At 70.7% G+C, this 57,195-nt stretch carries 50 protein-coding genes and 2 tRNA genes (2 of these 52 only partly in view); 37 read left to right on the forward strand and 15 right to left on the reverse strand.

The annotated features are described in order from the left end of the window. From SM116_RS08835 to SM116_RS08845, 3 genes are all read left to right on the forward strand, one after another. Positions 1 to 1,394 carry the 3' portion of a bifunctional polysaccharide deacetylase/glycosyltransferase family 2 protein gene (locus tag SM116_RS08835; RefSeq protein WP_320944065.1) on the forward strand. Its footprint begins 718 nt before the window's first position, so only the last 1,394 of its 2,112 coding nucleotides appear in the window; its start codon lies beyond the left edge, outside the window; its stop codon occupies positions 1,392 to 1,394. 37 nt (positions 1,395 to 1,431) lie between these two features. Beyond that, positions 1,432 to 3,081, forward strand: a complete 1,650-nt coding sequence (locus SM116_RS08840; protein WP_320944066.1) for an acyl-CoA dehydrogenase family protein — start codon at positions 1,432 to 1,434, stop codon at positions 3,079 to 3,081. A gap of 77 nt (positions 3,082 to 3,158) precedes the next feature. Beyond that, positions 3,159 to 4,268 carry a zinc-binding metallopeptidase family protein gene (locus SM116_RS08845; RefSeq protein ID WP_320944142.1) on the forward strand — a complete coding sequence of 370 codons (1,110 nt, stop codon included), beginning with the start codon at positions 3,159 to 3,161 and terminating at the stop codon, positions 4,266 to 4,268. 30 nt (positions 4,269 to 4,298) lie between these two features. On the opposite strand, the gene SM116_RS08850 is transcribed toward SM116_RS08845, so the two are convergent. The 5 genes from SM116_RS08850 to SM116_RS08870 all read right to left on the reverse strand — a co-directional run bounded on the left by SM116_RS08850 (position 4,299) and on the right by SM116_RS08870 (position 9,505). Further along, positions 4,299 to 6,005, reverse strand: a complete 1,707-nt coding sequence (locus tag SM116_RS08850) for an amidohydrolase (protein WP_320944067.1) — start codon at positions 6,003 to 6,005, stop codon at positions 4,299 to 4,301. 98 nt (positions 6,006 to 6,103) lie between these two features. Continuing rightward, positions 6,104 to 7,012, reverse strand: a complete 909-nt coding sequence (locus tag SM116_RS08855; protein ID WP_320944068.1) for a 3-methyladenine DNA glycosylase — start codon at positions 7,010 to 7,012, stop codon at positions 6,104 to 6,106. After that, a complete protein-coding gene (locus SM116_RS08860) occupies positions 7,012 to 7,731 on the reverse strand; it encodes an SOS response-associated peptidase (protein WP_320944069.1) in 720 nt (239 codons plus the stop codon). The genes SM116_RS08855 and SM116_RS08860 overlap by 1 nt, the downstream gene beginning before the upstream one ends. A 9-nt stretch (positions 7,732 to 7,740) precedes the next feature. After that, entirely contained in the window at positions 7,741 to 8,802 is a 1,062-nt protein-coding gene (locus SM116_RS08865; protein ID WP_320944070.1) for an App1 family protein phosphatidate phosphatase, read from the reverse strand. Positions 8,803 to 8,806: 4 nt separating this feature from the next. Further along, positions 8,807 to 9,505, reverse strand: coding sequence for a DedA family protein (locus SM116_RS08870; RefSeq protein WP_320944071.1), 699 nt, complete (start codon positions 9,503 to 9,505; stop codon positions 8,807 to 8,809). Positions 9,506 to 9,567: 62 nt separating this feature from the next. On the opposite strand from SM116_RS08870, the gene SM116_RS08875 reads away from it, so the two are divergent. The 5 genes from SM116_RS08875 (at position 9,568) to holA (ending at position 17,634) form a co-directional block, all read left to right on the forward strand. After that, positions 9,568 to 10,857: an anthranilate synthase component I family protein gene (locus SM116_RS08875; RefSeq protein ID WP_320944072.1), complete on the forward strand. Its 1,290-nt coding sequence runs from the start codon at positions 9,568 to 9,570 to the stop codon at positions 10,855 to 10,857. Between the two features lie 71 nt (positions 10,858 to 10,928). Continuing rightward, positions 10,929 to 13,508 carry a leucine--tRNA ligase gene (gene leuS, locus SM116_RS08880; protein ID WP_320944073.1) on the forward strand — a complete coding sequence of 860 codons (2,580 nt, stop codon included), beginning with the start codon at positions 10,929 to 10,931 and terminating at the stop codon, positions 13,506 to 13,508. A 90-nt stretch (positions 13,509 to 13,598) separates the two neighbouring features. Further along, positions 13,599 to 14,192: a ComEA family DNA-binding protein gene (locus SM116_RS08885; RefSeq protein WP_320944074.1), complete on the forward strand. Its 594-nt coding sequence runs from the start codon at positions 13,599 to 13,601 to the stop codon at positions 14,190 to 14,192. A 1-nt stretch (position 14,193) separates the two neighbouring features. Continuing rightward, positions 14,194 to 16,566 carry a ComEC/Rec2 family competence protein gene (locus tag SM116_RS08890; protein ID WP_320944075.1) on the forward strand — a complete coding sequence of 791 codons (2,373 nt, stop codon included), beginning with the start codon at positions 14,194 to 14,196 and terminating at the stop codon, positions 16,564 to 16,566. A 9-nt stretch (positions 16,567 to 16,575) separates the two neighbouring features. Next, a complete protein-coding gene (gene holA, locus SM116_RS08895; protein WP_320944076.1) occupies positions 16,576 to 17,634 on the forward strand; it encodes a DNA polymerase III subunit delta in 1,059 nt (352 codons plus the stop codon). Positions 17,635 to 17,770: 136 nt separating this feature from the next. Here the strand turns inward: holA and rpsT are convergent, their stop codons facing one another. Beyond that, the gene (gene rpsT, locus SM116_RS08900) at positions 17,771 to 18,031 is read right to left on the reverse strand and encodes a 30S ribosomal protein S20 (RefSeq protein ID WP_320944077.1); all 261 of its coding nucleotides are present in this window, start codon (positions 18,029 to 18,031) and stop codon (positions 17,771 to 17,773) included. 250 nt (positions 18,032 to 18,281) lie between these two features. Between rpsT and SM116_RS08905 the strand changes: the two genes are divergently transcribed. Both SM116_RS08905 and SM116_RS08910 read left to right on the forward strand, forming a co-directional pair. After that, positions 18,282 to 19,628 carry a GH1 family beta-glucosidase gene (locus tag SM116_RS08905; RefSeq protein WP_320944078.1) on the forward strand — a complete coding sequence of 449 codons (1,347 nt, stop codon included), beginning with the start codon at positions 18,282 to 18,284 and terminating at the stop codon, positions 19,626 to 19,628. Further along, the gene (locus SM116_RS08910; RefSeq protein WP_320944079.1) at positions 19,625 to 20,881 is read left to right on the forward strand and encodes an MFS transporter; all 1,257 of its coding nucleotides are present in this window, start codon (positions 19,625 to 19,627) and stop codon (positions 20,879 to 20,881) included. The genes SM116_RS08905 and SM116_RS08910 overlap by 4 nt, the downstream gene beginning before the upstream one ends. On the opposite strand, the gene SM116_RS08915 is transcribed toward SM116_RS08910, so the two are convergent. Further along, positions 20,844 to 21,578, reverse strand: coding sequence for an alpha/beta fold hydrolase (locus tag SM116_RS08915; protein WP_320944080.1), 735 nt, complete (start codon positions 21,576 to 21,578; stop codon positions 20,844 to 20,846). The two genes, SM116_RS08910 and SM116_RS08915, sit on opposite strands and share 38 nt — an antisense overlap. Positions 21,579 to 21,653: 75 nt before the next feature. Here SM116_RS08915 and SM116_RS08920 point away from each other — a divergent pair, with 75 nt between their 5' ends. From SM116_RS08920 to SM116_RS08935, 4 genes are read left to right on the forward strand one after another with little or no spacing between them, the layout of a single operon-like run. Then, positions 21,654 to 22,307: an LbetaH domain-containing protein gene (locus SM116_RS08920; RefSeq protein ID WP_320944081.1), complete on the forward strand. Its 654-nt coding sequence runs from the start codon at positions 21,654 to 21,656 to the stop codon at positions 22,305 to 22,307. After that, the gene (locus SM116_RS08925) at positions 22,304 to 22,699 is read left to right on the forward strand and encodes a sugar 3,4-ketoisomerase (RefSeq protein ID WP_320944082.1); all 396 of its coding nucleotides are present in this window, start codon (positions 22,304 to 22,306) and stop codon (positions 22,697 to 22,699) included. Before SM116_RS08920 ends, SM116_RS08925 begins: the two co-directional genes overlap by 4 nt. Further along, complete coding sequence (locus tag SM116_RS08930) at positions 22,696 to 23,781, forward strand: DegT/DnrJ/EryC1/StrS family aminotransferase (protein ID WP_320944083.1); 1,086 nt, start codon at positions 22,696 to 22,698, stop codon at positions 23,779 to 23,781. The genes SM116_RS08925 and SM116_RS08930 overlap by 4 nt, the downstream gene beginning before the upstream one ends. Continuing rightward, the gene (locus tag SM116_RS08935; protein WP_320944084.1) at positions 23,768 to 24,661 is read left to right on the forward strand and encodes a glycosyltransferase family 2 protein; all 894 of its coding nucleotides are present in this window, start codon (positions 23,768 to 23,770) and stop codon (positions 24,659 to 24,661) included. Before SM116_RS08930 ends, SM116_RS08935 begins: the two co-directional genes overlap by 14 nt. Before the next feature lie 69 nt (positions 24,662 to 24,730). On the opposite strand, the gene SM116_RS08940 is transcribed toward SM116_RS08935, so the two are convergent. Then, positions 24,731 to 27,580 carry an ExeM/NucH family extracellular endonuclease gene (locus SM116_RS08940; RefSeq protein ID WP_320944085.1) on the reverse strand — a complete coding sequence of 950 codons (2,850 nt, stop codon included), beginning with the start codon at positions 27,578 to 27,580 and terminating at the stop codon, positions 24,731 to 24,733. Positions 27,581 to 27,785: 205 nt separating this feature from the next. Between SM116_RS08940 and lepA the strand changes: the two genes are divergently transcribed. From lepA to hemW, 3 genes are read left to right on the forward strand one after another with little or no spacing between them, the layout of a single operon-like run. Further along, on the forward strand, positions 27,786 to 29,633 hold the full coding sequence (gene lepA / locus SM116_RS08945; RefSeq protein WP_320944086.1) for a translation elongation factor 4: 1,848 nt from the start codon (positions 27,786 to 27,788) through the stop codon (positions 29,631 to 29,633). A gap of 53 nt (positions 29,634 to 29,686) precedes the next feature. After that, positions 29,687 to 30,340 (forward strand): DUF1990 domain-containing protein, encoded by a 654-nt coding sequence (locus tag SM116_RS08950; protein ID WP_320940649.1) that lies wholly within the window; start codon positions 29,687 to 29,689, stop codon positions 30,338 to 30,340. After that, positions 30,340 to 31,557, forward strand: a complete 1,218-nt coding sequence (gene hemW, locus SM116_RS08955; protein ID WP_320940650.1) for a radical SAM family heme chaperone HemW — start codon at positions 30,340 to 30,342, stop codon at positions 31,555 to 31,557. Before SM116_RS08950 ends, hemW begins: the two co-directional genes overlap by 1 nt. A 13-nt stretch (positions 31,558 to 31,570) precedes the next feature. On the opposite strand, the gene SM116_RS08960 is transcribed toward hemW, so the two are convergent. After that, a complete protein-coding gene (locus SM116_RS08960) occupies positions 31,571 to 33,013 on the reverse strand; it encodes a carboxylesterase/lipase family protein (RefSeq protein ID WP_320940651.1) in 1,443 nt (480 codons plus the stop codon). Between the two features lie 102 nt (positions 33,014 to 33,115). Between SM116_RS08960 and hrcA the strand changes: the two genes are divergently transcribed. The 9 genes from hrcA (at position 33,116) to leuA (ending at position 42,193) form a co-directional block, all read left to right on the forward strand. Beyond that, positions 33,116 to 34,168 carry a heat-inducible transcriptional repressor HrcA gene (gene hrcA / locus SM116_RS08965; RefSeq protein WP_320940652.1) on the forward strand — a complete coding sequence of 351 codons (1,053 nt, stop codon included), beginning with the start codon at positions 33,116 to 33,118 and terminating at the stop codon, positions 34,166 to 34,168. 51 nt (positions 34,169 to 34,219) lie between these two features. Then, the gene (dnaJ, locus tag SM116_RS08970; RefSeq protein WP_320940653.1) at positions 34,220 to 35,335 is read left to right on the forward strand and encodes a molecular chaperone DnaJ; all 1,116 of its coding nucleotides are present in this window, start codon (positions 34,220 to 34,222) and stop codon (positions 35,333 to 35,335) included. A 4-nt stretch (positions 35,336 to 35,339) separates the two neighbouring features. After that, entirely contained in the window at positions 35,340 to 36,074 is a 735-nt protein-coding gene (locus SM116_RS08975) for a 16S rRNA (uracil(1498)-N(3))-methyltransferase (RefSeq protein WP_320940654.1), read from the forward strand. Positions 36,075 to 36,125: 51 nt separating this feature from the next. Beyond that, the gene (locus SM116_RS08980) at positions 36,126 to 36,473 is read left to right on the forward strand and encodes an HIT domain-containing protein (protein ID WP_320940655.1); all 348 of its coding nucleotides are present in this window, start codon (positions 36,126 to 36,128) and stop codon (positions 36,471 to 36,473) included. A gap of 55 nt (positions 36,474 to 36,528) precedes the next feature. Further along, a complete protein-coding gene (locus SM116_RS08985; protein ID WP_320944143.1) occupies positions 36,529 to 37,572 on the forward strand; it encodes a PhoH family protein in 1,044 nt (347 codons plus the stop codon). Beyond that, the gene (gene ybeY / locus SM116_RS08990; protein WP_320940656.1) at positions 37,569 to 38,039 is read left to right on the forward strand and encodes an rRNA maturation RNase YbeY; all 471 of its coding nucleotides are present in this window, start codon (positions 37,569 to 37,571) and stop codon (positions 38,037 to 38,039) included. Before SM116_RS08985 ends, ybeY begins: the two co-directional genes overlap by 4 nt. Next, positions 38,036 to 39,343, forward strand: a complete 1,308-nt coding sequence (locus tag SM116_RS08995) for a hemolysin family protein (protein WP_320940657.1) — start codon at positions 38,036 to 38,038, stop codon at positions 39,341 to 39,343. The genes ybeY and SM116_RS08995 overlap by 4 nt, the downstream gene beginning before the upstream one ends. Further along, complete coding sequence (era, locus tag SM116_RS09000; RefSeq protein ID WP_320940658.1) at positions 39,336 to 40,235, forward strand: GTPase Era; 900 nt, start codon at positions 39,336 to 39,338, stop codon at positions 40,233 to 40,235. Before SM116_RS08995 ends, era begins: the two co-directional genes overlap by 8 nt. A gap of 194 nt (positions 40,236 to 40,429) precedes the next feature. Then, a complete protein-coding gene (leuA, locus tag SM116_RS09005; RefSeq protein ID WP_320940659.1) occupies positions 40,430 to 42,193 on the forward strand; it encodes a 2-isopropylmalate synthase in 1,764 nt (587 codons plus the stop codon). Between the two features lie 42 nt (positions 42,194 to 42,235). Here leuA and SM116_RS09010 read toward each other — a convergent pair whose 3' ends face one another. Beyond that, positions 42,236 to 42,937, reverse strand: coding sequence for a trimeric intracellular cation channel family protein (locus tag SM116_RS09010; RefSeq protein ID WP_320940660.1), 702 nt, complete (start codon positions 42,935 to 42,937; stop codon positions 42,236 to 42,238). Positions 42,938 to 42,973: 36 nt separating this feature from the next. On the opposite strand from SM116_RS09010, the gene recO reads away from it, so the two are divergent. The 5 genes from recO (at position 42,974) to SM116_RS09035 (ending at position 46,981) form a co-directional block, all read left to right on the forward strand. After that, on the forward strand, positions 42,974 to 43,699 hold the full coding sequence (recO, locus tag SM116_RS09015) for a DNA repair protein RecO (protein WP_320940661.1): 726 nt from the start codon (positions 42,974 to 42,976) through the stop codon (positions 43,697 to 43,699). After that, positions 43,696 to 44,499, forward strand: coding sequence for an isoprenyl transferase (locus SM116_RS09020; RefSeq protein ID WP_320940662.1), 804 nt, complete (start codon positions 43,696 to 43,698; stop codon positions 44,497 to 44,499). The genes recO and SM116_RS09020 overlap by 4 nt, the downstream gene beginning before the upstream one ends. A gap of 93 nt (positions 44,500 to 44,592) precedes the next feature. Further along, positions 44,593 to 45,291 (forward strand): hypothetical protein, encoded by a 699-nt coding sequence (locus tag SM116_RS09025; RefSeq protein ID WP_320940663.1) that lies wholly within the window; start codon positions 44,593 to 44,595, stop codon positions 45,289 to 45,291. Then, positions 45,288 to 46,247, forward strand: a complete 960-nt coding sequence (locus tag SM116_RS09030; protein ID WP_320940664.1) for a hypothetical protein — start codon at positions 45,288 to 45,290, stop codon at positions 46,245 to 46,247. Before SM116_RS09025 ends, SM116_RS09030 begins: the two co-directional genes overlap by 4 nt. Positions 46,248 to 46,294: 47 nt before the next feature. Beyond that, positions 46,295 to 46,981, forward strand: a complete 687-nt coding sequence (locus tag SM116_RS09035; RefSeq protein ID WP_320940665.1) for a DsbA family oxidoreductase — start codon at positions 46,295 to 46,297, stop codon at positions 46,979 to 46,981. 13 nt (positions 46,982 to 46,994) lie between these two features. Here the strand turns inward: SM116_RS09035 and SM116_RS09040 are convergent, their stop codons facing one another. Continuing rightward, complete coding sequence (locus SM116_RS09040) at positions 46,995 to 47,501, reverse strand: glutathione peroxidase (protein WP_320940666.1); 507 nt, start codon at positions 47,499 to 47,501, stop codon at positions 46,995 to 46,997. Between the two features lie 98 nt (positions 47,502 to 47,599). Between SM116_RS09040 and dusB the strand changes: the two genes are divergently transcribed. The 5 genes from dusB (at position 47,600) to SM116_RS09065 (ending at position 53,110) form a co-directional block, all read left to right on the forward strand. Next, positions 47,600 to 48,760: a tRNA dihydrouridine synthase DusB gene (gene dusB, locus SM116_RS09045; protein ID WP_320940667.1), complete on the forward strand. Its 1,161-nt coding sequence runs from the start codon at positions 47,600 to 47,602 to the stop codon at positions 48,758 to 48,760. Then, entirely contained in the window at positions 48,750 to 50,114 is a 1,365-nt protein-coding gene (locus tag SM116_RS09050; RefSeq protein WP_320940668.1) for a deoxyguanosinetriphosphate triphosphohydrolase, read from the forward strand. The genes dusB and SM116_RS09050 overlap by 11 nt, the downstream gene beginning before the upstream one ends. Further along, the gene (gene dnaG, locus SM116_RS09055) at positions 50,114 to 52,156 is read left to right on the forward strand and encodes a DNA primase (RefSeq protein WP_320940669.1); all 2,043 of its coding nucleotides are present in this window, start codon (positions 50,114 to 50,116) and stop codon (positions 52,154 to 52,156) included. Before SM116_RS09050 ends, dnaG begins: the two co-directional genes overlap by 1 nt. A 32-nt stretch (positions 52,157 to 52,188) precedes the next feature. After that, positions 52,189 to 52,977 (forward strand): ATP-binding cassette domain-containing protein, encoded by a 789-nt coding sequence (locus SM116_RS09060; protein WP_320940670.1) that lies wholly within the window; start codon positions 52,189 to 52,191, stop codon positions 52,975 to 52,977. A 60-nt stretch (positions 52,978 to 53,037) separates the two neighbouring features. Next, positions 53,038 to 53,110 (forward strand) — tRNA-Asn (locus SM116_RS09065). A 76-nt stretch (positions 53,111 to 53,186) separates the two neighbouring features. Here SM116_RS09065 and def read toward each other — a convergent pair. Then, positions 53,187 to 53,753: a peptide deformylase gene (gene def / locus SM116_RS09070; protein WP_320940671.1), complete on the reverse strand. Its 567-nt coding sequence runs from the start codon at positions 53,751 to 53,753 to the stop codon at positions 53,187 to 53,189. Positions 53,754 to 53,793: 40 nt separating this feature from the next. On the opposite strand from def, the gene SM116_RS09075 reads away from it, so the two are divergent. Then, positions 53,794 to 54,774: a DMT family transporter gene (locus SM116_RS09075; protein WP_320940672.1), complete on the forward strand. Its 981-nt coding sequence runs from the start codon at positions 53,794 to 53,796 to the stop codon at positions 54,772 to 54,774. A 16-nt stretch (positions 54,775 to 54,790) separates the two neighbouring features. Here SM116_RS09075 and SM116_RS09080 read toward each other — a convergent pair whose 3' ends face one another. The 3 genes from SM116_RS09080 to SM116_RS09090 form a co-directional block, all read right to left on the reverse strand. Further along, a complete protein-coding gene (locus SM116_RS09080) occupies positions 54,791 to 55,084 on the reverse strand; it encodes a hypothetical protein (RefSeq protein ID WP_320940673.1) in 294 nt (97 codons plus the stop codon). Between the two features lies 1 nt (position 55,085). Then, positions 55,086 to 55,159: transfer RNA gene (locus SM116_RS09085), tRNA-Ile, on the reverse strand. 38 nt (positions 55,160 to 55,197) lie between these two features. Beyond that, positions 55,198 to 57,195, reverse strand: partial view of a GmrSD restriction endonuclease domain-containing protein gene (locus tag SM116_RS09090; RefSeq protein WP_320940674.1) — the 3' portion only. It continues 6 nt past the right edge of the window; 1,998 of the gene's 2,004 nt are visible here — the last part of the coding sequence; its start codon lies beyond the right edge, outside the window — the gene reads right to left on this strand; its stop codon occupies positions 55,198 to 55,200.

Here is a 57,195-nt window from a genome sequence, read left to right on the forward strand (position 1 = left end):
TGCTTCCGGATCTCAAGGCGCGCGGATTCACGGTGACGACGGCGGGCGCGGCGGTCGGGCTCTCGCGGACGAATGTGCCCGCCACCACCGCCGAGCGCGTCGAGGCGGGCGCCTTCGCATGGACCGTCCGCATCAGCGACGCCGTCGTCCAGGTCATCACGTGGCTGCTTCTGCTCAGCGGACTCGTCATCCTCGTCCGGTCGGCGCTCGTCGTCGTGGTCGCCGCGCGGCACGCGTACACGTCGCGGCGCGGAGCCCGGGGCGCAGCAGGCGGCCGGGGGTCGGCATCCCGCCGTCCCATCCTCGACCCCGTCACCGTGATCGTCCCCGCATACAACGAGGCGGCGGGCATCGAGGCGGCGGTGCGCTCGATCGCCACGTCCACGCATCCTGTCGAGATCATCGTCGTCGACGACGGCTCGACCGACGACACGGCGGGCATCGTCGAGCGGATGCGGCTTCCTGGCGTCCGCGTGATCCGCCAGGCCAACGGCGGCAAGCCGTCGGCGCTGAACACGGGGATCGCGGCGGCGAGCCACGAGCTCGTCGTCATGGTCGACGGAGACACGGTGTTCGAGCCGGAGACGGTCGCGCGGCTCGTGCAGCCGTTCGCGGATCCTGCGGTCGGCGCGATCTCCGGCAACACGAAGGTCGCCAACCGCCAGGGCATCCTCGGCCGCTGGCAGCACATCGAGTACGTGGTCGGCTTCAACCTCGACAGGCGCCTGTTCGACGTCGCCCGGTGCATGCCCACCGTGCCGGGTGCCATCGGCGCCTTCCGGCGCTCCGCGCTCCGGTCGGTCGGCGGGGTGAGCGACGACACTCTGGCAGAGGACACGGACCTCACGATGTCGCTTCTGCGCGAGGGGTGGCGCGTCGTCTACTGCGAGGACGCCCGCGCCTGGACGGAGGTGCCCGCGACCCTCTCCGCGCTGTGGAAGCAGAGGTATCGCTGGTGCTACGGCACGCTCCAGTCGATGTTCAAGCACCGTGGCGCGATCGCGCAGGGTGGGGCCGCCGGCAAGCTCGGCCGCCGCGGCCTCGTGTACCTGCTGATCCTGCAGGTGCTGATGCCGCTCCTGGCGCCCGTCGTCGACCTCTTCGCGCTGTACGGTCTGTTCTTCCTCGATCCGGTGAAGATCATCGGCCTGTGGTTCGCGTTCCTTCTTGTCCAGACGTTCGTGGCGGCGTACGCGTTCTTCCTCGACGGTGAATCGCCCGGTCCGCTGTGGACGCTTCCGCTCCAGCAGGTCGTGTACCGTCAGCTGATGTACCTCGTGGTCATCCAGTCGGTCTTCACGGCGTTCGCGGGGCGCCGGCTGAGATGGCACCGGATGGAGCGCTACGGCACGCTGCGCGCCCCCGCCGGAGACCGCGTGACACTGTCGAGTTGAGCCGGGCCGCCGTGCGGTGCGGTCGAGAGGAGCCGCCATGGCCGCCGGCACCGGCACCGAGCCGACGAACCAGGCGCCGCCGCGCGTCGGCATCGACGAGTTCGGCGCCAACCTCGCTCTGACGGAAGCCGTCCGGATCTTCGGCGCGGACTGGGCGGCGGGGTCGCTCCATGAGGTGGGCGAGCTCGTCGGGTCCGAGGACTTCCAGCGGGATGCCGAGAAGGCCCACGTCCACCCGCCGGTCGCCCGCGTGTGGGACCGGTACGGCGCCCGCATCGACGAGGTCGACTACGACGAGTCGTACCACCGGGTCATCGGACAGGCGGTTGCGCACGGCGCGCACACCTCGGGCTGGGCCGATCCCCGCGAGGGATCCGGCGTCGCCCGCGCCGCCACGTTCCTGCTCTTCGCCCAGGTCGAGCCCGGCCACGCGTGCCCCATCTCCATGACCCATGCGGCGGTGGCGTCCCTGAAGGACTCCTCGTGGATCGCGGGCGAGTGGATGCCGCGCCTCCTCACGCGCGAGTACGACCCCCGCATGCTCCCCGCCGCCGAGAAGAACGGCGTCCTGGTGGGCATGGCGATGACCGAGAAGCAGGGCGGATCGGACGTGCGCGCCAACCGCACCGAGGGTGTGAGCCTCGGCGGGGGCAGCTACCAGATCGACGGGCACAAGTGGTTCTGCTCGGCACCGATGTCGGACGCGTTCCTCGTGCTCGCCCAGACTCGCAGCGGCGGCACCGATGAGGGGCTGTCGTGCCTGTTCGTGCCGCGCGTGCTCGCCGACGGCACGCGCAACCCGTTCCGCATCCAGCGCCTGAAGGACAAGCTCGGCAACAGGTCGAACGCGTCGGCGGAGATCGAGTTCGAGGGGACGATCGCGACCCTCGTCGGCGAGCCGGGCCGCGGCGTGCGGGCGATCATCGAGATGGTGCAGCGCACGCGACTCGACTGCGTGCTCGGCACCGCCGCCGGAATGCGCCAGTCGGTGGCCGAGGCCCTGTGGCACGCGCGCCATCGGTCCGCCTTCGGGGCGCTGCTGGTCGACCAGCCCGCCATGACCGCGGTCCTCGCCGACCTCGCGCTCGAGTCGGAGGCGGCGATGCTCGCCGGACTGCGCCTCGCGCAGGCGTTCGAGAACGAGGTGTCGGAGCATGACACGGCGCTGCGCAGACTGGCCACCCCGGCGCTGAAGTACTGGGTGTGCAAGCGCGGCTCGCATCACGCCTATGAGGCGATGGAGTGCCTCGGCGGCAACGGCTATACCGAGTCGTTCCCGCTCGCGCGCCGGTACCGCGAGCAGCCCGTCATGGCGATCTGGGAGGGCTCGGGCAACGTCATCGCGCTCGATGTGCTGCGCGCGCTCTCGCGCGACACCGACTCGGCCGAGGCGCTGAGCGCCGAGCTGGCGAAGACCCGTGGGGACAACGCCGTCCTGGACGCGCATGTCGGTCGCACTCTCGGCCTCCTCCGCGAGATCGCGGCGGATCCGGATGCTGCGCAGTCCCAGGCGCGCCGGCTCACCGAGTCGCTCGGCCTCGCGCTGCAGGGGTCGCTCATGCTGCTGCACGCGCCCGGCCGCAACGCCGACGCGTTCATCGCTGCGCGGATGGGCGAGGACCGCGGGTCGCAGTACGGTGTGCTGCCGGTCGGCACGGACGCCGCCGCCATCCTGGAACGCCACTGACGCTACGGACGCCACTGACGCCACCGACGAGCGGCGACCGAGTCGTCGGGCGATTGTCACGCTACGGTGAGAGCGTGATGACACAGCCGCGCTGTCCGCACTGCCGCCATTTCGTGTATCTCGACACTCTGACCTGCCCCAACTGCGAGGCGGAGATCGGCTACCACATGCCGAGCCGGGAGTTCCACGGCATCCGTCACGGTCAAGTCGTCATCGACGGACAGACCTGGTATCCGTGCTCCAATCGGGAGTGGGACTGCAACTGGCTGGTGTGGGAGAACGCGCCGGCGGGCCGCTGCTTCTCCTGCCGCCTCACGCGTCGTCGTCCGGCGGCGGACGACACCGTCGCCCTGGAGAAGCTCGCCAAGACCGAGGAGGCCAAGCGCCGCCTGATCCTGCAGCTCGCCGACCTCGGGCTGCCGATGGTCGGCTGGGACGTCACGTCGGGCGGTCTCGGCTTCGACCTCATCTCCAGCCTCTCGGACGGCAAGCGCGTGACGATCGGCCACGCCAACGGCATCATCACGATCGACCTCGCCGAGAGCCTCGACGATCGGCGCGAGGCGCTGCGGGTGCGGCTGGGCGAGCCCTATCGCACGATGCTCGGGCACCTGCGGCACGAGGCCGGCCACTACTACCAGAGCGTGCTGCTGACCAACGACGCCTTGTGGGATCAGTGCCGTCAGCTCTTCGGCGACGAGCGGGCGAGCTACCGCGACGCGCTCCAGCGCCACTACCGGCGAGGCGCCCCGTCGGACTGGAACGAGTCGTTCATCTCCGAGTACGCGACGATGCATCCCTGGGAGGACTTCGCCGAGACGTTCGCCCACTACCTGCACATCACCGGCACCCTGCAGACCGCCGCGATGCTCGGCATCCATCTGGATGCGACCGCCACGAATCTGCGCGACACCGACGTCATCCCGCTCGGCTCCTACGAGCACGAGCCGATCCAGCGGCTGCTCGCGGACTGGGAGTGGATGTCGCAGGGGTTCAACCGCATCAACCGGTCGATGGGGTTCGGGGATCTCTATCCGTTCACGATCCCGGCACCGGTGCGACACAAGCTGGCGTTCGTCCATGACATCGTCACGCGGGCCCCGCTCACGGCGGAGGAGCAGTACGCGCTCGCGACGGCGGTCACCCCCGCGCTCGCGACGGCAGGCGCGGAGGAACTCGCCGGCTGACGGCCGTCACGCGCTCCGGACCGGTGCTCCTCAGTGCTCGTGGCCGTGAGGGTCGTCGTGGGAGCCGGAGGTCGCGGGGTCCGTCGCGGGCGCCGCGCCGGCAGCATCGGTGACCGCTCCGCGCGCGTGCGCGATGCGGCCGCCGACCATCGTGACCTCCGCGTGCTCGGTCAGGAGTCGCTGCGGGTCGCGCTCGTGCGAGGAGAGGTCACCCGACCAGACGACGAGGTCGGCGAGCATGCCCGGCCGCAGGGTCCCCAGGCTGTCCTCGGCGTGCCACGCCCGCGCTCCGTGGACGGTGTACGCCTCCAGTGCCCGGTCGATGCCCACGCGCTCGGCCGGGGTCCAGGCATCCGTCCCGTGGAGCGTCGCACGGGTCGCCGCGGAGAAGACGCCGACGAGCGGATCCATCTCGCCCACCTGCCAGTCGCTCGAGAAGGCGACGGTCGCGCCCGAGTCGAGCAGGCTGCGGAACCGCCAGGCGCGGTCCCAGCGCTCCTCGCCGATGTTCTCCATCCACGTGCCGGCCACCAGATCGGGGGAGCAGTGGCGCGGCTGCATCGCCGCCGTCACGCCGAGCGCGCGGAACCGGGGCAGGTCGTCGGGATGCAGGCACTCGACGTGGACGACCCCGTGACGGCGGTCGACCGTGCCGTTGACGCGCTGGGCGTTCTCGATGGCGTCGAGGGCGAGACGGATGCCGGCATCCCCGGTCGCGTGCGTGTGGGTCTGCAGCCCGAGCCGATCGAGCTCGGTGATGACGTCGACGAGCTCGCGCCCCGGGTAGCTCGGTCGTCCGCGCCGGCCCGGCCGGTTGGCGTAGTCCTCGAGCATGAGCGCGGTGTGCGGCTCGATGACGTCGTCGGCGTACAGCTTGACGGGCCCGACCTGCAGCAGCGGGTCGCCGGCGAACCCGTCGATCGTCTCACGCAGACGGCGACGGAAGTCGCCGTCTGCGCCCACGGGGTGGAACAGCGCGGCGATGACGCGGGAGGTCAGCACGCCCTCGGCGAGGGCACGCTCGAACAGCGGAAGCTCCGCGAGGGGAACCTGTGGCTCGACGACGGTGGTGATGCCCAGGGCGGTCGCCATCCGCATGCTCGACTGCAGCTTGCGGTAGCGGCGGTCGGGGGAGTACATGGGGATGTCGCGCTGCAGCTGCGTGAGTCCTGCCTCGGTCATCGCGCTCGTGTAGAAGTCGGTGACCCAGCCGGTCGGCTCTCCGGTGCGCTCGTCGCGCTCGGGGCGCCCCCACGCGATGTCGCCGCCGGAGAGGATGCCGAGCGCCTGCAGGGCGGCGCGGCTGAGCCACACCGAGTGCTGGTCGTAGGTCGTCACGAAGATCGGGCGGCCGGTGAGCCCCGCCAGGTCGTCCGCGTTCGGCCGCCGGTTCTCCACGATCGAGTACACGGCGTTCTCGGCGCAGATCCAGTCCAGGTCGGGACGGGATGTGGCGAACTCGCCGATGCGGCGGCGCACCTCGCCGAGGTCGTGCGCACCCTCGAGGCTCACGGCATCCGCGTCGAACCCGAGCAGGAGGTGGTTGTGGCTGTCGATGACGCCCGGGGTGACGAGCCGCCCGTCCGCCTCGATCGTGTGGCGCGCAGCGGGCGCCTCAGCGGCGGATCCCACGTAGGCGATGCGGTCGGCGTCGATGCCGACCGCCTCGGCCCACGGCTGGGCGGGGTCGAAGGTGCGCACGCGCGCTCCCGTGATGAGCGTGTCGATGGCTGCCATGGCTTGTCGTCCTCTCCTCGTTCTTCGACGCACGTCGTGGATGCGGCCCGCGACGCGATGCGAGGATCGCCGCCGACCGGGCTGCCCGCCGCTCCGAATCAGCCGACGGCCGCCGTCTCGGCCCGGGCCAGCTCGAGTGCATCGAGCAGTCGCCGGCGCAGCCCCTGGGCGCGGTCCGAGAAGCCGCGCTGGCGTCGCACGTACTCGGCCTTGCCCGCGGCGGTCTCGATGGCGACGGGCTCCGCACCCCATGCGCGCAGGTCGTAGGGCGACGCCGCCATGTCCAGACGCCGGATGTCGCTCGCGAGCTGGAAGGCGTCCAACAGCAGGTCGCCGGGCACCAGGGGCCCGAGCTTGATCGCCCACTTGTACACGTCCATCCCGGCGTGCAGGCAGCCGGGTTGCTCCAGAGCCGCCTGCTCCTCGCGCGTCGGCTGGATGCGGTTTCTCGGCACAGCCTCGTCGGTGAAGAACCGGAAGGCGTCGAAGTGCGTGCAGCGCAGGTCGTGCGCATCCACCACGGCGTCCGTGCCGGCCTGGCCGAGTCGCAGCGGCACCTCGTGCCGACGATCGGCCTGCCGGTAGACCATCGCCCACTCGTGGAGCCCGAAGCATCCGAACCCGGCCGGACGCCCGAGCGCCGACCGCACGATGCGCTCGACCCCCTGCACGAGCAGGGTCTTCTCGGCGAGGAAGCCCGCCGTGTCCACCCGCAGCGACCCCGGATCGCGGCCTCCGACATACCAGCGCCAGTCGGCGCGAGGGGATGCGGCGGCCTCCGCGAGTTCGATGCCTCCGCCCGGGTGCCAGCGGCGCAGGACGGCCGGCTTGTACGAGTAGTAGGTGAAGAGGAAGTCCTCGATCGGATGCTTCTCGCCTCGGGCGGCACGCACGCGATGCGCAGCCGTCAGCGCATCCGCACGCTCCTCGTGTGCCGCTGCGAGCGCCCGCCACTCTGCCGGCTTCAGAACGACCGATTCCAGAACGGCCGACTCGACGACGATCATCAGGCGGCGTCGTCGACCGGCTCGATGAGGTCCGGCGAGTCGTTCCGGACGTTGCCGACGGCCCTCGACACGACGTGGTTGTCGAGCGTCTCGGCGAGGGCGGGCGCAGCGTCGATCGCGGCATCGAGGATGTCGCCGACGTTCTCGACCGTCGGATCGAGCCACGCGTCGGCGAAGTCGGCGTCGAGGAAGAGCGGCATGCGATCGTGGATCGAGCCGAGATCGCCGACCGAGTCGCGCGTGAGGATCGTGAAGCTCAGCATCCACCGGTTCGGGTCGTCGTCGGCGAGCGCGGGATTGCGCCACCACTCGTAGAGGCCGGCGAAGAAGAGCGGCCCGTCGTCCGCCGGGTGGATGTAGTGCGGGATCTTGCCCGCATCCGTCGTCTTCCACTCGTAGTAGCCCGATGCCGGGACGACCGCGCGGCGCTTGACGAGGGCGGTGCGGAACATCGGCTTGTCCTCGACCTCCTCAGCACGCGCGTTGAACGCCTTGGAGCCGATCGAGGGGTCCTTCGCCCACGCGGGGACGAGTCCCCAGCGCGCCGGCTCCAGACGACGCGTGGGCGGCTCGGTCTTGGCCGAGTCGAGCACGATGGCCACCTGCGAGGTCGGAGCGACGTTGTACGACGGAGCCGGCAGGTCATCCGCCTCGACGTCGACCCGCAGCACCCCCACGAGTTCGGATCCCACGTTCGCGACCACGAATCGTCCGCACATGCGGCCAGCCTACGCGCGGGGTCGGACGTCGGTGCCGCCGAGGATCCCGACCTCGGTGAGACGGTCCAGCAGCTCGGCGCCGTCGTTCCCGGTCACCCACGGCACCTCCGCCGCCGAGTGGTCGTCGACGACGGTGCGGCCGCCGGCGAGCACCGCCTCCGCGGGAGAGAGGCGACGGATCGCGACGCCCACGACGCTGGCGGGGTTCTCGCCCGCGAAGGTCGTGTAGATGTCGTCGTCGGCCTGACCGTCGTCGCCGATCAGCAGCCACCGGATGTTCGGGAACTCGGCCGCCAGCCGCCGCAGGTTGTGCAGCTTGTGCGCCGGGCCGCTGCGGAACCAGCGATCGTGGGTCGGACCCCAGTCGGTGAGCAGGATGGCGCCGGAGGGGAAGAGGTGGCGGGTGAAGAACCGCATGAGGGTCGGCGCGACGTTCCACGCGCCCGTGGACAGATAGACAACCGGTGCGCCCGGCTTCTCGCGCACGATGCGCTCGAGCAGCACCGACATGCCCGGGACGGGCTGGCGGGCGTGCTCGTCGACGACGAAGGTGTTCCACGCGGCGACGAGCGGCCGCGGCAGCGCCGTCACCATGACGGTGTCGTCGACGTCGGAGACGATGCCGAACCGGACGTCCGGTCCGACCACGAGGCTGCGGGACTCGACCGGCTCGCTGCCCTCGACGCGGAGGGTGAACGTGTGCCAGCCGGGCTCGAGGGGCGCCGGCAGCACCACGTCGACCACGCCGCCGCGATCGGAGACGACCTCGTGCGTGACGCCTCCGATGGTCACCTGCACCTGGGCGAAGCCGATCGGCACCGCGGCGAAGCTGCGCCAGCCGCGTACCGATCCGGTGACCTCGCGGCGGCGCCGCGTCGGCACCAGCGGCACGATCATGACGCGTCCGAGGACGCGCACCCAGCCGTCACCGCCGTATCCGGGGAAGGTCATGACGGTCGGCATGTAGCCCTTCCGGCGCGCGCGGCGCTCGCGCCACGCGTGGAACCGGTACTCGAGGCGCGCGATCCACAGCACGCGGGCGCGCGTCGGCTCGGCGGTCTCTCGGGACATCCTCTCAGTCTCCCATGCCGGTCTGGGCGCTCGCGCCGAGCCCAGGCTCCGCGCCGCTCTCCTCGTCCGCCTCGAGATGACGTCGTTCGCGTCGGTGCAGCACCCGCTTCGCCACGACCACGCCGGCGAGGAAGAGCGCGATGATGCCGACGAACAGGTAGCCCGCGACGTGCAGCTCGTGCGACAGCGTGCGATAGGTGCCCGCGGCGACGGCGCTGACCGTCACGTAGAGCGACGCCCACAGGGCGCACGCGGGCGCGGTCCACGCGAGGAACCGGCGGTAGGAGAAGCCGCTCATTCCGACCGCGACCGGCACGACCGAATGCAGCACCGGCAGGAACCGCGACAGGAAGATCGCCGGGCCGCCGCGCCGCCGGATGTACCGCTCGGCGCGCACCCACGTGTGCTCCCCGATGCGGCGCCCGACCCACGAGCGCCGGATGGCCGGCCCCGCCCACCGCCCGAGGCCGTAGCCGATGCTCTCGCCGGCCAGTGACGCGACGATGATCGCGACAGCCAGCGTCACGCCTTCGAGCGGTGAGCCGACTGCGCTTCCGGCGACGATCGCGACGGTGTCGCCCGGCACGATGAGCCCGACGAACAGGCTGGTCTCCAGCAGCATCGCGCCCGCGGCGACGAGGGTGCGCGTGAACGGCTCGACGGACTGGACGGCGTCGAGCAGCCAGGACAGCACGTCGTTCATGGTCCGAGCCTAGAATGCGCACCTCCGCATCCCCTAGGAGCACCTGCCTCTACCCTGGACGCGTGGAGCTTCACCCCGTGCGCGCGCCGTGGCGCGAGCCCGAGCGGCTGTTCGCGGGAGCGGCTCGTCTGCATCCCGACCTCTTCTGGCTGGATGCGGGACCCGCTGCGGTGGACGGCTGGAGCTGGCTGGGGGTGGGTTCGCGCGTCGAGGTGGACGAGGTGCGCGCGGTCGTGTGCGCTCCCGGTGTCGCCTCCGAGGGCGGCGCCTTCCGCGGCGGATGGGTCGGCTGGCTCGCGTACGAGGACGGCGCCGCGCGCGCCGGGGCACCGGTCGCCGCCGGGGACGGCACGCCGTCGCAATGGATGCGTGCGGAACGCTACATCGCCTTCGAGCATTCCGCCCGCTGCATATGGCTCTTCGCTCCCGATCCGGACGCCTTCGCGCTCGAGCTCGACGCCTGGGCGGCGCAGCCATCGGTCGGCGATCCGCAGCCGCGCACCGCGCGGGCGCGGCACACGCCCGCGGAGTACGCGGGGCTCATCGAGGACTGCCGGGCGGCGATCCGCGAGGGCGACGCCTACCAGCTCTGCCTCACGACGCGATTCGACGTCGACGGCCCGGTCGACGAGGTCGCCGCGTATCTCGCGCTGCGCGGCGCCACTCCCGCGCACCACGGAGGCTTCGTGCGCATCGAGGGTGTGACGCTCGCAAGCGCGAGTCCGGAGCGATTCCTCGAGGTGTCACCGCACCGCGAGCACGGCGGCGCTGTCGTGCGGACGCATCCCATCAAGGGCACCCGGCCTCGCGGGATCGATGCCGCCGCCGACGACGCGCTGCGTGCACAGCTGCACTCCAGCCCGAAGGAGCGCGCGGAGAACGTGATGATCGTCGACCTCATGCGCAACGACCTCTCGCGGGTCGCGCAGACCGGAACCGTGACGGTCGAGCGGCTGCTCGAGATCGAGTCGTACCCGGCGGTGCACCAGCTCGTCAGCACGGTGGCCGCGCAGCTCGCGCCCGGCACGACGGTGGGGGAGCTGTGGGATGCCGCGTTCCCCGCCGGCAGCATGACCGGGGCTCCGAAGCTGTCCGCCATGGCGATCCTGCACCGCCTGGAGCGCGGGCCTCGCGGCATCTTCGCCGGCTGCTTCGGATGGGTGGGTGTCGACGGCGGCATGGATGCGGCGATGGTGATCCGCTCGATCGTCGTGCGCGGCGACGGCGCCTCCGTGGGAGCCGGCGGGGGCATCACGTGGCTGTCGGTCGCCGCCGAGGAGGTCGCCGAGGTCGGAGTGAAGGCGAGGGCGCCCCTCGCGGCTCTCGGGGCGCAGCTGCCGCCCGGCTGGTGAGGCCCCCTGTCCGGTAACCTGGAATGCACGTTTTTCGCGTGCCACACCCCAGGTAAGGATCGGCCCACTCCGTGTCTCAGAACTCCTCGACCACCACCGCAGCCGGTGCCGCAGACGCCGGCGGCTTCGACACGCATGCGATCCATGCGAAGTGGCAGGCACTCTGGGCCGAGAAGGACCCCTTCCGCGCGGGCGGCGACGACGACACCCGGCCGCGCAAGTACATCCTCGCGATGTTCCCGTACCCCTCGGGCGACCTGCACATGGGGCACGCCGAGAACTACCTCTACTCCGACATCGTGGCGCGCTTCTGGCGTCACCGCGGCTACAACGTCCTGAACCCGATCGGCTGGGACTCCTTCGGCCTGCCCGCGGAGAACGCGGCGATCAAGCGCGGCGTCGACCCGCGCGGGTGGACATATTCGAACATCGACCAGCAGAAGGCGAGCTTCCGCGCCTACGGCGTCTCGTTCGACTGGAGCCGTGTGCTGCACACGAGCGACCCGGAGTACTACCGCTGGAACCAGTGGCTGTTCCAGCGTCTGTACGAGCGCGGCCTGGCATACCGCAAGGAGAGCCCGGTCAACTGGTGCCCGAACGACCAGACCGTGCTGGCCAATGAGCAGGTCGTGGACGGCCACTGCGAGCGCTGCGGCGCTCTGGTCGTCAAGAAGAAGCTGACGCAGTGGTACTTCCGCATCACCGACTACGCGGACCGGCTGCTGGACGACCTGAACCAGCTCGAGGGCTTCTGGCCGCAGAAGGTCATCCAGATGCAGCGCAACTGGATCGGCCGCTCGGTCGGCGCCGACATCGACTTCGAGATCGAGGGTCGCGCCGAGAAGGTCACGGTCTTCTCGACGCGTCCCGACACCCTGCACGGCGCCACATTCTTCGTCGTCGCGCCCGACTCCGATCTGGCAGCCGAGCTGGCCGCGGAGGCCGGCGCCGATGTGCGTCTGCGCTTCCAGGACTACCTGGAACGCGTGCAGCGCGAATCCGAGATCGAGCGCCAGGCGACCGATCGTCCGAAGACGGGCGTGTTCCTGGAGCGCTACGCGATCAATCCGGTGAACGGCGACCGGCTGCCCATCTGGGCCGCCGACTACGTGCTGGCCGACTACGGCCACGGCGCCGTCATGGCCGTCCCCGCGCACGACCAGCGCGACCTCGACTTCGCACGGGCCTTCGACCTGCGCGTGAAGGTGGTCGTGGACACGACCGCGCCGATCACCGGCGCGATCCCCGTGATCGAGCTGGATGAGGACGGCGTGCCGGTCGGCGTCGACCTCGAGGATCTGAATCCCGCCCGCACCGGCATCGCCCTGGTCGGCGAGGGCCGCATGATCAATTCGGGCCCGCTGGACGGCCTGTCCAAGCGCAATGCCATCACGCGCGCCATCGAGGAGCTGGAGCGCAGCGGCCGCGGCCGCGCGGCGAAGAACTTCCGCCTGCGGGACTGGCTGATCTCGCGCCAGCGGTTCTGGGGGACTCCCATCCCGATGCTGCACACCGAGGACGGCCGCATCGTGCCCGTTCCGGACGACCAGCTGCCCGTGCGGCTGCCCGAGGCCGAGGGCCTGGACCTGAAGCCGAAGGGCGCCTCGCCGCTGGGCGCCGCCACCGAGTGGGTGCAGGCGACGGATCCCGAGACCGGTGAGCCCGCGTTGCGCGACCCCGACACGATGGACACGTTCGTCGACAGCTCGTGGTACTTCCTGCGCTTCCTGTCACCCACGGATGCGTCCGAGGCGTTCTCGTCGCGCGCGGCGGACACCTGGGCGCCCGTCGACTTCTACATCGGGGGCGTCGAGCACGCCATCCTGCACCTGCTGTACGCGCGCTTCATCACGAAGGCGCTCTACGACATGGGGCTGGTCGACTTCACCGAGCCCTTCTCGAGCCTCATCAACCAGGGCATGGTGATCCTGGGTGGCGCGAAGATGTCCAAGAGCAAGGGCAACCTCGTGGTCTTCCAGGACGAGCTGGATGCGCATGGCGCAGACGCGCTGCGCGTCGCCCTGGCCTTCGCGGGCCCGGTCGAGGACGACAAGGACTGGAACGACGTCTCCACGACGGGCGCCCAGAAGTTCCTGTCCCGGGCGCTGCGCGTCGCGCAGGACGTCACGAGCGACCCCGCTGTCGTGTGGGCCGAGGGCGACGCATCCCTGCGCCGCGTCACCCATCGACTGCTGGCGGATGCGCCGAGCCTCGTCGAGCAGACGAAGTTCAACGTCGTCGTGGCCCGGCTGATGGAGCTCGTCAACGCCACCCGCAAGGCGATCGACACGGGCGCCGGTCCCGCCGATCCGGCCGTCCGCGAGGCGGCGGAGGTGACCGCCATGGTCCTCGACCTGTTCGCCCCGCACACCGCCGAGGAGATGTGGGAGATACTCGGCTACGAGCCGTTCGTCGGTCTCGTCCCCTGGCGCAGCGCCGACCAGACCCTTCTCATCGAGGAGACCGTCACGGCCGTCGTGCAGGTGGACGGCAAGGTCCGCGCGACCCTCGACGTCCCGGCGCGCATCGACGAGAAGGAGCTCGAGCGCCGGGCTCGGGAGGACCAGCGTGTGGTCCGTGCTCTCGGCGATCGCGAGGTCGTCCGTGCCGTGGTGCGGGCGCCGAAGGTCGTCAGCTTCAGCACGAAATAGCCTCCTCCCCAGTCGCGACGGAGGGTCGCCGCATCCACGCCCTCGCGTGACGCGGGGGCGAACGGATGCCGGCCCTCCTAGCTTGGGGCGGTGACCACCGAGGAACCTCTCCGCGCGCGGAGGCGGCTCGGCGTCGGCGCCGCCATCGTCGTGGCGCTCGTCGCCCTCGCCGTCACGGTGGGCATCGGCATCCTGCGAGGCGCGACCGCGCCCGTCGACGACGTGCCGCTCGCGGTGTCGACCACGGGCGCGGCCGTCAGCGGCGCGAAGCTGTTCGTGCACGTGTCCGGCGCTGTGCGGGTGCCGGGGCTGTATCGGCTCGACGACGGGGCGCGGGTCGTGGACGCGGTCGCGGCCGCAGGCGGGTTCGCGGACGGCGCGGCTCAGGATGCGGTGAACCTCGCGCGCCCGCTGACCGACGGCGAGCAGCTCGTCGTGCCGATCGTCGGCGCGCAGCCCGCGTCGACCGGCGCTGCGGCGGCGCCCGTCGACGGCCGCGTGAATCTCAACACGGCGGATGCCACGGCTCTCGACGCGCTCCCGCGGATCGGTCCGGCCCTGGCCGCTCGCATCGTCGCCTGGCGTGAGCAGAACGGCCGGTTCACGAGCGTCGACGACCTGCTCGCCGTCCCCGGCATCGGCGACAAGATGCTCGAGAGCCTGCGCGATCTCGTGACGGTGTGACGTGCGCGACCTGAGGCTCGTGCCGGTGGCGGCGGTTGTCTGGGGCGCGGCGATCGCAGCGGTGCTCCAGCCCGATCTCGCCGCCGTCCTGGCCGGAGTGGGCGGACTGGGTGCGGCCGCGGCGATCATCGGCGCCCGGCGAGCGAGCAGTCGCCGCCGACGGACCGCGGTCTCGCTCGCCGTCGTATCGCTCGCCCTCGCGGCGGCCGTCTGCGGGCAGGTCGCTCTCGCGCAGCCGTCGCGGGCCGCGGCAGCCGCTCTCGGGGTCGACGGCGGACGCGCGATCGATGTGCATGCCCTCGTGGTCGGCAAGGTCGAACGCGATGCGACCGGCACGCTGCGCCTGGACGCCGTCGCGAGCCGCATCGATCGAGGCCATGAGCGGCACCGCGTCGACGTCCCCGTGTCGATCGCCGTCGCGCCCGGCGACGTCTCCGGCGAGCGGCTGGACGTGGGGTCCACGGTCGTCGCGTCCGGCACGGCGTTCCGGGCGGATCCGGGGGAGCGCGCCGTGCTCGTCGTGCGCGCGTCGCGCGGCATCCGCGTCGAAACCGCGCCCCGCGGACTTCTGGCGCTGGCCTCCGATCTGCGACGCGGACTCGTCGCCTCGGCCGAGGGGCTTCCGCAGCCGGGTGCCGGCCTCGTGCCGGGTCTCGCCGTCGGCGACACGTCCGCCGTCCACCCGGAGCTCGTCGCGGCGATGAAGGTCACGTCGCTCACGCACCTGACGGCCGTCTCCGGGGCCAACTGCGCGCTCGTCGTCGGCATCGCATTCGGCGTGGCGGCGCTGTGCGGAGCGCGGCGCGGGCTCCGGGTGGTGATGGGAGTGGCCGCTCTCGCCCTCTTCGTCGGCATCGTGACGCCCGAGCCGAGCGTCGTCCGTGCCGCGATCATGGCCGCCATCGCGATGATGGGCGTCCTGCTCGGGCGAACCGGGGCCGGCGTCTCCCTGCTGTGCACGGCCGTCGTCGTGGCGCTGCTGGGCGATCCCGCGCTCTCCCTCTCGCTGGGCTTCGCGCTGTCGGCCGGTGCCACCGCGGCCCTCCTCGTGCTGGCACGCCCGCTCGCGACAGGTCTGTCGAGATGGATGCCGCGCGCCCTCGCCCTGGCGCTGTCCGTGCCGCTCTCCGCCGAGCTCGTCTGCGGACCGCTGCTGATGACGATCAACCCGGCGATCCCGCTCTACGGAATCGTCGCGAACCTCCTCGCCGATCCGGCCGCGGGCCCGGCGACGATCCTGGGACTCGCCGCCTGTCTCGCGGCGCCGCTGCCGCTGCTGCGGTCCGGACTCGCCGCACTGGCGTGGATCCCCGCGGCCTGGATCGCGGGCACCGCGCAGACGACGGCGTCCCTGCCCGCGCACCTCGTGCCGTGGCTGACCGGGATCGTCGGCGTCGCGTCCTTCGGCGCGGTGGCGGTCGCGGTGGCGCTCGTCGTCATCCGTCCGGCGCGGCTGCGCCGCGCGATCGTCCCGGCCGCCGCCGTGCTGGCGATCGTCGTGGGAGTCGTGGCCGGCAGCGGGCTCTCGTCGTCGGCGATGGCACGGATCGGACTGCCGCCCGCCTGGGCCGTCGGGGTGTGCGATGTCGGGCAGGGCGACGCGCTGCTGGTCCGCTCCCACGGACGGACGGCGCTCATCGACACGGGACCCGAACCGGCACCGGTCGCCGCGTGCCTGCGCAGGCTCGGCCTCGATCGCATCGACATCCTCGTGCTGACCCACTACGACAAGGACCACGCCGGCGGATTCGAAGCCCTCCTCGGTCGGGTCGACACGGTGTTGCACGGCCCGATCGGCAAGCCCTCGGATCAGCGCGTTCTCGACCGTCTCGAGAGGGCCGGCGCGCGACTGGTCGACACGCACACGGGGATGTCGGGACGCCTCGGGGCCGCCACGTGGACGGTGCTGTGGCCGCAGGCGCGCAGCCGCGCCTTCCCGCCCGGGAACGAGTCGTGCATCATCCTGGATGTCCGCGGGGGAGAGGTCCCGCCGTCGCTGTTGCTGTGCGACACGGATGCCGTGGTCCAGCGGGCGCTCCTTCGCTCCGGCGCGCTGCGGCCGCCGTACGCGGTGGTGAAGGTGGCCCACCACGGCAGCGCCGACCAGGAGGCCCGGCTGTACGCCGCACTGCGGGCGCCGGTCGCTCTCATCTCGGTGGGCCTCGGCAACGACTACGGCCACCCGCGCGCGCCGACGCTGGCGTTCCTCATGGCGCTGGGTGCGCGCATCCATCGCACCGATCAGGAGGGCATGCTGCTCGTCACGTCCGTCGATGCGGGCATCCAGGTGTGGCGTGAGCGCGCACCGCCGCCGGGCGGCGCGCCCACCCCGAGCGCTTCGTCCAGCGGGAGGCGTGTCGGCGGCGCCGGATAGGCTGAACGCATGGCCCCGGCACCCCGACGCACCCCTGCGGCGAAGCCGGGCACCCGGTCCGCCGCGACGAGGTCGACGATCCCGCAGCTGTCATGGCGCAGTCCGCAGCCGGCGCCGATCGTGCTGGTGTCCGGGCCCGAAGAGGTGTGCGCCGAGCGGGCGATCGCGTCCGTCCGCGACTACCTCCGCGCGGAGGACGAGAGCCTCGAGGTCTCCGACCTCCGTGCCGACGACTACACGTCGGGATCGCTCCTCGGCGTGTCCGCGCCATCGCTGTTCGGCGAGCCGCGACTCGTGCGGATCTCGGGCGGCGAGCGGATGTCCGACGCCTTCCTCACCGAGGCGCTCGCCTACATCGAGGCTCCGCAGGACGGGGCGACGGTCATCCTCCGCCACAACGGCGCGAGCGTGCGCGGCAAGAAGCTGCTCGACGCGATACGAGCGGGCACCGGCGGGGGAGTCGAGGTCGCGTGCCCCGCGATCAAGCGCGACTCCGACCGGTTCGACTTCGCGTCCGCGGAGTTCGCCTCGGTGGGTCGTCGCATCGCGCCCGCGGCCCTGCGCACCCTCGTCTCGGCGTTCACCGACGACCTCACCGAGCTCGCGGCCGCGTGTCAGCAGCTCATCGCCGACGTTCCGGGGGACGTCACCGCCGAGATCGTCGAGCGCTACTACGGCGGCCGGGTCGAGACGTCGGCCTTCACCGTCGCCGACACGGCGATCGCGGGCCGCTACGGCGACGCCCTCGTCGCGCTCCGTCAGGCTCTCGACTCCGGGGTCGACCCGGTGCCGCTCGTCGCCGCCATCGCCATGAAGCTGCGGACCATGGCGCGGGTCGCCGGCAGCCGTGAGCCCGCCGGCGCGCTGGCGACCCGACTCGGCATGAAGGACTGGCAGGTCAACAATGCGCGCCGCGATCTGAGCGGCTGGAACGAGCGGACCCTCGGCCTCGCGATCATGGCGACCGCGCAGGCGGATGCCGACGTCAAGGGCGCGTCGAGAGACCCGGTGTACGCACTCGAGCGGCTCATCACAATCATCGCGACACGCGCGCCCTACGGCGGCTGACCCGCCGACCGCCGCCGCGGAGCCGGCGTGCCTACGACGGCTGACCGGCCGACCGCCGCCGGCCGGGGCCGTCAGCCATCAGCGCGAACGCCGAAGGCCCGCCCCACGAGGGGACGGGCCTTCCGAGAAGCGCGGCTCAGAGAGCGGCGACCTGCTTCGCGATGGCCGACTTGCGGTTCGCGGCCTGGTTGGCGTGGATGACGCCCTTGCTCACGGCCTTGTCGAGCTTCTTCGACGCCTTGGTGAGGGCCTTCTGAGCGGCGGCCTTGTCACCGGCGGCGACGGCCTCGCGGGTGCGACGCACCTCGGTCTTCAGCTCGCTCTTGACGGCCTTGTTGCGCTCGTGCGCCTTCTCGTTGGTCTTGTTGCGCTTGATCTGCGACTTGATGTTCGCCACGTGGACGCTCTTTCGTTCGGAATCGGATCGGTTGTTGCCGGCGAACGCGAGAGGGGCGCCGCGCGGCGATCGTGAGGGTTGGGACCCCACACGCAAGCCAAAAGCCGAGTCTAACAGGTCGGCCCGGGGATCTCATGCGCGGCGCAGGGATGCGCACAGTCGGGGGACGTGGGTGGCACCGAGTCGCAGAATCCGTGACACGGGGTGCACAATCGTCAGGTATCGCAGACGACGACGTCCGAGGAGTTCCATGCACGCGTACCCGACCGCATCCGTCCCGAGGGGCCTGCGATGGTCCGTCGCGACCGCCGCCTTCCAGATCGAGGGCTCTCGGGCCGCCGACGGGCGCGGCCGATCCATCTGGGACGACGTGGTCGACACGCCGGGGGTGATCAAGGACGCAGCCATCGCCGACCCGAGCGCGGACAGCTACCGGCGCGCGAGCGACGACGTCGCCCTGCTGCGCGGACTCGGGGTGGACCGCTACCGGTTCGGAATCTCGTGGGTGCGCGTCCAGCCCGGCGGCACCGGACCCGGGAACGCGGCAGGCCTCGACTACTACTCGCGTCTCGTGGACGCGCTCCTCGAGGTCGGCGTGACGCCGTTCCCGACCCTGTACCACTGGGATCTGCCGTCGGATCTCGAGGAGGCGGGCGGATGGCTCGCCCGCGACACGGCCTCCCGCTTCGCGGACTACGCGGCACTCGTCGCCGACCGGCTCGGCGACCGCGTCCACGACTGGTACACGATCAACGAGCCCGCGATGACAACGCTGCAGGGGTATGGCATCGGATCTCTCGCGCCCCTGAAGCAGCTGCTGTTCGGCGCGCTGCCCACCGTGCATCACCAGCTGCTCGCCCACGCGCTCGTCGCGCAGGCCCTGCACGCGGACGGCGGCCACCGGGTCGGGATCGTCAACAACCACACGCCGGTCAGGCCCCTGCGGGACACCGCCGAGGACGCGATGGCCGCGGTCGCCTACGACGTCCTGCACAACCGCGTCTTCGCCGATCCGCTGCTGAGCGGCGCGTATCCGGATCTCGAGGCGTTCGGTCTTCCGCCCATGCCCGTGCAGGACGGCGACCTCGAGCTCATCTCCGCGCCGCAGGACTTCTACGGCGTCAACTTCTACAACCCGACGACCGTCACGGCCGCGGAGGGTGACAGCCCGCTGCCGTTCGACATCGTGCCGACGCCGGATGCCCCCTGCACCGGGTTCGGACCCGAGTGGGCGATCGTGCCCGAGGCGCTCACCGAGCTGCTAGTCGGCATGCGCGACCGGTACGGCGAGAAGCTTCCGCCCGTCATCATCAGCGAGAACGGCGCATCCTTCCCCGAGCCGGCGGATGCGGCGCGCGTCGAGGACGGCGACAGGATCGCCTATCTGGCCGGGCATATCTCGGCGGTCGCCGATGCGGTCGCCGCCGGCGTGGATGTGGAGGAGTACACCGTGTGGTCGCTCCTGGACAATTTCGAGTGGCTCGACGGGTACACGCAGCGCTTCGGCCTCGTGCACGTCGACTTCGCCACCGGAGAGCGCACGCCGAAGGCGTCGTACGACTGGTACCGCGCCCTCGTCTCGGAGTCCCGCGCATGACCGCCCGCGTGGGCGCGCGCTGGATGACGCTGTTCACCCTGGCGTGGCTCGTCATCTGGACGGTTCAGCTGACCCCCGTGCAGCTGCTGCTCCCGCTGCAGCTGAACACGACCGGCAGCGACTGGATCCGGGGGGTCGTGGCATCCGGGCTCGTCCTCGGCATCGGGGGGCTCGCAGGCATCGCGGCGGGACCGCTCGCCGGTGCCCTGTCGGACCGCACGCACGGTCGCGCCGGACGTCGCCGCCCCTGGGCGATCGGCGGCGCCTGGCTCACGGCGCTGTGCCTCGCGGCCATGGGCTTCACGAGCGGCCCCTGGGCCGTCGGGGCTGCGTGGGTGGGCGTGTCGGTCGGTGTCGCGGTCGCATCCGCGGCCTTCACGGCCCTGATCGCCGATCAGCTGCCGCCGACGCAGCGGGGCGCGGCGTCTGCTGCCGTCGGCTCGAGTCAGGCCGTCGGCATCGTGCTCGGCGTCGGACTCGTCGTGCTGCTCGGCTTGGGCGTGCTCGCCGGCTACCTCCTGCTCGCCGTCCTCATCGCCGTCGTCGGCACGGGTGCGGCGCTGCTGCTGCCGGATCCGCCGGCCGCGGCATCCGACTTCCCGACGGCCGGCGCCGCAGGCTCGCGCGGCCGCGGAAGACTCGCCTCGCTGCGCGACAGGGACTTCGCCTGGATGCTGGGCGGACGCCTCGTCGCCAACGTCGGCAACGCCCTCGGGACGGCCCTCTTCCTGTTCTTCCTGCTCCACGGCTTGAATCAGAAGGAGGCCGAGGCGCAGGACAACCTGCTCCTGCTCATCGTCGTCTACACGGTGTTCGTCGTAATCGCCTCGGTCGGGACCGGCGTCGTGTCCGATCGCACGGGTCGCCGCCGGCGGCTGACGGTGATCAGCGCCGTCGTGCAGGCCGCCTCGGGCGCCGTCATCGCCATCTCGCCGACGTTCACCGTGACGCTGATCGCCGCCGCCCTCATGGGCCTCGGCTACGGCGGGTTCTCGACGGTCGGCCTCGCGTTCGCGACCGATCTGCTGCCCGACGAGCAGGACCACGCCCGCGACCTCGGCATCGTCAACGTCACCGCGGCGCTCGGTCAGCTCATCGGACCGATGCTGGGTGCGGCACTGGTCGCCCTCGCCGGCGGATTCTGGCTCGTGTTCGTCGCCGCCTGCGTGCTGTCGCTCGTCGGCGCGGCGATGACGTGGGCGGCTCGCGAGCGCGTCAGCCGCCCTGCGCAGGCTGCGCCTCGAGCGTCGTGAGCGCGACGGCGAGCAGTGCGTTGAAGACCCGGGGGCGCATCACCGTGACCAGGTGACTCGTACGCGGCACGACGATGAGCTCGGCGTCGGGCTTCAGGGCCATGAACCGCCGCTCATTGATGCGCAGCTGGTCGAACTGTCCGTTGATGAACCAGGTAGGCACGCGGATGCGGGGCAGAGCCGCCTCGATGTCGAGCGCCTCGAGGCTCTCGAGCGCGGCATGCTGGGCGTCGTACGCGTAGCCGCCCGCCGAGACGTCCGCGCGGGTCGCCTCGGGCAGCGTCAACTGCAGGACCCGCGCCGCAAGCCAGTCACCGCGGTCGGGCAGCGAGTCGAACGCGCGGATGAACAGGCGATACGTCGCGAGCGCGTTGCGCCGGGGGATCGCCGTGCAGGACGCGGCGATCAGCCCCGCGATGGGCGGCGGATGCTCCCGCCCGGCGTACTCCGCCGTCAGGAGCCCGCCCATCGAATGGCCGACGAGGAGGACGGGGCCCATCTCCGCCGCCCTGCGGACCGCCTCGTCGATCGTGCCGAGAGCCCGCTCGAGCGTGAATTCCTCCGTCATCCGGCGGCCGTGGCCCGGCAGGTCTACGGTGGTGAACGGGTTGCCCCGCTCCGTCAGGAACGTCTCCTGGGCCCGCCACATCGTCGCGGACGTGCGGATGCCGTGCACGAACACGACCTGGACGACCACAGACCCAGGCTATGCCGCTGATCGGTGTGCAGGCGGGTATCCTGAGCGAGCCTCTCGCAGAAGGATCACATGGGGATGATCGACGTCTTGCTCAACGGCACAGGTCCGCTCGGACGGATGGTGTTCCACCTCCTGGACTCCGATGATCGGTATCGGGTTCGCGCCTTCACGGCCGACGAGCGCTACTGCACGGAGCCCGCGTTGCTGGGTGTGCCCCTCATCCCGCACGACACCGTCTCCACCGCGATCCCACGTGACGACGTCGCCTGTCTGTCCGTGCTCGGCGGGCTCGGGGGGTGGGAGGCCCGCCGGGAGCACATGGCGGTCATGAGTTCTCTGGGGTACCGGCACACGAACTACACGCATCCCTCCGCCGTGGTGCAGGGGGAGCAGGACTGGGGGACCAACAACATCGTCTTCCCCTTCACGACGATCGGGTTCGGCGGTGCGATGGGCCACGACAACGTCGTCAGGGAGAAGGTCTACCTCGGGCACGACCACCGATTGGGCGATCACACCTTCCTGGGTGTGGGCGCCACGGTGGGCGGAGGGTGCACGATCGGCGACGGCGCGTACATCGCCATGGAGTCGACGCTCACGAACGACCTGTCTGTCGGCCCGGGCGCGTTCGTCGGCATCGGGAGCCTGCTGCTGAGAGATGCTGCGCCCGACACGCGCTACTACGGTCATCCCGCGCGAGCCGTCAGCCCGGAGCGCGACAGCGCATGAGCGACGTGATCCGCCTCGCCCGGCACAGCGATGCGCGGGGGCATCTCGTCGCAGTGAGCTCCTGTGCGGAGGTTCCTTTCGAGATCCGTCGAGTGTTCTGGATCTATGGCAACGTCGATGATCGGATGCGCGCGGGCCACGCCAGCGCCACGACCACGGAGCTGCTCGTCAGTGTGGCGGGTTCGTGTCGCGCGAGGGTGGACGGCCCCGCCGGCGCGCATACCGTCGAGCTGGACAGGCCGGACGCCTCCTTGCTCGTGCCGCCGATGACCTGGCTCGTCCTCTCGGATTTCAGCCCGGATTGCGTGCTCCTCGTCCTGGCCGACACCGACTACGACCCGGGCAGCGCGATCGTCTCGCCCGACCGCTTCCGGGAGCTCCGCAGCCGATGATCCCGTTCTATGATCTGCAGGCGGTGATCGCGCCGCACCGGCGGGAGATCGACGCGGCCATCGCGTCGGTACTCGACAACGGGCAGACGATCCTCGGCCCGCAGACGGCGGCGTTCGAGACGGAGTTCGCGCAGTTCTGCGGAACCCGCAGCGCCGTGGGCGTCGGCAACGGGCTGGACGCCCTCTCGCTCATCCTCCGCGGTTACGGCCTCGGCATCGGCGACGAGGTGATCGTACCTGCCAACACGTTCATCGCCACCGTCCTGGCGGTCACGGCGAACGGCTGCACACCGGTGCTCGCAGACCCTGATCCGGAATCGATGCTGCTCAATCCCTCGACCGTCGAGAGCCTCGTCACGCCGCGCACGCGAGCCGTGATCGCAGTCCACCTGTACGGGCGCCTGTGCGACATGGATTCGCTGTCGGCGATCACGCGCCGATACGGGCTGCTGCTCATCGAGGATGCGGCCCAGGCGCACGGCGCCCAGCGAGCCGGGCGCCGGGCGGGCGGCTGGGGCCATGCCGCCGCTTTCTCCTTCTATCCCACGAAAAATCTGGGCGGCCTCGGCGACGGTGGCGCGATCACGACCGACGATGACGACCTGGCCGCGCGGATCCGGATGCTGCGCAACTACGGGTCTGCCCAGAAGAACGTCCACGAACTGGCCGGCGTCAACTCCCGGCTCGACGAACTGCAGGCCGCCGTGCTGCGGGTCAGGCTGCCCCACCTGGACACGGAGAACGAGCGTCGTCGAGCGATCGCGCGCCGCTACAGCGAGCGACTGAGAGCTGCGGCCCTCGTTCTCCCCGCCGAAGCGACCGCCGGCCACGCCTTCCACCTCTACGTCGTGCGGTCGCCCGAGCGCGACCGGGTCCGAGGCGCGATGCGCGCGGCCGGCGTGGAGACCGCCGTGCATTATCCGACGCCCCCGCATCTGCAGCCGGCCTACGCGGAGCTCGCCGGTTCGTCGCTTCCCATCGCCGAGCGGCTCGCGGCCGAGGTGCTCAGCATCCCGTTGCATCCGGCGATGTCCGATGCGCAGGTGGATCGCGTCGCGGAGGTGCTCTGTGGCATCGCCTGAACTCGTCTCAGCGCTCGTGCCCGCGTACAACCACGTCCGATATGTGCGCGAGTGCCTCGACGCGCTCGCGGCGCAGACCCATCGGCCCCTCGAACTGCTGATCGGCGACGACGCGTCAACGGACGGCACCGCCGCCGTCATCCGATCGTTCATCCGGGAGCGGGGTGGTGAATTCACGCGCGTCGTGTTCGAGCAGCGCACCGTCAACACCGGGGTGGCGTCGATGCTGAACGATCTCATCGCCCAGGCGCGCGGGCGTTACGTCTTCCTCAACGCGTCCGACGATCGCGCGGCGCCGCACGCGATCGAGGTGCTGCTCGCCGTGCTGGAGGCGGATCCACGCGTCGCGCTCGCGGTCGGCGACAGCATCATCATCGATCGCGACAGCCGCCGGGTGTTCTGGGGAGTTGACCGGGACACGTTCGTCGACGAGTCGGAGGCGACATACCGCACCTGGGTGGAGTATCTGCGAAGTGTTCATCGCCCGGGGTCCTTCGATCGGTCGCGTTTCGGCAAGCCGGGCACCCTGCACCGCTCGCACTACATTCCCAACGGCAAGCTGCTGCGGCGCTCGGCGGTGCTTCAGGTGGGGGGCTGGCGCGCGGGGACGCTCGAGGACTGGGACCTGAACTTCCGCCTCGCCCTCCGGTACAAGCTGCGATACGTGGACGAGGTCTTGTTCGCCTACCGCTGGCATGAGGCGAACACGATGCGCGACGCCGCGCGCTGGCTTCCGCTCATGACCGCGACGGAGGCGTACATCGCCGAGGAATTGCGGAACCCCGCGGCGTGGCTGCGCACCCTGCCTCATCGAGACGTCAGGTCCGGACTGCGCAACCGCCTGGGGTTCGGCGCCCCGCGCAACACGCCGGGCGGGTGATTGCCGGCGACCGGCGCGGCCTCCGGCATCGCCCAGGATGCCGGAGGCCTTCGCGCTGGTGTTCGGTCGTCAGCTCAGCGGCTTCCACGGCTGCTTCTTGATGGATGCGCCGGGCACGTCGCCCTGCGTCCACCACTGGGCCACGTACGTCACGCCGTTGTGCTCGACGACGTCCCCCGTGTGGAAGATCCGGGTGGCCGTCCACTCGACCGAGCCGTCCGGAGCCGTGGCGAGCTCGGCCCACACGACCTTCTTGGATGCGCCGGGCACATCCCCCTTCGTGTAGAACTGCGCCTGCCAGATCGACCCGCCGTAGGTGACGAGGTCGCCGCTGTTGTACGCGACTGTCGAGCTCCATGCCGCGGGCGCGGGGAGGTGGAGCCCCACGACCACCGGGTCGTGATCCGACGCGGCGAAGGGGTCACCGCCGTTGAACAGCAGCGTCGCGTTGTAGTTGTAGCGGCTGTAGTTGTAAGCAACGGCCTCCTGCGCGTTGATCTGCCACACATCGGCACCCGTGACCATCTTCAGGGCCTCGGCGTTGGCGAGCACGTGGTCCAGCGAGCCTTCGAGTCCGTTGTACGAGTACGTCTGCTCGCTCGGGTCGAAGGTGCTGCCGAGGTCGGTGTAGCCGGCGGTGTACAGCTCCTGGAGCGGGTCCTCGTGCGTGTAGGAGTTCAGGTCGCCGAGCAGGAAGATGCGCTGCGTGCCGAGGCTCGCCGCGACCTGGTTCGCGAAGGCCATCGTGTCCTTGGCCTCCTGGACGCGGGTGGCGTTGTACCCGCCCTGGTCCACGGCGGGGGATGAGGTGTTCTCCTCGTCTCCCGGGTAGAGCGGGGTGCCCGTGCCCTTCGACTTCCAGTGGTTCGCGACCGCGACGAAGGCGTCGGCATCCCTCGCATTCGCCCGCTTGAAGCCCTGCGCGAGCGGCTCGCGGGCGATCGAGAAGGACTGGCCGGGGCCGGATGCGCTGGTCAGCACGATCGAGGAGCCGACGGGAGTGACGGCGCCCGGCTTGTAGATGAACGCGGTGCGGATGACGTCCTGGTCGGCGAGCGCCGGCAGCTGGTCCGCCGTGGGCGAGGGGACATAGGCCCAGACCGTCGACCCCGCCGCCGTGTTCAGCGCCTCGACCAGACCCGCGAGAGCGGCGTCGCGCGACTCGCCGAACTTGACCGAGTTCTCGATCTCCTCGAGCGAGACGATGCTCGCCCCCAGGCGGTTGATGCCCGTGACGATCTTCTGCTGCTGGCGCGCGAAGCTCACGTCGTCGGCGGCACCGCGCGGCCCGGCCTGACCGTCGGTGGTCGTGCAGGTGTTGACCGCGATGCGGTTGCCCTGGCGATCCGTGTAGTACGTGCACGAGCCGAGGCCGCTGCCGACGAACTTCGCACCGGTCATCGGGAAGTAGTTCTCGACGTTGAAGGTCGCCATCCGGACCTCGCCTCCGGTGGTCGCCGGCTGCTGGTTCGCCGCGCGACGGTCGCTGAAGGTGGCGACGGCGGCGCCGTCATCGCTCACCGGCGTCGTGGGCTGGAAGTTCCACAGACTGTTGCGGTAGTCGAGGACCACGGGTTCGTGGAAGGTGACGGATGCGCCGACGCTCACCGTGTTGCCGGCCGTGAGCCAGGGCAGCGGGATGCCGGTGTTGGACGACGAGCTGAAGTTGATGCTGGAGCCGTCGTCGAGCGTGATCATGCGCGCGGCGTTGTCGGCGGCGGCGGCCTGCGCCTCGGCGGAGCCGGCGGTGCCCGCATCCGTCGGCTGGCGAAGCGGAGTGACGCCCGCCGCGAGGGTGAACGAGCCGTACCAGTTCGCGTCGTAGTTGTCCGTGACGGTGAACGTGCCCTGCGGGGCGAGGAGCTCGCCCTCGTGGGCCTCCTTCTGCGCGTCCGTCGTGAGGTCCGCCCACGCCAGCGTGTCGGCCGTGACCGCGGGCAGCGCGGTCTGAAGCTTCGTCACGGTCGGGGAGGTGATCTCGGTCTCGCCCTTGAACTCGGCGACGGTGCCGGTGACGGACACGCTGTCGCCGACACTCACCTGGCCGGCCGAGACGGACCCGAAGACGAACACGGCGTCGGACCTCCCCGGCGTCAGGTCGTCGGCCGCCGCGCCCCCGGCGCCGCCGGTCTCGAGGAAGAAGCCGTTGAACCCGCCGGTGCGGTAGTCCGCGGTCACCACGCCCGTCGTGGTGACCTTCTGACCGACGTAGGGAGAGGTGTCGGTCGAGCCCTGGATGTCGGCGATCGCCACCGTCGGGGGAGTGTCGCCCCCGGGAGGAGTCGTGTCGCCGCCGGATGCCTGCGGGGTGGGCGTTGCGACGGTGAAGTCGGCCGCGTTGTTGTCGGTGTCGGTGCCGGTGGCGGAGCGCTGGTAGCTCAAGACGACCGAATTGCCGCTGGCGGCCGTGCCCTCCGGGGAGTTGCTCGTGCCCCAGCCGATCTTGTCGATGACGCTCGCGGCGGTCGGGAGGACACCCGTCGTGCTCGCGGCGATGTAGAGCGTGCCGCCCCCGGAGCCCGGATTGACGCTGGCACCCGTGTCGAGGTCGGGCGTCGGCAGAGCGGAGCCGTTCGCGCCGTTGCTCGGCAGCTGGATCAGGAAATGACCGTGCGCCGGGACCGACCCCGTGAGCGCGAAGACCTGCGACCCGCCCGGCGTGACCGTGCTGGTCGGGGCGCGGTACTGCAGCGTGTCACCACCGAGGCTGATCGCCGCCGACGTCGGGTTGTACAGCTCGACGAACTTGTTCGTGTACGACGCACCGCCCGAGCCGCCGTTGACATACGCCTCGCTGATGACGATGCCGGTTCCGGCGGTGTTCGCGAACGCCGGTACCGAGAGTCCGGCACCGAGCAGGCATGCCGCGGTGGCGGCGGCTGCAGCGACGGCGAGCCGTCGATTCTTGGTCAAGGGCATCGAAGCCCACCTCCATGGATGATGGATCGGAAGAGAAGCCGCACGTGACACGACTCGGCTCCCACCCTGCCCCTGGCCGCCGACAAAGAAAAGGATCTGCTGGGAATTCCTGATGAATTCTCTGCAACCGGCTGCGGCTCAGGCGGGGAGAGTGGCAGACGCCGCATCCTGCCGCCGGTGCTTTGCCCCGTAGAATCTTCTGGACATGTCACCCCGCGCCCTGAAGCCTCTCGAGCCGTCCGCCACACCGCCCGAGCTGATCCGCAACTTCTGCATCATCGCCCACATCGACCACGGGAAGTCGACCCTCGCCGATCGCATGCTGCAGATCACCGGCGTGGTCTCCGACCGCGACATGCGCGCGCAGTACCTCGACCGCATGGACATCGAGCGCGAGCGCGGGATCACGATCAAGTCGCAGGCCGTCCGCATGCCGTGGTCGGCCCAGGACGACACGTTCGCGCTGAACATGATCGACACCCCCGGGCACGTCGACTTCACGTACGAGGTGAGCCGGAGCCTCGCCGCGTGCGAGGGCGCGATCCTGCTGGTGGATGCTGCGCAGGGCATCGAGGCGCAGACCCTCGCGAACCTCTACCTGGCGCTGGAGAACGACCTCACCATCATCCCGGTGCTCAACAAGATCGACCTGCCGGCGGCGGACCCCGAGAAGTTCGCACTCGAGCTCGCGAATCTGATCGGCGGCGACCCGGACGACGTCCTGCGCGTGTCGGGCAAGACGGGTCAGGGCGTCGAGGAGCTCCTCGACCGCATCGTCCGCGACATCCCGGCCCCCACGGGGAGCGCGGACGCCCCGGCGCGGGCCATGATCTTCGACTCCGTCTACGACTCGTACCGGGGCGTGGTGACGTATGTCCGCATGGTCGACGGCAAGCTCGAGCCCCGCGAGCGCCTCCAGATGATGTCGACGAGGGCCACGCACGACCTCCTCGAGATCGGCGTGTCGAGCCCGGAGCCAGTGCCCACGAGAGGTCTCGGAGTCGGGGAGGTGGGCTACCTGATCACGGGCGTGAAGGACGTGCGCCAGTCCAAGGTCGGCGACACGATCACGAACCTGCGCAAGCCGGCGACCCAGGCCCTTCCCGGCTACACCGACCCGAAGCCGATGGTCTTCTCCGGCATCTACCCGATCGACGGCAGCGACTACGGGGACCTGCGCGAGGCGCTCGACAAGCTCAAGCTGTCGGATGCGTCGCTCCAGTACGAGCCCGAGACGTCGGTCGCGCTCGGCTTCGGCTTCCGCTGCGGCTTCCTGGGCCTCCTGCACCTCGAGATCATCACCGAGCGCCTCTCGCGCGAGTTCGGCCTCGATCTGATCACGACCGCGCCGAGCGTCATCTACGAGGTGACGACCGACACGGGCGAGCACGTGACGGTGACGAATCCGAGCGAGTACCCCGACGGGCGCGTGGCCACCGTGTCGGAGCCCGTCGTGAAGGCCGCGATCCTGCTGCCGAAGGACTACGTCGGAACCGTCATGGAGCTCTGCCAGGGTCGCCGTGGGCAGCTTCTCGGCATGGAGTACTTCAGCGAGGAGCGCGTCGAGCTGCGCTACAACATGCCCCTCGGTGAGATCGTCTTCGACTTCTTCGACCAGCTGAAGTCGCGCACGCAAGGCTACGCGAGCCTGGACTACGAGCCCGCCGGGACTCAGGAGGCCGACCTCGTGAAGGTCGACATCCTGCTCCAGGGCGACAAGGTGGATGCCTTCAGCTCGATCGTGCACCGCGACAAGGCGTACGCCTACGGCACGATGATGACCGAGCGGCTGCGCAAGCTCATCCCTCGCCAGCAGTTCGAGGTGCCGATCCAGGCCGCCATCGGCGCGCGCATCATCGCGCGCGAGAACATCCGGGCGATGCGCAAGGACGTCCTCGCGAAGTGCTACGGCGGCGACATCACGCGCAAGCGCAAGCTCCTCGAGAAGCAGAAGGAGGGCAAGAAGCGCATGAAGATGGTCGGGCGCGTCGAGGTCCCCCAGGAGGCGTTCATCGCCGCGCTCTCGGGTGACGTCGAAACGGGCAAGAAGTAGCGTAAACGGACCTCTCACGAAGCGTGCAGGCGCGTCTGGGTAGGGTGGAGAACATGCGGCGCGGGACCTTCCGAGACGAGACGGTGGACTATGCGGCCGTGGGTGCGACGCAGGCATCGGATCTGATGCAGTATCCGCCGGAGCGCAGCGTTCCCGCCCACGAGTCGTGGCGGATCGGCAGCGGCGAGGCCCGGTTCCACACCGCAGGCGAGGCGCTGCTGTCGTGGCGCGCGCTCCGCGACGGCGGCTTGACGGTGTCCGATGTGCGGCCGGCGGCGGGTCCCATGTACACGGGCGTGAGCTTCGACGACGAGGGCAAGCCGATCGGCGCGTCCAAGTTCGAGGCCGACCAGCGCTTCGACGCGGACGGCACCCCGTACGTCAGCGCGGGCGAGACGATCCACGTGCGCGGCCGCGTCAACGGTCTGAAGGCCGACGGCGAGCTGCGGGTGATCTTCGTCGTGGAGGAGCCTCGGCGCATCGGCTTCGCGCTGGGCACGGTCGACGGCTCCGTCGTGAGCGGCGAGGAGTCGTTCATGCTCGACTGGCGGACCGACACCGACGAGGTGTGGTTCACGGTCCGCGCCTTCGACGCGCCGGCATCCTTCGTCTACAAGCTCCTGCCCGGACTCGTCAAGCGCCGGCGCCGGGCGCTGTTCCAGCGGTACCTGCGCGCGATCTCGCCGCTGTACACGACGCCTGCCTGATGGGCTCCGCCCTCCCGATCGGCGATCCGGCTCCCCCCGACGGCGCACTGCCCGCCGACCTTCGCGTCGATCCCTCGGTCGACTTCGGGGTCTACCTGCACGTGCCGTTCTGCCGCGTGCGGTGCGGATACTGCGACTTCAACACCTACACGTCGGACGAGCTGCGGGGGGCGCGCCAGGACCAGTACGCCGACACGCTCCTGCGGGAGGTCGCGCTCGCGCGCGACGTGATGGGGGATGCCGGCGCCCTGCGGCCGGCATCCACCGTCTTCTTCGGCGGCGGCACCCCGACATTGCTCCCGCCGGGTGATCTCGCCCGCATGCTCGCCGGTGTGCGCGCCGCCTTCGGCATCGCCGACGGCGCGGAGGTCACGGTCGAGGCGAACCCCGACACCGTGACGGATGCCGTGGCTGCCGAGCTTGCGGCAGCCGGCGTGACGCGCATGTCGGTGGGAATGCAGTCATCCGTGCCGCACGTGCTCGCGGCCCTCGATCGCACGCACGATCCGGCGAACGTGCGCACCGCCGTCGCCGCGGCCCGTCGCGCGGGGCTGCAGGTGAGCGTCGACCTCATCTACGGCACGCCGGGCGAGTCGCTCGACGACTGGCGCGACTCCGTCGAGACCGCGGTCGGGCTCGAGCCCGACCACATCTCGGCGTATGCCCTGATCATCGAGGACGGCACGAAGCTCGCGCGGCAGATCCGTCGCGGGGAGGTCGCGGCGCCCGACGACGACCTTCAGGCCGACATGTACGAGCTCGTCGACACGCAGCTCCACGCCGCCGGGTTCGACTGGTACGAGGTGTCCAACTGGGCGCGCAGCCCGGACCGGCGGTCACGGCACAACCTCGCCTATTGGCGCGGCGCCGACTGGTGGGGCTTCGGTCCGGGCGCGCACAGCCATGTCGCCGGTCTGCGCTGGTGGAACGTCAAGCATCCGGCGGCCTATGCGCAGCGGCTCGCGGCCGGCGAGTCGCCCGCGGCCGGCCGGGAGCGTCCGGATGCCGCGGCCCGCACGCTCGAGTCCGTCCTGCTGCGCTCGCGCATCCGCGAAGGCCTCCCGGTGTCCGAGCTGCAGAGCGAGGGACGTCAGGCCGTCGCCTCCCTCATCGCCGACGGGCTGATCGACGGGCATGCGGCCGTCCGCGGGACCATCGTGCTGACGCTGCGGGGGCGTCTGCTCGCCGACGCCGTGGTGCGCGCCCTGACCGATTAGCGCCGCGCAGCCGTCAGCGCATGAGCGCATCGAGGGCGTGCGCGCGGGGCAGCGGAACGTCTCGCGTCTCCGTGTCGTAGCGGCGCACCGTCCGGCTCTCGTCGAACGGCGGCCAGCCGGCATCCTGCGTCTCGATGAAACGGATCCAGTCGTCGTGCATGCGATCGGCGAGCACCTTCGGCGCGTCCGGCCCTGCCATGCGGAGGGCATCGGGTGTCCTCCCGCGGTGGAAGACGAAGCCGATCTCCATCGCGTGTGCGGCGCCCAGCTCGCGCACGGGACTGCGCCACGCGAACTCGTACACGTAGGTGCGTCCGGGCCGCGTCTCGGCCGCCCGGATGGCCGGCGCGCGCAACAGGCGGTCCGTCACCATCTGACCGAGGATCTCGGCGCGCGTCGCGCCCGGCAGGTCGCGACGGTACGCGGCGACCGTCGCGCGCGGGATGCGCAGCGCGGCCCGGGCCATGAACACCTGCATCCGCCCGATCTTCGCGAGCGCCTCGGGCGGCAGCCACAGGCGGTACTCGTCGGTGTTCGTGCCGATGACGACGGGCAGGGTCAGGCGGCCGAGGCCGACGTCGGGCGAGACCGGGAGCGACTCGGGGTCGAGCGCGAACGCGAAGCCCGGGGCACCGGACAGCGGCGTCGACCCCGCAGACTGCGCGGCGCGGGCGTCGAGCAGCGCACGCGGCGTCACGGCGGCGAAGGCATCACGGGTGGCGGGGATCCGCAGGCGCTGGGCGAGCTGGTGCGTCACCCGCCCCGCCTTCTCGGGCGCGACGGCCTCGAGCGGACCGCTCTGGATGATCGCACCCCGCACGAGCGCGCGGCTGTCGCTGCGCATGAGGAGCCCGGCGACGATCGCACCCCCGGCCGACTCGCCGACGATCGTGATCCGGTCCGGGTCGCCGCCGAAGGCCGCGATCTCGCGGTGCACCCACTCGAGGCCGGCCGCCGCATCCTGCAGCCCGAGGTTGAGCGGCGCTCCCTCGAGCACCGAGAAGCCCTCGGAGCCGAGGCGGTACGCGATCGAGACGAACACGACGCCGTCGCGCGCGAACGTCGTCCCGTCATAGGCGTCGAGCGCCGGAGTGCCGCGCTCGAGCGCCCCGCCGTGGAACCACACCATGACCGGCAGCCCCATGCCCATCCCGATGACGTCGGCCGGTGTCCAGACGTTGGCCGTCAGGATGTCCTCGCCGGGGATCTCCACGGAGTCGAGGAGCTCGCCGAGCGCCGCGGAATACGGGTCCTGCGGCGCCGTGGGACCGAAGGCCGTGGCATCCCGCTCTCCCTCCCAGGAGGCGGGGGGCGCGGGCCGCGCGAAGCGCAGGTCGCCGAACGGCGGCGCGGCGAACGGGATGCCGAGGAAGCGCAGGATGCCGCCATGCTCGGCACCGCGCAGAGTCCCCGTGCTGATCGAGATCGTCGTCGTCGACGGATGCGTGTCGCTCATCCTCTTCAGCGTACGGGGCCGCCAACGTCGTGAGTGGAAAACGCCGGGGTAGAATTGGCACTCTGCAGATCCGAGTGCCAGGCGCCGGCGGAGGAGGTGGGCATGGTCAGCGAGCGGGGACTCCAGGTGCTGCGCGCGATCGTCGAGGACTACGTCGAGACGCGCGAGCCCGTCGGCAGCAAGACGATCGTCGATCGTCACGCGTTCGGCGTATCGGCGGCCACGATCCGCAACGACATGGCGCAGCTCGAGGACGAGGAGCTCATCGTCGCCCCGCACACGTCGTCGGGGCGGGTGCCCACCGACAAGGGCTACCGCGTCTTCGTCGACCACCTGGCCGAGCTCCGCCCGCTCTCGCCCGCACAGCGGCAGGCCATCGCCTCCTTCCTCGACGGACCCGGCGACGACCTCGACGACGTGCTCGTGCGCACGGTCCGCGCGCTGACGCGGCTCACCGGCCAGGTCGCGCTCGTCCAATACCCGTCGTTCGCCCGCGCGGCCGTGTCGCACGTCGAGCTCGTGGGACTCGGCGGGGGCCGGGTCGTCGTCATCCTCGTCACGGACACGGGGCGCGTGTCGCAGCGCATGGCGGCGTTCCGTGAGGATCTCACCGAGACGGATGCGTCGCGCCTGCGCGCGCAGCTCGCGAGCCTCGTCACGGGGCGCGGCGTGCGAGAGGGCGCGCAGCGCGTCGCCGACGCCCTCGCGGCCGAGCAGGCCCGATCCGCGCCGGATGCGATCGCGACCGCGCTCCTGCGGATCGTCGGGGAGGAGCTCGAGGAGTTCCGCCAGGACCGGCTCGTCATGGCGGGGGCCGCGAACCTCGCCCGGCGCGAGGACGATTTCCGCGGCAGCATCTACCCGCTCCTGGAGGCCATCGAGGAGCAGGTGACGCTGCTGCGGCTCATGAGCGAGATGGTGGCCGACGAGCACGGGCTGTCGGCGAGCATCGGCCGCGAGAACGCGGCGTTCGGGCTGGCCGAGGCGTCTCTGGTCACCAGCGACTATGCGCCCGGCGAGTACGACGCGGCCGGTCTGGCCCGCGTCGGCGTGCTCGGCCCGACGCGCATGGACTATCCCACCAACCTCGCGGCGGTCCGCGCCGTCGCGCGCTATCTCAGCCGGCTGCTCGACGACGACGAGCTCGCCCGCTGAACACCCGCTCCACCGGAACGAACCGCGCTGCGGCGCGGCAGGAAGGCAACTGTGGCTGACCATTACGAGGTCCTCGGCGTCTCGCGCGACGCGTCGCCCGAGGAGATCAAGAAGGCGTATCGCCGGCTCGCTCGCGAGCTGCACCCCGACGTCAACCCCGGGGCCGAGGCCGAGGAGCGCTTCAAGCTCGTCACGCACGCCTACGACGTCCTGAGCGACCCGGAGCAGCGCCGGCGCTACGACATGGGCGGCGATCAGCCGTTCGGGGGCGGCGCCGGAGGCTTCGGGGGCTTCGGCGACATCTTCGAGACGTTCTTCGGCGCGGCCGCGGGCGGCGGACGCAGCGCGCGTCCCCGCTCCCGCCGCGAGCGTGGACAGGATGCGCTCGTGCGGGTGACCATGGAGCTCCGCGACGTCGTGTTCGGCGTGCACCGCGACATCGAGGTCGACACGGCGGTGCTGTGCGACACGTGCCAGGGCTCCTGCTGCCAGCCGGGCACGTCTCCGGTCACGTGCGACATCTGCCAGGGGACGGGTCACGTCCGCCAGACGGTGCGAAGCCTGCTCGGCAACGTCGTGACGACCCAGCCGTGCAACGTCTGCCAGGGCTACGGCACGACCATCCCGTACCCGTGCGCCACCTGCCAGGGGCAGGGCCGTGTCCGTGCGCGTCGCACGGTGTCGGTCGACATCCCCGCCGGCGTCGAGACCGGCCTGCGGCTGCAGCTGCCCGGCTCCGGCGAGGTCGGCCCCGGCGGCGGCCCCAACGGCGACCTCTACATCGAGGTGTCCGTCGCCCACGACGACGTCTTCAGCCGGGAGGGCGACGACATCCTGGCCACCCTCGAGGTGTCGATGCCCGACGCGATCCTCGGCGCCGACACGACGATCCAGTCCCTCGACGGACCGGTCGACCTCGAGATCCGCCCCGGCGTGCAGAGCGGCGATGTGCTGACGATCAAGGGCCGCGGCATCACGCCGTTGCGCGGCTCGCAGCGCGGAGACCTGCGGGTCGGCGTGCACGTCGTCACTCCGACGCGCCTGGATGCCAAGGAGCGCGCGCTCATCGAGGACTTCAAGAAGCGGACGAAGGCTCCCGGCCCGCAGCTCGCGCAGTTCCATCAGGGCTTGTTCGCCAAGCTGCGCGATCGCTTCCGGAACGGCTGAGCCGATGGCCCTGCACTTCCTCCTCGACGACCACCTCGACGCGCGGGTGGGCGACACCGTGACGCTCACCGGCCCGGAGGCGCATCACGCCGCGACGGTGCGCCGGGTGCGCGTCGAGGAGACCGTGACCGTCGGCGACGGGCGGGGCGCGTGGCTGACGGGCGTCGTCGAGTCGGTGCAGCCCACGCAGGTCGTGGTGCGGGTCACCGCGCGGCGCGACGTGCCGGCGCCGGCGCCCCGCATCCTGCTCGTCCAGGCCCTCGCGAAGGGCGACCGCGACGAGCTCGCGGTGCAGGCGGCGACGGAGATCGGCGTGGACGGGATCGTGCCGTGGCAGGCCGAGCGCTCGATCTCGCGGTGGGACAGCGCCAAGGCGGCCAAGGGCCGTGCGCGGTGGGAGACGATCGTGCGAGAGGCGTCCAAGCAGGCGCACCGGGCGTGGGTGCCGGTCGTGGCACCGCTCGCCTCGACGGCCGACCTGGTCGAGCGTGCCCGAAGCGGTGCGACCGTGCTCGTCCTCGAGCCGACGGCCGATGACGCGTTGAGCGCCGCGGATCTGCCGCCCGATGCCGATGTGGTGCTCGTCGTCGGACCCGAGGGCGGGATCGCTGCGGGGGAGCTGACGACCCTCGAGGAGGCCGGAGCCGTGCTCGTGCGGCTCGGCGACACCGTGTTGCGCACCTCGACCGCCGGACCCGCCGCGCTCGCCGTGGTGAGCGCCCGACTGGGTCGATGGTGACGGCTCGTCGGTCCCGGAGCCGGCCGAAGGGCCGCGGATAGACTGGGACGCATGGCTGAACCGTCGATCTTCACGCGCATCCTCGAGGGCGAGATCCCGTCCGACATCATCGCGCAGACCGACAATGTCTTCGTCATCCGCGATATCGCACCGCAGGCGCCCCTCCACCTCCTCGTGATTCCGAAGACGCCGAAGTACCGCGATGTGGTCGAGCTCGCCGCCGGTGATCCGGCGCTTCTCGCCGAGGTGGTCTCGGTCGCGAAGAAGGCCGCCACGGATCACGCCGGGGGAGACTTCCGGCTCGTGTTCAACACCGGCGCACGCGCCGGCCAGACGATCTACCACGTTCATGCCCACGTGCTCGCGGGCGATCTCCACGAAGCGGGGCTCGGTGCCTGACACGTCCGACGATTCCACTCCTGCCGTAGCCCACGTCTACGCCGACGGCGTGGCGATGGTGCAGCTGCTCGGCCCGCAGGACCGCCTGCTGCGCGTCGTGGAGCGCGAGCATCCCGATGTCGACGTCCATGTGCGCGGCAACGAGATCGCGCTGCGCGGGGATGCGGCGGCCGTCGCCTCCGCCCGGGAGCTCGTCGAGGAGCTGATCTCCATGGCACGCGCGGGCCAGGGCCTGGATCCGGTCGATGTCGTCTCGTCGAGCCGCATCCTGCAGTCCGACAGCGGCTCGCGCCCCTCCGACGTCCTCGGCGAGGCCATCCTCAGCTCGCGCGGCAAGGTGATCCGCCCGAAGACCGTCGGCCAGAAGGCCTACGTCGACGCGATCGACGAGAACACCATCGTCTTCGGCATCGGCCCGGCCGGAACGGGCAAGACCTACCTCGCGATGGCGAAGGCGGTCCAGGCGCTGCAGCGCAAGGAGGTCAGCCGCATCATCCTGAGCCGCCCCGCGATCGAGGCGGGCGAGCGGCTCGGATTCCTCCCCGGCACCCTCAATGACAAGATCGACCCGTATCTGCGGCCGCTCTACGACGCGCTCAACGAGATGATGGACCCCGAGCTGGTCCCGAAGCTCATGGCGACCGGCACGATCGAGGTCGCGCCGCTCGCGTACATGCGGGGACGCACGCTCAACGACTCGTTCGTCGTGCTCGACGAGGCGCAGAACACGACGCCCGAGCAGATGAAGATGTTCCTCACGCGCCTGGGCTTCGGCACGCGGATGGTCGTCACCGGCGACATCACGCAGATCGACCTTCCGCAGGGAGCCTCCGGGCTGCGGCTCGTGACGCGGGTGCTCAGGAACATCGACGACATCGACTTCTCGTACCTGACGAGCGAGGACGTCGTGCGCCACACCCTCGTCGGCCGCATCGTCGACGCCTACACGGAGTACGACGAGACCCGGCTCTCGGCACGGCGCGAGCGCGACGAGGCGGCCGAGTTCGCCAACCGGGCCGAGCGCCGCAGCGCCCAGCATGCTCGAAACCAGGGCGGGGCCGGCCCGCGCGATCACCTGCCCGGGAGGCCACGCCGATGACCATCGAGATCACCAACGAATCGGGCTACGAGGTCGACGAGACCGTGCTGCTGCGGCTCATGGAGTACGACCTCGCACAGCTCCACGTGAGCCCGGACGCCGACCTCGCGATCCTGCTCGTGGACGAGGGCGCGATGGAGGCGCTCCACGTGCAGTGGATGGACGAGCCCGGGCCGACCGACGTCCTGAGCTTCCCGATGGACGAGCTGCGACCGGGCACCGAGGACATGCCGACGCCGCCCGGGCTCCTCGGCGACATCGTGCTGTGCCCGCAAGTGGCCGAGACGCAGGCTGCGGCCGCGAAGCACACCACCCTCGACGAGCTCGTTCTGCTGACGACCCACGGGCTGCTCCACCTGCTCGGCTACGACCACGCCGAGCCGGACGAGAAGCGCGAGATGTTCGCCCTCCAGGGCGAGCTGATCTCCGGATTCCAGGCCGCGGAGCGTCGCCGGCCGCGCACATGACCGCGGTCCTCCTCCTGCTCGCCGCGCTCGCACTCGTCGCCTTCGGCGGCCTCATGGCGGCCGATGACGCGGCCCTCGGTGTGACGTCCCGCCAGGACCTGCTCGAGCTCGCCGACGAGGGCGCGCGCAGCGCGCACTCGCTGCGCCGCATCGCCGAGGACACTCCCGCGCACCTCAACGCCGTCGTCTTCATGCGCGTGTTCGTCGAGACGGCGGCCGCCGTGCTCGTCACGGTCGCGTTCACGCTGCTGTTCGACAGCATCTGGTGGGCGATGCTCGCCGCCGTGGTGCTCATGACCGGCACGTCCTTCGTCGTCGTGGGTGCGAGCCCGCGTCAGACCGGCCGGCGGCACGCGAAGCGGCTGCTGCGGGCGACGGCACCCGTCGTCCGCGCCGTGCGCGTCATCCTCGGCCCGCTCGCGCATGGTCTCGTCGCCCTCGGCTCACGCTTCTCGCCGGGTGGTCGCAGCGCGTCCTTCACGACCGAGGAGCAGCTGCTCAGCATGGTGGACGAGGCCGCCTCGAACGACCTCATCGAGGAGGACGACCGCGAGCTCATCCATTCCGTCTTCGACTTCACCGACACATACGTGCGCGCCGTCATGGTGCCGCGCACCGACATGGTGACGGTGGATGCGGCGGCCCGCACCCGCGAGGCGATGGCCCTGTTCCTCGAGCGCGGCGTGTCCCGGATGCCGGTCGTCGACGCCGACGACATCGTGGGCGTGCTGTACCTGAAGGATCTCGTGCAGTTCGGCTTCCGCGACGAGACGGGATGGCGGGATGCGCTGATCGCGCCGATCGCCCGGCCCCCGGTGTTCGTGCCGGAGTCGATGCGGGCGGAGACGCTGCTCCAGCAGATGAAGCTCGAGGCGGTGCACGTGTGCATCGTCGTGGACGAGTACGGCGGCATCGCCGGGCTCGTCACGCTGGAGGACCTCATCGAGGAGCTCGTGGGCGAGATCTCCGACGAGTACGACTCCCGCCTGCGCGAGGTCGTGGAGCTCGAGCCGGGCCGCTATCGCGTGAGCGCCAGACTGTCGCTCGACGAGGTCGGCGAGCTCTTCGGGCTCGACATCGACGACGACGACGTGGACTCGATCGGCGGCCTGCTCGGCAAGGCGCTCGGCCGCGTCCCGCAGACCGGCGCCTCCGCCGAGGCCTACGGCCTCGTGCTCACGGGCGGGGCCTCGCGCGGCCGCGGCCGTGGCATCGCCACGGTGTTCGTCGAGAAGGCGGCGGATGACCGGCATCCCCGTTCGGGCGAGATCAAGACGCTGAAGAAGGATGACGCACATGACTGACGAGAACTTCCGCTCCGGCTTCGTGACGTTCGTGGGACGGCCGAACGTCGGCAAGTCCACTCTCACGAACGCGCTCGTGGGCGAGAAGGTCGCCATCACGAGCGACAAGCCGCAGACGACGCGCCGCGCGATCCGTGGCATCCTGAACCGCCCGTCCGGCCAGCTCGTGATCGTGGACACCCCGGGGCTCCACCGGCCGCGCACGCTCCTCGGCCAGCGGCTCAACGACCTCGTCGAGCAGGTGTTGGGCGACGTCGACGTCATCGCGTTCTGCGTGCCCGCGACCGAGAAGGTCGGTCCTGGAGACCGTCGCATCGCCGAATCGCTCAACGGCTATCCGCGCGCGAAGAAGGTCGCGATCGTGACGAAGACGGATGCGGCGGCCCGCGACCAGATCGCCGAGAGGCTGATCGAGGTCGACCAGCTGCGCGAGGACTGGGCGGCCGTCATCCCGCTCTCGGCGCTGACGAACGACCAGCTCGACGTGCTGACCGACGAGCTGCTGCAGCTCATGCCCGTGGGGACTGCGCTGTACCCCGAGGGCGTCGTGACCGACGAGTCGACCGAGGACCGGATCGCCGAGATCATCCGCGAGGCGGCTCTGGAGGGCGTCCGCGACGAGCTTCCGCACTCCATCGCTGTCGTCGTGCAGGACGTGTCCGAGCGCGAGGACAGCGACCTCACCGACATCTACGCCGACATCGTGGTGGAGCGCGACAGTCAGAAGGCCATCATCATCGGCAAGAAGGGCTCGCGACTGAAGGATGTCGGGGCCCGCGCCCGTGCCGGGATCGAGCCGCTCATCGACTCTCGCGTCTTCCTCTCGCTGCACGTGAAGGTGGCGAAGGAATGGCAGCGCGACCCGAAGCAGCTCGGGCGGCTGGGCTTCTGACGGCCGTCCGGGACTGCGCATTCTGCATCCGATGCCCGTGCGGGTCGCTTCGAACCTGAGCATCCTGCTAGCATCGGTGCATGCGCTTCGGCCAGCTCCTTCTTAGCTGCCGCGACGAGGCCTCGATCTAAGGGCCTTCCTCGTCGCGGAGCTCGGTGTTGGCCCGCCTCATCTGACGAGAGAAAAGCGACATCATGGACAACACCCAGAAGCCCTCCGGCATGCCGATCCACAAGTACCGGCCGTTCCACGAGCAGATCCGCGTCGAGCTGCCCGACCGCACGTGGCCGACCAAGCGCATCACCGCCGCGCCGCGCTGGTGCGCCGTCGATCTGCGCGACGGGAACCAGGCGCTCATCGACCCCATGAGCCCCGAGCGCAAGCGCATCATGTTCGATCTGCTCGTGAGCATGGGCTACAAGGAGATCGAGGTCGGATTCCCCTCCGCGAGCCAGACCGACTTCGACTTCGTGCGCCAGCTGATCGAGGAGGACCTCATCCCCGAGGACGTCACGATCCAGGTGCTGACGCAGGCGCGCGAGCACCTCATCGCGCGCACCTACGAGGCGATCGCCGGCGCGAAGCAGGCCATCGTGCACCTGTACAACTCGACGAGCATCCTGCAGCGCGAGGTCGTCTTCCGCACCGACACGCAGGGCATCATCGACATCGCCGTCGAGGGCGCGCGCCTGTGCCGTGAGTTCGAGAAGCGCATCCCCGAGACGCGGGTCTACTACGAGTACTCGCCGGAGAGCTACACGGGCACCGAGCTCGAGTTCGCGGTGGACGTCTGCAACCAGGTGCTGGAGATCTTCGAGCCGACGCCCGACCGCAAGGTCATCATCAATCTGCCGGCCACCGTCGAGATGGCGACGCCGAACGTCTACGCCGACTCGATCGAGTGGATGAACCGCCACCTCGCCCACCGCGAGAACGTGATCCTGTCGCTGCACCCGCACAACGACCGCGGCACGGCCGTCGCGGCCGCCGAGCTCGGCTACATGGCGGGTGCGGACCGCATCGAGGGATGCCTGTTCGGCAACGGCGAGCGCACCGGCAACGTCGACCTGGTGACGCTGGGCGTCAACCTGTTCACGCAGGGCATCGACCCGCAGATCGACTTCAGCGACATCGACCAGATCAAGCGCACGGTCGAGTACTGCAATCAGCTGCCGGTGCCCGAGCGCAGCCCGTGGGGCGGCGACCTGGTCTTCACCGCGTTCAGCGGCTCGCACCAGGACGCCATCAAGAAGGGCTTCGAGGCGATGGATGCGCGCGCCGAGGCCGCGGGCGTGTCCGTCGACGAGATCGAGTGGGCCGTTCCGTACCTGCCCATCGATCCGAAGGACCTGGGCCGTTCGTACGAGGCGGTCATCCGCGTGAACTCCCAGTCCGGCAAGGGCGGCGTCGCCTACCTGCTGAAGACCGACCACGCGCTCGACCTGCCGCGCCGCCTGCAGATCGAGTTCTCGGGCGTCGTGCAGGCGAAGACGGATGCCGAGGGCGGCGAGGTCACGAGCGACCAGATCTGGGCCGTCTTCCAGGACGAGTACCTGCCGTCGGTGAACCCGGCCGACCGCTGGGGCCGCTTCGAGCTGCTGTCCACGCGCACGCAGAGCGACATGACCGGGGACGTGCGCCTGGATGTCGCGCTGCGCGACGACGACGAGCGGGTCGAGGCGAGCGGCAACGGGAACGGGCCTATCGCGGCGTTCCTCGAGATCGTCCGCGGGCGGGGCTTCGACATCTCGCTGTACGACTACGTCGAGCACACGCTCTCCAGCGGCGGTGACGCACAGGCCGCGGCGTACGTCGAACTGCAGGTGGACGGCGATCGCCTGTGGGGCGTCGGCATCGATGGTGACATCTCGACGGCGTCGCTCAAGGCTGTGGTCTCGGCGGTCAACCGCGCGATCCGCGCCCGCCGCGGGGCCGCGCACGAGCTCGCGGCGGTCTGAGCACCCGGCTCCGCCGCGGCCGCACTGTCGCGGCGGAGCGGCTCACTCGGTCTCGGTCGGAGGCTTGACGATCGGGATGGCGCTCGTCTCCACCGCCACTTTGCGGCGGTAGAGCATGCGCTGCTCCGGCAGCGAGAGATCGAAGATCACCGCGAGCAGGCGCACGACCGTGGTCACGGCGATCCCGGCGATCGCTGCGGCGGATGGCGGCGCGCCGAGCTGCTGCAGCGCCGCGAGCACGACGCATCCGCCGCCGGCCGCCACCGCGTAGAGGGAGCCGACGTGCATGATCGCGACGGGAAGTCCCACGAGGATGTCGCGCAGCACCCCGCCGCCGACCGCCGCGCACACACCGACGAAGACGGCGGGCACGACGGGGAGCCCGAGAGTCAGGGCCTTGCTGGTGCCGAACGCGCCGAAGAGGCCGATGACGACGGCGTCCAGCGCGATGATCGCCGCGTTGAGACGCTGGAACACTCCCGCCAGCAGCATCCCCACAAGGGCTGCGCCGGTCGCCGTGAGCAGATACCAGTTGCTCTGCAGGGAGGCCGGGAGCACGTTCAGGAGCAGGTCGCGGATGAGACCGCCGCCCATCCCGACCATGATGCCGATGATCGCGACCCCGAGGAGGTCCAGGCGGCGCTGTCCGCGGAAGCCGGACGCGAACAGCGCCCCCTGGAGTCCACCGAGGCCGACACCGAGAAGATCCGCCCACAGCGGGATGACGAATGTCGGCTCGTTCACGCATCCATTGTCCTGCCCGCCCGGGATAATCGATGTGTGCCCACCTACCGTGACGAGATCGTCGTGCTGCGCACGCACAAGCTCGGCGAGGCGGATCGCATCGTCACGATGCTGAGCCGCACCCACGGCAAGGTGCGCGCCGTCGCCAAGGGCGTGCGGCGCACGTCGTCGCGCTTCGGCGCTCGGCTCGAGCCGTTCATGGTGGCCGATGTCCAGCTGTACGTGGGCCGCTCGCTCGACATCGTGCAGCAGGCCGAGTCGCTCGGCTCCTACGGCGCCGAGATCGTCGCCCACTACGACCGCTTCACGTCGGCGAGCGCCATGGTCGAGGCGGCCGACAGGCTGAATGAGGCCGAAGCGACCCCCCAGCAGTATCTGCTGCTCGTGGGCGGGCTGCGAGCCCTCTCGCACGGCGAGCATGCGGCGCGCAGCATCCTCGATTCGTATCTCCTCCGCGCCATGGCGCTGTCCGGCTGGGCACCGGGTCTCCACGACTGCGCACGCTGCGGCAAGACCGGCCCGCACGAATGGTTCGTCGCCCAGCTCGGGGGCATCGTGTGCCGCGACTGCGCGCCGGCGGGTTCGGCCCGCGTCACGCCCGAGGCGGGAGCGGTCATGCGCGCACTGCTCTCCGGGGAGTGGGATGTGGTGGATGCGGCGCCCGAGCAGGCGACCGCGGCGGCATCCGGCATGATCGCCGCCTACGTCCAGTGGCATCTGGAGCGCGGCATCCGTTCGCTCGAGCACGTGGAGGCGGGATGACCCCGAAGCCGTTCACCAGCAAGGAGGCGGCCCCGTATCGCCCCCTCGACTGGACGGGGGTCCACCCGCCGGACTTCCCCAAGGGATCGGTGCCCGCGCATGTCGCGATCGTGATGGACGGCAACGGCCGCTGGGCGAACCGCCGCGGCCTCTCGCGCATCGAGGGGCACAAGGCGGGGGAGGAGGTCATCCTCGACGTGGTCGCCGGCGCGATCCAGGCCGGGGTGACGCACCTGTCCCTCTACGCCTTCTCGACCGAGAACTGGGCGCGCTCGCCCGATGAGGTCCGGTTCCTCATGGGGTTCAACCGCGACGTGCTGCGTCGCCGCCGCGACCAGCTCAACGAGTGGAACGTGCGGGTGCGCTGGGCCGGGCGCAAGCCGCGGCTGTGGGGTTCGGTCGTCAAGGAGCTGCAGATCGCCGAGCAGCTCACGCGGCACAACACGGGTCTGACCCTGACGATGTGCGTGAACTACGGCGGCCGCGTCGAGCTCGTCGATGCCATGCGCTCGCTCGGCGAGGAGATCGCCGCGGGCCGGCTCAAGCCGTCCGCGATCACGGAGAAGCTCATCCAGCGCAACCTGTACGTGTCCGGCATGCCGGACGTCGACCTCTTCGTGCGATCGAGCGGTGAGCAGCGGACGTCGAACTTCATGCTCTGGGAGTCGGCGTACGCGGAGTTCGTCTTCCTCGATACCCTGTGGCCGGACTTCACGCGCCGGGAGCTGTGGAGCGCGATCCAGCTCTACCTCGACCGCGACCGCCGGTTCGGCGGGGCGATCGACGCGCCCGCTCTCTGACGATCGACCCGCTGCGCTCGCGACCGGTGTATCTTCTGCCGTGTCAGGGCCCTCTCCATCGTGAAGGCCCCGGGGCGACGAGGGGGTGCCCGTATGACGTTGCGCAGATTCCGTGCGACCGCGGCGATCCTGTTCGCGGTGACGCTTCTTCCGCTCGCTGTCGGATGCGCGCCGCAGTCCCCGTCGGGGGGCGCGCCGGTGGTGACCCAGCAGGGCAACCCCGACACCGGCGGCTCCGACCAGGGCGGCACGGATCAGGGGCAGACGGAGGGCGCCCCAGACCCCGGTCAGCCCGCGAAGGACGCGGGCATCGCGACGACGTTCGGCGGCCCGTCGCAGGGCGACCAGGGGACGAAGATCCTCGCGGACGACCAGGTGTGCAAGACGGTCGCCCTGTTCTGGGGGGCCGCCATCCCCGACGGTGTGACCTACCGCATCGACTCCGGCGTCGGAGCCGACGTCACGGGTGCGCGCCCGGTCCAGGTCGGCGGGCTGCAGGTGGCCCCCGGGCCCTGCGACGACCAGGGATCGCCCGACTGCCTGAGCACCACGCTCGACGCGCAGGGGCAGCCGGGCACCTGCAGCGTGGTCGTGCGGGTCGACTCGTCCCTCCATGAGGGCACCGCGCTGCTGTTCGTGGGGACGCTCACATGTCCGGACGCGGGCACGTGCCATGCCGTCGAGACGCGGGATGCACAGCAGGGACCGGCGGTGTTCGTGTGCAGTCCGGCCTGGCTGCAGGCCGATGACACGCGGCAGTGCGATGCGGGCACGTGGAAGGCCACCGGATGATGGCCCGCGCGCGGCGTCGGGCGCCGGCATCCCCCGCTCCCGCCGAGCCCGTCGACGCGACGCCAGACGAGGAACCCGCGCCCCCGCCCGCCCTGGGCTTCGAGAAGTGGATGGGATTCCTCTCCACGATCGTCGCTCCCGCGACGCTCATCACGGCGCTGCTGTTCTACTTCGGCTACGTCTCGTCCCGCACGTTCTTCCTGTACTTCGGCGTGGACGTGGACATGCTGGGCCTCAGCACGCAGCAGTTCGTGATGCGCAGCCCGGGGGCCCTGTTCATCCCGGTGATGGTGCTGCTGATCCTCGCCTCCGTGCTGATCCTGGTGCACCATGTCGTGCGCCGACGGCTGCTGCGCCGGCCGGAGGCCTCCCGTCGTCGCGCGGTGCGCGCCATCGCGTGGGCGGGCGGCATCCTCCTCGGTATCGGCCTCGCGCTCGCGTTCGGCTATGCGCTGATCGGCACGTGGGATCTCTACGCGCTCGCGACGTCCGTCTGCCTCGCCGCGGGGGCCGGCCTGAGCGCCTACGCCGCCGCGACGTCCCGGGCCGTGGCCGGCGGAACGCAGGGCCGCGCGGTCGTCGTGCTCCTGGTGGCCGTCATGGTCGCCGGCACGTTCTGGGCGACGGCCACGATCGCCGAGTTCTGGGGGAGAGGCCAAGCGCGCGTGCTGGCCGCCGACCTGTCGACGCTGCCCGCCGTCGTCCTCGACACGAAGGAGCGGCTCTTCCCCGGCAACGACGCGATCACCGTCACGTCGCTCGCGCCCGATACGAAGGACGACGCGGGCAAGTATCTGTACCGCTATTTCGGGCTGCGGCTGCTCGTGCGCGGGGGCGACTACCTGTTCCTCGTGCCCGATCACTGGTCGAAGGATGCGTCCACCCTCGTGTTGCCGATCGGCGACGATATCCGCGTCCGGTTCCGGTTCTTCCCCGACGCCAACCCGCCGGACTGAGCCCCGCGGGGGAATACCTCCCGCAGCGGGTCGTGTTGGATGGTGGTGTGACGGATGCCATCAAGATCGACGTGTGGTCGGACATCGCCTGCCCGTGGTGCTACATCGGCAAGCGCAACCTCGAGAACGGGCTCGCCGCCGCGGCGGCGGATGACGACGCTCCGCAGGTGGAAGTCGAGTACCACTCGTTCGAGCTCTCACCCGACACCCCTGTCGACTTCGAGGGCGGCGAGGCCGACTACCTCGCGACCCACAAGGGCATCTCCGCCGCACAGGCCGAGCAGATGCTCCGCCGCGTGACCGGTGTCGCGGCCGACGCCGGCCTGACGTACCGCTTCGACCTGCTCCAGCACACGAACACCGTGAAGGCCCACGAGCTGCTGCACTTCGCCAAGGCGCACGGGATGCAGCTGCCCCTCGCAGAGCGCCTGATGTCGGCGTACTTCACCGAGGGCCGCCACGTCGGTCAGGACGACGAACTCGTCGCGCTCGCGGCCGAGGTCGGCCTCGACGCGGACGCGGCCCGCCGTGCGCTCGAAGAGCACGAGTATCTCGACGACGTGCGCGCCGACGAGGAGCAGGCACGTGCCTACGGGATCAACGGCGTGCCGTTCTTCGTCATCGACGGGAAGTACGGCGTGAGCGGTGCCCAGCCGGCCGACGCGTTCGCGCAGATCGTCCGCCAGGTGTGGGCCGAGCACGCGGACGCCACCGCCGGCGAAGCCGTCGCGTAGGAGCGGCGCCGACCTACCGGCGGGGCAGACTGTCCTCGATCACGCGGACGATCGCCGGGTCGTCCGGCTTGGTCTGCGGGCGGAACCGGTGCAGGTCGCCGGCCGGCGTCAGCACGAACTTCTCGAAGTTCCAGTGGATGCGACCGGTGGCGCCCTCGGCATCCGGAGTCGCCTTCAGCGCCTTGTACAGCGGAGCGGCCTTGGGGCCGTTGACCTTGACCTTGTCGGCGATCGGGAAGCTCACGCCCCACGTCATCGCGCAGTAGTCCAGGATCTCGTCCATCGAGCCGGGCTCCTGGCCCATGAACTGGTTGCACGGGAAGCCGAGGACGGTGAACCCGCGCTCGCCGTACGTGCGCTGAAGCTGCTCGAGCTGCTCGTACTGGGGCGTGAGCCCGCACTTGGACGCCACGTTGACGATGAGCACGACCTCGTCGGCGTAGTCGCCGAGGGTGGCGGTGCTGCCGTCCGCCGTGGTGAAGGGGATGTCGCGCAGATCGGGGTGGGAGTCCTGGGGCATGCCTTCAGGCTAAGCCCGCTCGGACGGGTCGGGCGCCGCGCCGGGCGCTCCCTGGGGACGGTCAGCCGTCCCACGCCTGCGTCTGGGAGAATGACCGAGTGACTTCTGCGCTCGCGCCCGCCCGTGCCCTGCGCATCGGGCCGATCGAGCTCGATGCGCCCGTCGTGCTCGCCCCCATGGCCGGCATCACCAACACCGCATTCCGGCGCTTGTGCCGCGAGTACGGCGCGGGCCTGTACGTCAGCGAGATGATCACCTCGCGGGCGCTCGTCGAGCGCAACGTCACCACGATGCGGCTCATCCGTCATCACGAGTCCGAGACGCCGCGCTCGATCCAGCTCTACGGCGTCGATCCGAAGACGATCGCGGATGCCGTGCGGATCATCGTCGCCGAAGACCACGCCGACCACATCGACCTGAACTTCGGCTGCCCCGTGCCCAAGGTGACGCGCAAGGGGGGCGGCTCGGCACTGCCCTGGAAGACGGGTCTCTTCCGCGACATCGTCGAGGGCGCCGTCCGCGCCGCGGGTGATATCCCGCTCACGGTCAAGATGCGCAAGGGCATCGACGCCGACCATCTGACGTACCTCGATGCCGGACGCATCGCCGAGGACGCCGGTGTCGCCGCGGTCGCCCTGCACGGCCGCACCGCGTCGGAGTTCTACTCCGGCACCGCCGACTGGTCGGCGATCGCGAAGCTCAAGGAGACCGTGACGAGCGTGCCCGTGCTCGGCAACGGCGACATCTGGTCGGCGCACGACGCCGTCCGCATGATGGCGGAGACAGGATGCGACGGTGTCGTCGTGGGTCGTGGATGCCTCGGCCGCCCGTGGCTGTTCGGCGACCTCGCCCGTGCGCTCGGCCCCGAGACGGACTCGATGCCCGTGGACGCCACCCTCGGCTTCGTCGCACAGGCCTTCCGGCGGCACGCGGAGCTCCTCGTGGAATTCTTCGAAGACGAGGGCCGGGGATGCCGCGACATCCGCAAGCACGTGGCGTGGTACTTCAAGGGGTATCCCGTGGGCGGCGACACCCGCGCGCAGCTCGCGACCGCGTCGAGCCTCGCCGAGATCGACGACCTGCTGGCCACTCTCGACGGGGAGGCACCGTATCCGGGTGCCGCCGCCGAGGGTCAGCGCGGCCGTGCCGGCACCCCGAAGCGTCCGGCGCTGCCGGACGGCTGGCTCGATTCGCGCGAGCTGGGCGAAGACGCATCCTGCACGCTCCTCGAAGCGGAGCTCGACACCAGTGGCGGCTGAGCTGCCGGCGCAGACGGCATCCCGTCCCGCCGGCTACGGCGATGCCGACGCCGAGCGCTTCCACTCCGAACGGCACCGGTCGCAGCGCGACGACTTCGCCCGGGATCGCGCGCGCGTCCTGCACTCCGCCGCGCTGCGGCGGCTCGCCGCCAAGACGCAGGTCCTGAGCCCCGCGAGCCCCGCGGATTTCGCGCGCAATCGCCTCACCCACTCGCTGGAGGTCGCGCAGGTCGGCCGGGAGCTCGCGACCGCGCTGCAGCTCGCGCCCGACGTCGTCGACACGGCGTGCCTCAGCCACGACCTCGGGCACCCGCCGTTCGGCCACAACGGCGAGCGCGCCATGAACGAGTGGGCCGAGGACATCGGCGGGTTCGAGGGCAACGCCCAGACCTTGCGCATCGTCACGCGGCTGGAGCCGAAGGTGTTCGACGCGGCAGGGCGCAGCGTCGGCCTCAACCTCACGCGGGCGAGCCTCGACGCCACGTGCAAATACCCCTGGACGGCCGCACATCCCCTGCCCGACCCCGGCGGCCGGCTGAAATTCGGCGTGTACCCCGACGACGAGCCGGTGTTCCACTGGATGCGCGCCGGTGCACCCGGACGGGTCCGCTGCATCGAGGCCGAGGTCATGGACCTGTCCGACGACATCGCGTACTCGGTGCACGACTTCGAGGATGCGATCGTCAACGGCTATCTCGACCCGTCGCGGCTCACCGCGCCCGGCGAGCACGAGACGCTCGTCACGGCGATCCAGTCGTGGGTCGGCTTCGACTTCGCACGCGACGAGCTCGCCGACGCCCTGCACCGCCTGACGAGCCTGCCCGAGTGGCTTCCGTCCTTCGACGGCTCGCGGCCGGCCCTGGCCAGGCTCAAGAACCTCACCTCCGACCTCATCGGCCGCTTCGCGCGTGCCGCCACCGGTGCGACGCGCGACATCTTCCCGACCTCGGAGCTCACCCGCTACCGCGCGCACGTCGTCGTGCCCCGTGTCGTCGAGGCCGAGATGGCGGTGCTGAAGGGCACCATCGGCGCGGCGGTCGTCACGATCGAGGGCCGCAAAGAGCTGTACCGCGAGCAGCGTCGGGTGCTCAAGCGCCTCGCGACCGCACTCTGGGAGCGGCCCGAGGAGCTCGACGCGGTGTACGCGGGCGATTTCGCGGCGGCGGAGACGGATGCGGCGCGCCGCCGTGTCGTCGTCGACCAGGTCGCGAGTCTCACGGATCAGCTCGCCATCGCGTGGCACCGGCGACTCGTCGGCGATGTGGATGCGGCATCCCTCGGCATCTGGGCGCCCGAGCCGCGGCATCCTGCCCCCGCCGCTCCGCCGGTCCCCGAGCCTGTCGAGGGGCTCTGATGCCCGGGCGCATCGCGCAGGCCGACGTCGACGAGGTCAAGGCGCGCACGAACATCGCCGACATCATCGGGGAGCGCGTCGCGCTGAAGTCCGCCGGCGTCGGGTCGCTCAAGGGCCTGTGCCCGTTCCACGACGAACGCACCCCGAGTTTCCACGTACGTCCGCAGGTGGGCTTCTATCACTGCTTCGGCTGCGACCAGTCCGGCGACGTGTACACGTTCCTGCGCGAGATCGACCACGTGAGCTTCCAGGAGGCCGTGGAGCGGCTCGCCGGGCGCATCGGCTACACACTCCACTACGAGGACGGGGGATCGGCGCCTGAGACGTCCGGCCGGACCCGCCTGTACGCGGCGAACGCCGCCGCGGCCGAATACTTCCGCGCACAGCTGATGACTCCCGAGGCCGACATCGGCCGGCGATTCCTGGGCGAGCGCGGGTTCGACGCCGGCGCGGCGGCCCACTTCGGCGTCGGCTACGCGCCGAAGGGCTGGTCCGGCATGCTGGACGCCCTCACTGCGCAGGGCTTCACGCGGGACGAGATGCTCGCGGCCGGTCTCGTCTCCCAGGGGCAGCGCGGGGTCTACGACCGGTTCCGCGGGCGCGTGATCTGGCCGATCCGCGACGTCACCGGGCAGGTGCTCGGCTTCGGCGCGCGTCGGCTGTTCGACGACGACAGCGGTCCGAAGTACCTCAACACTCCCGAGACGCAGCTCTACAAGAAGACCCAGGTTCTCTACGGACTCGACCTCGCGAAGCGCGACATCTCCCGCGGCGACCCGCGCCGGGTCGTCATCGTCGAGGGGTACACGGATGTCATGGCGTGCCACCTCGCGGGCGTGACCACAGCCGTGGCGACGTGCGGCACGGCGTTCGGCGCCGAGCACATGCGGATGCTGCGGCGCATCATGGGCGACGATGCGGCGGCTGAGGTGGTCTTCACGTTCGATCCGGATGCCGCGGGCCAGAAGGCCGCCGTTCGCGCCTTCGCCGAGACGCGTGAGCTGCAGGCGCAGAGCTTCGTCGCGGTCGCACCCGAGGGCCTCGACCCGTGCGACCTCCGGCTCCAGCGCGGCGACGGGGCCGTGGCATCCCTCATGGACACGAAGGTGCCCATGTTCGAGTTCGTCATCGACCAGCGGCTGAAGGGGTTCGACCTCGGCACGGTCGAAGGGCGGGCCGGCGCCCTGCGCGCCGCCGCTCCGATCGTCGCCGACATCCGCGACTCGGCGCTTCGCGCGGGCTACGTGCGTGTGCTGGCGCGTCGCATCGGGCTCGAGATCGCCGAGGTGACGGAGGCGGTCAACCGGGCGGGCCGCGCTGCGCGCTCGGAGGGCGCGCGCACCGAGGGAGGACGCACGGATGCCGGTCGCGATCCCCGTCGCGTCGACGGGGGTCGGCCGGACCAGGGACGCCGCGAGAACCGGGCACCCGAATCGGGACGATCGGGTGCCACCCGGCCGGGGAGCTCGCGACCGGACGCTGCTCGCCCCGGGCGACACGATGGCGAGTACGACGGGTACCGCGAGGTGACGGATGCGTATCCGCCCGACGATCTGCCGCCGATCAGGGTGTCGCTGACCACGCTGCCCAAGACGAAGGATGTCGCGCTCGAGCGCGACGCCGTCATGGGCTTCCTCCAGTACGGGCACCGCATCGAGCCCGACCTGCTGCAGCGGGCGGTCGACCTGCCGTTCCGCACACCCGCCCTCGACGCGGTGCGGTCGGTCGTGGCCTCCACCGCCGATCGCCGGCGCCCGGGCTGGGCGGTCGACGCCGTGTCCGCGGTGCGCGAGCCCTACCGGACGCTGGCGGCCGAGCTGCTCACCGCCGACTTCCCGGCGCGTGACGACGAGCACGCGGTGGCGTCGACGCGAGACCTCGCGCGCCAGCTCGTGCTGCGCGCGTTCGACGCAGACAAGGCCGAACTGCTGCGGACGATTCAGCGCGTGCCGGCCGACTCCGAGGAGGGCCGACGCGTGCGCGTCATGCTGCGTGAGCTCGACGCCGACCGCCAGCGCATCCTGGAGGAGATGCAGCAGTAGCGGAGCGACCCCGCGACAGGCAGGATGAGCACATGCTCCGCGCCGACGATGACGCCGTGATCCGCTGCTCCGACCTGTCGCTTCTGCGCGCCTCGGCGCGCGGCGGCGGGGCCTACCGCGTGATCGACGGTGTCTCGTTCGTTCTGCGGCCGGGTCGGACGCTCGCCGTCATGGGACCGGCGGGTGCGGGCAAGTCGAGCCTCGCGACGATCCTCGCCGGGGCGGACGACGCCGGCATCCGCATCGCGGGCGGCGCGGCGCAGGTGTTCGGCGCATCCGCGGAGCGTGGCGGACGCGCGCGCCGCGAGCGTCTGTACGCGACGGGCCTTGTGCCGCAGGATGCCGAATCCTCTCTGCCCGCACGGCTCAGCGTCGGGGAGATCATCGGGTCGCCGATCACGAGCCGCGACCGGCGGGTGAATCGACGCGCGCTCTCGCTGCGCATCGCGCGCCTCCTCGACGAACTGGGCCTCCCGCTCGGCTGCGCCGAGAAGTACCCCTACGAGCTGAGCGCCGGGATGCGCCAGCGCGTCGCGCTCGCCCGGGCCCTCATGCTCGACCCGCGGCTGCTGGTCGCGGACGAGCCGTTCCGCGGTCTGGATGTGACCGCGCGTCGCGCCGTGCTCGCCGCGATCCGGCGACGGACGGATGCCGCATCCCTCGCCGCCCTCGTGGTGACCAACGACGCTGAGGCCGTCGATGCGCTCGACGCCGACGTGCTCGTCCTGCATGCCGGACATCCCGTCGCACTCGGGCACGGAACGCGTGATCTCGTGTGGACGCCGAGCACCGAGACCGAGCGCCCGCTGATCGCCTCCTGATTTCGTTTCACCGGCGGCGGCTTGCTAAGATGTATGAGTTGTCCGCCGCAAGGTGGTCATTCCTCCATAGCTCAATTGGCAGAGCAATCGGCTGTTAACCGATAGGTTCTTGGTTCGAGTCCAAGTGGGGGAGCGAAGGCCTCGGGGCTCCACCCCCGGGGCCTTTCTCATGCCTGCCGTGCGCCCGGTGCAGCGGCGGTGCGCGCAAGTCACGCGTCGATGTCGTCGACGCCGGGCGTCCAGAACTGCCCGGGGCGCCCCCACCCGCGCTTGCGGGCGAGCTTCTGGACGGTCTTCCAATCGCTGTCGCTGAGCCGGTCGATGTACAGGATGCCGTCCAGGTGGTCGAACTCGTGCTGCATGATGCGCGCACGCCAGCCGTCCACTTCGATCCGCACGGGCTCGCCCTCGAGATCGGTGCCCGTCACGAGGACGGCATCCGAGCGGCGCAGCGGGAAGCGCTCGCCGGGGAACGACAGGCAGCCCTCGGACTCCTCATCCGGGTCCGGCTCTCCGGGCTCGAGCGGCCGCATCCACAGCTCGGGATTGATGACGACGCCGCGCCAGGGTGCGCCGTCGTCGTCCTGATACGTGTACGTGTAGATGCGCAGGCCCACGCCCACCTGGGGCGCTGCGAGTCCGACGCCGGGCGCGGCATCCATCGTCTCGAACATGTCGGCGACGAGTGTGCGGATCTCGTCCGTGATCTCGCCGACGGGGGATGCGGGGGCGTGCAGAACGGGATCGCCCATGATGCGGATGGGAAGTACGGCCACGTCTCGAGCCTATCGAGCGGCCTGCCGATAAGGTCGAAGAGTGATTGCGCTGGGAGCTCCGCTGGGCGACGTCACCGATCACCTGGTCGGCGTGTTCCGTGACCCCGCCATCCTCCTCGGCATCCCGCTGGCGCTCCTCGGCGCCGTGTTCATGTCGTTCGGCGCGCAATACCAGTATCGCGGCGTGACGAAGGTCGAGCAGCTCACCGGCACGTCCGGGAGCGCCGGGCTGAGCGGCCGCCAGCTGGTCAACCTGCTGCGGCGCCCGTCGTGGGTGTTCGGCACACTCATGCTCGCCGCGGCCATCACGTGCCAGTTGTCCGCGCTCGCCGTCGCGCCGCTGATCATCGTGCAGCCGATCGGCGCCGTGTCCCTGGTCATCACGACACTGCTGAACGCCCGGATCTCGGGCCACAAGCCGACCCGCAAGTCGATCCGATCGATCGTGGCCTGCATCACGGGCATCGTCGTGTTCGTGACGATCGCCGCCCTCTTCGCCACCGAGACGCCGGTGTCGAACCTGCAGCTCATCATCATCCTGAGCCTGCTGCTGATCGTGCTGATCGCGCTCCTCGTGCTGTGGCTCGTGCTGCGCAAGCGCGGACACCCGCTGTTCTACATCGCCGCCGCCGGCATCATCTACGGCTTCGTCGCGACCCTCGCGAAGGTGGTGATCTCGCGCGTGCAGGCGCGGGACTTCAACTGGCTGACACTCCTCTGCCTCATCGGCCTCGTGGTCGCCGTCGTGCTCGGCGCCTACTTCGTGCAGACGGCCTACTCGGTCGGTCCGCCCGACCTCGTCGTCGCGGGCCTCACGGTGATCGATCCGATCGTGGCCGTCACGATCGGCCTCACGATCCTTCAGGAGGCCGCCGAGGCGCCCCCGTGGGCGTTCGTCGGCTTCGTCGCGGCGGGCGCGGTGGCGGTGTACGGCGTCATCACCCTCGCGCGCTATCACCCTCAGGTGATCAGTGACAGTCAGGAGATCCCGATCCCGCGCGGCGGCGGAGGAAAGGTCTGAGCCGCGGCCGAGGCACTCAGCGGCCGCGCGGCTCGATCGTGATGCGTCCGCCCTCGATGCGGCCCGACCCGCGGCCCTTGTCGCCCGGGGCCGGCGCCGGTGCCGGCACCTCGACCTGTGCGCGCCACTCGGCGTTCGCCTCCTCGGCGCTCGGACGCCATACCGCGTCGAAGCCGCCGCCGACACCGCCCATGCCGCCGCCGGAGGCCCGGCGTCCGCGCTCGGCACGCGCGATGCGCGGTGCCAGCGCCACGATGACCGCCCCGGCGATCAGCGCGGCGGCCGCAACCGTCCAGGCGATGGCGTCCATGTAGGGCGGGTGGGACTTGAACCCACGATCGTCGGGTTATGAGCCCGCTGCCTTGACCAGCTTGGCCACCGCCCCCTGTGCTTCGAGCCTACCGGCGACGCCCGGGCCGGTCGTCACATGTGCGCGGCGATGTACGAGTACTTGACGAACACCTCGGCCGCGAGCCCGGCCTCCTCGAGAACTCCCTGGACGGCGGTCAGCATGTATTTCGCATCCCAGCCCATGAACAGGAAGTGGGTGTCGTCGAGCGTGTCCCAGTGGCCGTTCCACGCCTGGGCCTCGTAGATGGGGCCGCCGCGCCGGGCGCTGAAGGCCTCGACGTCGCCGCGCGAGTCGGCCCACAGCCGTTTGAAGACGCGATTGAACAGCGCCTTCACGTCGTGCACCTCCCAGTGCTCGCCGCGGTATTCGGTGTAGTCGAACTCGCGCTGCCATCCGCGCGGCCAGCCGCGCCGGCGAACCGCATCCAGGATCGGGGTGAGGCCGTCGTCGTCGATTCCCTCGATCGCCGGGCGGGGCCACACCTCGACGAATCGATCGGTCAGGCGCGAGGTGCGTTGCGAGATCGCCGCCGTGCCCCAACTCTCCGGCATCGCGGCGTCCCGCGAGTCGGCGATGGCGCTCCGTGCGTACACCGTGCGCGCCTCCGGATACGACACCCCGAAGGCGCGCTCGGCGAGGGGCGCCTCCAGCAGCACGAGGTTGCCGAGCGTCTGGGCGAGCGCGCGGTGGCTGTTCTGCTCGTCCTCGGTGTACTCGCCCCACGTGCGCATGCCGTCGGCGGTCCACGCGTCGCCGGGGGCGAGGGGGAGGATGTGCGCGACCTCCAGGTCGGCGGCATCCCTCACGTCGCTCAGACGCGAGAGGATGTAGGCGGCGTGCGGCAGCTCGCCGTACTTCAGCGCCATCCGCACGCGCTCGTCCGACGGGGTGATGCGGGCGATCGCGTGAACCAGCTCGGACGGGCCTCCCATGCGCGCGCGGCACAGCCGTGCGACGATCCGCTCGTTGCCGATACCGACGACCGTGCGCCGCACGAGCAGCGACTGCACGAGCTCGAGGAGGGCGATGAGCTCCGCCTTCGACAGGTCGCCGCGCGCGTGGTCGCGGTAGCCGCGCATGGTCAGAGGCGAGATCGCGCGCCCGAAGGTGTTCACATAAGCGAGCTGGCGGGCGATGTCCGGGTCGCCCTCCTGCGTCGGGTCGGACAGGATGCGATACGCCTCGGAGTACTCGCGCCATTCGGCCGCGTGCGCACGCAGCGTCGCCAGGTCGAGCCGGGGGAACTCGTGGCGGAACGCGTCGTACACGCCGTGCTCGCCGGCGACGGCGACCTCGCGGCCCGTCTTCATGACGAGGTAGTGGCGCCAGAACGGACCGATCGCATCGCCCGTGTTGCGTTCGATCGGAAGCCAGTACTCGTCCTCGATCTCGTTCTGCTCGGCGTGCGACAGCCCCATCAGCACGTAGTTGTGGATGAGCTCGTGGTCGCGCAGGGGCGCGCCGGTGGAGTTGAGGCTCTCGAAGATCTGCTGGGCATTCGCATCCGCGCCCAGGGTGATCGAGACGTGCTCGAGCTTCTGGAGGCCGCGCCACACGCGGGGCACCTCGTCGAGGCCCACCTGACTGCGGAAGAACGCGTAGTTGTCGTCGAAGCGCGAGTCGCGCAGGTCGTCGCCGTCCTCCCGGACGTCGAGGACCACGCTGCGGAAGACGTCCGCCCACTCGCGATGCGGACGCAGCTTGGTGCGCTTCCCGCCGTCGTGCACCAGGACGCGCGCGAGATCCGTCGCCAGCGCGTCGTCGTGCTCCCGCACGGTGTGGTGCAGGGCGGCGACCAGCAGCATCAGGGTCGTGATGCGCTGCTGACCGTCGATGAGCACCAGCTCCGTGGTGCCGCTCGCGGCGCTCTCGGTGGAGAGGATCGAGCCGATGAAGTGGGTGTGGGCGTCGTCGGAGTCGCCCACGGCGCGGATGTCCGCCAGCAGCTGCTCGCACCCGCCGATGTCCCATCGGTACTGCCGCTGATACACGGGGACCACGATCGTCGAGTGTCCTGCTGCGAGCCAGCCGATCGTGTTGACAGCGGTGGCATCGACATTCGCAGCAGT

The sequence above is a fragment of the Microbacterium rhizosphaerae genome (assembly GCF_034120055.1).
In the GTDB taxonomy this organism is placed as follows: domain Bacteria; phylum Actinomycetota; class Actinomycetes; order Actinomycetales; family Microbacteriaceae; genus Microbacterium; species Microbacterium rhizosphaerae.

Excerpts from the sequence above, each read along its gene's own strand:
- SM116_RS08840 (WP_320944066.1), top strand. The coding sequence starts at position 1,432 with ATGGCCGCCGGCACCGGCACCGAGCCGACGAACCAGGCGCCGCCGCGC.
- SM116_RS08845 (WP_320944142.1), top strand. The coding sequence starts at position 3,159 with ATGACACAGCCGCGCTGTCCGCACTGCCGCCATTTCGTGTATCTCGAC.
- SM116_RS08850 (WP_320944067.1), bottom strand. The coding sequence starts at position 6,005 with ATGGCAGCCATCGACACGCTCATCACGGGAGCGCGCGTGCGCACCTTC.
- SM116_RS08855 (WP_320944068.1), bottom strand. The coding sequence starts at position 7,012 with ATGATCGTCGTCGAGTCGGCCGTTCTGGAATCGGTCGTTCTGAAGCCG.
- SM116_RS08860 (WP_320944069.1), bottom strand. The coding sequence starts at position 7,731 with ATGTGCGGACGATTCGTGGTCGCGAACGTGGGATCCGAACTCGTGGGG.
- SM116_RS08865 (WP_320944070.1), bottom strand. The coding sequence starts at position 8,802 with ATGTCCCGAGAGACCGCCGAGCCGACGCGCGCCCGCGTGCTGTGGATC.
- SM116_RS08870 (WP_320944071.1), bottom strand. The coding sequence starts at position 9,505 with ATGAACGACGTGCTGTCCTGGCTGCTCGACGCCGTCCAGTCCGTCGAG.
- holA (WP_320944076.1), top strand. The coding sequence starts at position 16,576 with ATGGCCCCGGCACCCCGACGCACCCCTGCGGCGAAGCCGGGCACCCGG.
- SM116_RS08905 (WP_320944078.1), top strand. The coding sequence starts at position 18,282 with ATGCACGCGTACCCGACCGCATCCGTCCCGAGGGGCCTGCGATGGTCC.
- SM116_RS08910 (WP_320944079.1), top strand. The coding sequence starts at position 19,625 with ATGACCGCCCGCGTGGGCGCGCGCTGGATGACGCTGTTCACCCTGGCG.
- SM116_RS08920 (WP_320944081.1), top strand. The coding sequence starts at position 21,654 with ATGATCGACGTCTTGCTCAACGGCACAGGTCCGCTCGGACGGATGGTG.
- SM116_RS08925 (WP_320944082.1), top strand. The coding sequence starts at position 22,304 with ATGAGCGACGTGATCCGCCTCGCCCGGCACAGCGATGCGCGGGGGCAT.
- SM116_RS08930 (WP_320944083.1), top strand. The coding sequence starts at position 22,696 with ATGATCCCGTTCTATGATCTGCAGGCGGTGATCGCGCCGCACCGGCGG.
- SM116_RS08940 (WP_320944085.1), bottom strand. The coding sequence starts at position 27,580 with ATGCCCTTGACCAAGAATCGACGGCTCGCCGTCGCTGCAGCCGCCGCC.
- lepA (WP_320944086.1), top strand. The coding sequence starts at position 27,786 with ATGTCACCCCGCGCCCTGAAGCCTCTCGAGCCGTCCGCCACACCGCCC.
- SM116_RS08950 (WP_320940649.1), top strand. The coding sequence starts at position 29,687 with ATGCGGCGCGGGACCTTCCGAGACGAGACGGTGGACTATGCGGCCGTG.
- hemW (WP_320940650.1), top strand. The coding sequence starts at position 30,340 with ATGGGCTCCGCCCTCCCGATCGGCGATCCGGCTCCCCCCGACGGCGCA.
- SM116_RS08960 (WP_320940651.1), bottom strand. The coding sequence starts at position 33,013 with ATGAGCGACACGCATCCGTCGACGACGACGATCTCGATCAGCACGGGG.
- hrcA (WP_320940652.1), top strand. The coding sequence starts at position 33,116 with ATGGTCAGCGAGCGGGGACTCCAGGTGCTGCGCGCGATCGTCGAGGAC.
- SM116_RS08975 (WP_320940654.1), top strand. The coding sequence starts at position 35,340 with ATGGCCCTGCACTTCCTCCTCGACGACCACCTCGACGCGCGGGTGGGC.
- SM116_RS08980 (WP_320940655.1), top strand. The coding sequence starts at position 36,126 with ATGGCTGAACCGTCGATCTTCACGCGCATCCTCGAGGGCGAGATCCCG.
- SM116_RS08985 (WP_320944143.1), top strand. The coding sequence starts at position 36,529 with ATGGTGCAGCTGCTCGGCCCGCAGGACCGCCTGCTGCGCGTCGTGGAG.
- ybeY (WP_320940656.1), top strand. The coding sequence starts at position 37,569 with ATGACCATCGAGATCACCAACGAATCGGGCTACGAGGTCGACGAGACC.
- SM116_RS08995 (WP_320940657.1), top strand. The coding sequence starts at position 38,036 with ATGACCGCGGTCCTCCTCCTGCTCGCCGCGCTCGCACTCGTCGCCTTC.
- era (WP_320940658.1), top strand. The coding sequence starts at position 39,336 with ATGACTGACGAGAACTTCCGCTCCGGCTTCGTGACGTTCGTGGGACGG.
- leuA (WP_320940659.1), top strand. The coding sequence starts at position 40,430 with ATGGACAACACCCAGAAGCCCTCCGGCATGCCGATCCACAAGTACCGG.
- SM116_RS09020 (WP_320940662.1), top strand. The coding sequence starts at position 43,696 with ATGACCCCGAAGCCGTTCACCAGCAAGGAGGCGGCCCCGTATCGCCCC.
- SM116_RS09025 (WP_320940663.1), top strand. The coding sequence starts at position 44,593 with ATGACGTTGCGCAGATTCCGTGCGACCGCGGCGATCCTGTTCGCGGTG.
- SM116_RS09030 (WP_320940664.1), top strand. The coding sequence starts at position 45,288 with ATGATGGCCCGCGCGCGGCGTCGGGCGCCGGCATCCCCCGCTCCCGCC.
- SM116_RS09040 (WP_320940666.1), bottom strand. The coding sequence starts at position 47,501 with ATGCCCCAGGACTCCCACCCCGATCTGCGCGACATCCCCTTCACCACG.
- dnaG (WP_320940669.1), top strand. The coding sequence starts at position 50,114 with ATGCCCGGGCGCATCGCGCAGGCCGACGTCGACGAGGTCAAGGCGCGC.
- SM116_RS09060 (WP_320940670.1), top strand. The coding sequence starts at position 52,189 with ATGCTCCGCGCCGACGATGACGCCGTGATCCGCTGCTCCGACCTGTCG.
- SM116_RS09080 (WP_320940673.1), bottom strand. The coding sequence starts at position 55,084 with ATGGACGCCATCGCCTGGACGGTTGCGGCCGCCGCGCTGATCGCCGGG.